We start from the raw sequence: 54,553 nt of genomic DNA, 5'->3' as shown, positions 1-54,553 counted from the left end.
CGTTGAGCTTGGGATCGCCGTTTAAGAGTTTGCTGAAAAACCAAGCCTGCGCGAAAATGGATTAACCGCCCAGCCCAGATGCGAGGTCACCGGGAGCGCAGCGGCTCCCTGTTCTCCTACGTGTCGATTGAGGAGCGGATCCCGGCCAGTCATCCGCTGCGGCGGATCCGGAAACTGGCGGATCAGGCCCTCGATCGGCTCAATCCCACCTTTTGCGCGCTCTACGCCGCAGAAGGCCGGCCCTCGGTGCCGCCAGAACAGCTGCTGCTGGCCTCGTTGCTGCAGGCGTTCTACGGGATTCGCTCGGAGCGGCTGTTGCTGGAGCAGCTGCACTACAACCTGCTGTACCGCTGGTTTGTGGGCCTGAGCCCGGATGATCCGATCTGGCACCCCACCACATTCACCAAAAATCGGGAGCGGTTGCTGAACGAGCAGGTCATGGGGCGCTTCCTGGAGAAACTGATGGCTGCCCCGGAGGTCAAGCCGCTGCTCAGCGACGAACACTTCTCAGTGGATGGCACCCTGCTGCAGGCCTGGGCGTCCCATGCCTCACTGGAGCGGACCGATGGTCAGCAGGACCCACCGCCCCGTCGTCAGGCCCTGGCGAGGGCTTTGGCGCTCCAAAGCCCGGTAAGAAGCGGGCCAAGGGTGACTTCCGCGGCATCAAGCTCAGCAACAAGACCCACCGCTCCAGCGTCGATCCAGACGCCTTGCTGGCCCGCAAGTCCAATTCCCACCCGGCCCAACCCAGCTACCGGGGCCACGTGCTCATGGACAACCGCCATGCCCTGATCGTCGATTGCCGCGTTACCCAAGCAGTGGGTACCGGGGAGCGGGATGCCGCCAAAGCGATGGCGGCTGACATCCCCGGTGCCCACCAAAAAACCATCGGTGCCGACAAGAACTACGACACCAAGGGCTTTGTCGCCGAGATGCGTCGCATCGCCGTGACGCCGCACGTCGCTCAGAACACCGCCCGCTCTGGTGGCTCCGCCATTGATGGCCGCACCACGCGCCACGAGGGCTACGCCAAGTCGATCAATGCCCGCCGCGGTATCGAGAAGGTGTTTGGTTGGATCAAACAGTGGGGCGGTCTGCGCCAATTCAAACTGCGCGGCACCGACAAGGTGAGTGCGGTGTTTGGCCTGCACGTAATCGCCTACAACCTGATCCGGCTGGGCAACCTGCTCAAACCGGCGATGGCGGCGGCATGAACAGGTGGTTGCCCAGAGGTGTGCCAATGAGGCGGCCTCCAGGAAGCCCCAACGGGGCAAAACGCCTGAAATCGGGCGTTCTGAACCGCTGAAACGCATCATTTCAGCCCGAACGGAGCACAATCAGCTCTCTGGAGGGAAAAACGCGGCCTTTCAGGCAGTTTTTCCGCAAACTCTTAACAGCATCAGTTGCAGGTTGGCCCGCCAGTGGTCGCCTTCGTGCCACTGGTCGGCGGGCTTGGCCAGGCCACTGCTGAACGCTGCCCCCAGGGTGAGCTGCTGCATCCAGCTGGCGCTCTGCTCGATTCCGCCGCTCGGGTTTCCCAGGGGCTGGGCCTGCAGGTTGAGGTCGAGGTCGATCCAGCCAGGAACATTCAGCAGCCGGTTGAGGCTGGGGGGATCGGACTCGGCCTGGACGGCCGGGGTGAGTCCACCGGCTCCCAACACCAACAGAACCCTGACCAGGAGAATCAGCAGTCCGGTGGGACTCAACACGATTGGTACCCGTTTGAGCCCTTCAGAACAGGATCCCTGGTGTGGGGGGGGCCAGCACTGGCGGTCAGTATTACTGGATGCAGCGGCGATGACAATCGCAGGAACGATTGGTCAGGCAAGGAGGTCTGCGCCGTAGTGACGAGGCCATGGGAACAATGGCCCTGGACGGGGCGAAGTCAACAACCGCAAAAACAATAGGCTCATTGCACCCCCAGACCTGAAGGCCAGGCTCAAGAATGAGACAGGTATCCCATGAAATGGGAAGTTTGATCAGAGCTTGATCAGAGTTTCCTTAACTCTGACTGAGCAACGTTTGCAGCAGTTCTGATAGTTCCTCCAACTCTTCGCGATCCAAGATCCAATCACCGTTTTGAAGTTTCGTCACGTGCTCAGATTGAAGCATCCAGCCGTCCTCAAGCTGGGCGGCCACGAAATGGGGGGTGCTGTATTGGCTCATGGGGTGGTGTTGGTAACGAGTTTCCTTTCGCTGCTTAGCCCGGTTTAGCCCGAACGATCGCTTCTTCCAAGAATGGTCACTTTCAGGCCCATCACAATCAAGCGTAGGCCCTCTCACATACTAGTTCTACTGCCGAGCTAGGCGCTCCAGAAGGATTTCATGATTTCCTCGCTGCTCTGCACTCGTGGAGACAACACCTAGGGGATGCCCCGCTTTTGCATAGCCCTGTGGCTCAGTTGATCTAATCGAGGCAACCCCAAAATAAGACAGAAGGGTTCGCGCCATCTAGGCCGTTAGACATTGAAGTCGCAGTCCTTGGCGAACACGATGTCCGTCATGGACTCGATCAGTTTGGCTTCAGGAGGCGGTCATCGTGCTGCCGGCGGCGTGGTAGCTGCTGCGCACCAGCGGCCCGCTGCGCACCTGCTCAAACCCCAGCTCCCGGGCGACCCTGCCCAGCTGCTCAAATTCGGCGGGGGTCCAGTAGCGGGCCACGGGCATGTGGGCCAGCGACGGGCGCAGGTACTGGCCCAGGGTGAGGCGCTGGCAATCAACACGACGCAGATCCGCCAAGGTCCGCACCACCTCTTCCTGGGTTTCACCCAGCCCCAGCATCAGGCCACTCTTGGTGGGGATCTGGGGTGCCAGCTGGCGGGCTGCGGCCAACAGGGCCAGGGAGCGGCGGTAGGTGGCGCCGCGGCGCACCTCCCCCTGGAGGCGTTCAACGGTTTCCAGATTGTGGTTGAAGCACACCGGTTCGGCGGCCAGCACGGTGGCCAGCCGCTGCCGTTGGGCCGCCAAGCCGTCGGCTTCGTCGCGATGGCCGCCCCAGAAGTCGGGAGTGAGCACCTCGATCGCCGTCCCCGGGCGGCTGCGGCGAATGGCGGCCATGGTGGCTGTGAACAGACAGGCGCCGTGGTCGGCCAGATCGTCACGGGCCACGGCCGTGAGCACCACATAGGAGAGTTGGAGGCTGGCCACTGCCGCGGCCACCCGCTCCGCCTCAGCTGCATCGAGCGGAGCAGGGGCCTGGCCCTTGTCCACCTGGCAGAAGGCGCAGCTGCGGGTGCAGATCGGCCCCCCCAGCAGGAAGGTGGCCGTGCCGGCGGCGTAGCACTCGGCCCGGTTGGGGCAGCGGCCCTCCTCGCAGATCGTATGCAGCCGCTGCTGTTTGACCACCCCCTGCACGGCCTCCAGCTGGGAAGCAGTCCCGACGGGACGGCGCAGCCAGGCCGGCAACCGCTGTTCGGGGGCAATGGCGCTATAGCGGGATGGGGAGCTCATTCGACGGCTCGACGTCCCTCAAAGGCGCGGGCCAGGGTGACTTCGTCGGCATATTCCAGCTCACTGCCCACCGGCAGGCCATAGGCGATCCGGCTCACCTCGGTGAAGGGCTTGAGCAGGCGGGCCAGGTAGAGACTGGTGGTATCCCCCTCCACACTTGGAGTAAGCGCCAGGATCACCTCGCTGATCTGCTCGGCATCCACCCGGCGCACCAGGGGCTGGATCTGGAGCAGTTCGGGGCCAATGCCATCCATCGGCGAGATCAAGCCGCAGAGCACGTGGTAGTGCCCCTTGAATTCCCGGGTCCGCTCCATCGCCAGCAGGTCGCGGGAATCGGCCACCACACACAGCTGGCCGTTGCTGCGCTCGTCGTTGCGGCAGATCTCACAGAACGGCTCGGCCGAGAGGTGGAAGCAGCGCTGGCACTGGCCCACCTGGCTGCGGGCGGCCAGCAGGGCGTCAGCGAAACTGCGAATCTGCTCCTCCGGCTGGCGCAACAGGTGCAGGGCAAGCCGCTGGGCCGTGCGGGGGCCGATGCCCGGCAGTCGCTCGAACTGGTCAATCAGCCGGGCCAACGGGCGCGTGAAGCCGCTCAGCGATTCGCCGCAAGTGGGCTGAATTTAGGCAGGTTTGTCCCGCCCAGGTCGGCGCCCTCCAGGTCGGCCCCCTCCAGCAAGGCGCCCTCCAGCTCGGCGCCCTCCAGGATCGCGTTGCGCAGGATGGCGTGCCGCAGGTCGGCGCCACGCAGGTCGGCGCCGCGCAGGTTGGTGCCCGTGAGGTCGGTGCCGGCCAGGTTGGCGTTGCGCAACACGCTGTGCTCCAGGTTGACCTGATGCCAGTGGCCCCGGGGGGCATGCAAGTTGTGCAAGTCAAAGCCAGCAAGATTCTGGCCGTCGAGGGGCAGGCCAGCGCAGTTGAGGATCTCCAGCGCTTGGATGCGCCCGAGCAGCCAGCGAGCCCCCGACTCATTACAGGTTTTCAGCAGCTCGTAGGCCTCAATATTTTCCCGCTGTTTGCGCTTTTGGCCCTCGAGCACATACAGGAAAGCGGCCGTCACGATGCTCAGTGACTCCACATTGCCCACGCTGATCAGGGCTTCCGCATCCCGCCAGAGGCAGCCTTTGACCCATTGATTGTTGCGGCAGGTGGCGTAGCTGTTCACAACCAGCAGCAGGGTCAGGGCGCCGGCGGCCGAGAGGGCCAGGCGGAAGAGAAAGGAGTTATCCAGCAGCTGGAAGAAGGGGGAGTCGTGGCGACGTTGTTGCCGGTCGACCCAGGTAGGCCTGCGGGGCATCGGAACTGGGGGCGATCGGGCCCATGCTGGCGGCCCAGCAGAATGGCGCCAAGCATTTGCCGTCGCCATGGCTGAAACCCGCAAAGGGGCCGGTCTTCCCTCCCCCCTGCCCCACCTGGTTGCCCTGCTGCTGGCGGGGCTGCTGACCGGGCTGCTGACGGCCTGCAGCGCCTCAGCCGCCGGATTGAACAGCTTTCAGAGCCCCGATGGCCGCTATGCCTTCCTCTATCCCACCGGCTGGACCCGGGTGCAGGTGAGCGGCGGTCCCCAGGTGGTTTTCCACGACCTGATCAACAGTGATGAAACCCTCAGCCTGGTGATCTCCGAGGTCAACCCCACCAACGACCTGGAGAAACTGGGCAGCGCGGTGGCCGTAGGCGAACAGCTGCGCCGCACCGTGATCGCCCCTGAAGGCAGCGGCCGGGCGGCGGAACTGGTGGAGGCCTCCGAGCGCCAGGAGGGGCCCCGCACCTTCTACGACCTCGAATACGCCGTGCACCTCGAAGACCGCGACCGCCACGAGCTGGCCACGGTGGTGCTCGATCGCGGCCGGCTTTACACCTTTGCGGCCAGCACCAACGAAATCCGCTGGAACAAGGTGAAGGACATGTTCCACCTGGTGGTTTCCTCCTTCACCCTGTTGGTGTGACGGTTTCGGCCCCTGCCGATGTGGTGATTGTTGGCGGTGGCTTGGCCGGTGGCCTGCTGGCCCTGGAGTTGCGGGACCTGGGGGCCTCGGTGAGCCTCATCGATGCCCCTGGCCCCGCAGGGGCGGATTCGGCTACGGGTATCAGCTATGGCGCCCTGCCGGGCTGGCCCCTGGCGGCGACCCCCCTGGCCCGGCTGGCGGTGGGGGCTTCCAAGCATTGGCGCCGCCTGCAGGAGCGCCATGGTGAGCTGGGCTGGCGGCCCTGCCGCCTGCGGGTGCAGGCTGGCGGTACCGGCTTGGGGGCGCTGAGTGCCTGGTGGCCGCTCCCATTCGCCCAAGTGGACAGCGCCGTGCTGGTGGCGCGCCTGCCGCTGCTTCTGGCGGCCGCGGGGGTGAGGTGCCGCCCGGCCCGGCTGGAGCACCTGGAGCGCCAGTCGCCGCAAGGTTGGCAGCTGCACCTCAGCGATGGCAGCGACCTGCAGGCCCCCCAGCTGGTGTTGGCCGCTGGCGCCCACTGCCGCCAGCTCTGGCCGGCCCTGCCCTCCCGCCTGCGCAGTAGCTGGGCAGCCGTGCTGGAGCTGCCCGCCTACCCGCCACGCCTGGGCCGCGCCGCCGCCTGGCTGCCACCCAGCTTTGGGCGGGTCGCGCTGGAGCGCCGCGCCGCCGGCCTGGACCAGCCGGAGTGGCTGGTGGATGGGGGCCTGGTGCCCTGGGGCACTGGGGCCCTGCTGGGCCAGCACACCCTGGTGCGACCGGGACTGGAGCTGGGCGCAGCGCCACCGCCTACCGAAGTGGAGGGGCAACTGCGCCAAGAGCTGGCGGCCCAAGCCTGGGGGGCGCCGCTGGCGGCCCTGCCCGGCCATCTGCGCCAGGCGGCCGTGGCCTTCTGCAGTGAGGGCTTGCCCCTGGTGGGTCCGCTAGCTGGGGCGCCTGGGTTGTGGCTGTTCACCGGCTTCAGTGCGGGCTTTAGCCAGGTGCCGGTGCTGGCGCCCCTGCTGGCCCAGGCCCTGGCCTTGGAGCGCGTGCCGGCAGCTGCGGCGACGCGGCGCCTGCAGCAGCTGGGCCTGACAGGTGCCTTTTAATCCTGCAAACTGAGTGCCATAACCCAGGCCAGCCCCACCGCCGCGGAGCCCAGCCATCGCGGCCCGTTTCAGCGCTTGCAGGCCCGCTGGCAGGGGCTGAGCGATCACAACCAGGTGGGCGTGAGCCTGGCAGGGGTGGAAGGCATGGGCGTGCTGATCTACCCCGACAACGCTGGCATCCTCAACGCCCGGGCCGGCGGCCAGGTGCGGGAGTTGTTCGTCAAGGAGGGTGAGCAGGTGGCGCGCGGCCAGGTGCTGATGCAGCTGTATCTGCCGGTGCTGGAGCGCCAGCTCGACCAGCAGCGAGGCAACCTGCGTCAGTTGGAGCGGCACAACGCCCAGCTCGATGAGCGCGATGCCCTGCGTCTGCTCACCGAGAAGCGGGCCCTGGATACGTCTCTGGCCAAGTTTTCCGACGATCGCCGTCGCTACGGCGAACTGCAGTCGACCTACGCCAGCAAACTGCGCAATCTCGACTTCCTGGCCCAGCGCGAGGTGGTGGCCCCGCTGTCCTCTGAGGTGGTGTCGGCGGAGCAGGGGCTCACCAGCACCAGCGTGAATCTCGATGACGTGAAGATCAACGAGAAGAACGTGGTGACCAACTACCAGCAGGTGAAGCTCACGATCGAAACCCAAGCCCTGCAGCGTCGCTATCAGATCGACAATCTCAAGCGTCAGATTCAGGTGACCGAAGCCAAGATCGCCTACGACGGCAAGGTGCATGCCGACCGGAACGGCACGGTGTTGGATCTGCAGGTGATCGCCGGCCAGACCGTGGGCACCGGCCAGCGGCTGGGCACGATCGGCCGGCCTGAGCAACCCAGCGCCAAAGACCGCCCGCTGCGGGTGGTGTCCTACTTTGCGCCCGCCGATGCCCGCCGCCTGCCCCTGGGGCTGCCGGTGGAGGTGGTGCCGCAGTGGAACCAGCGCGGCCGCTTCGGCGGCATCGTGGGCAAGGTGACGCAGGTGCTCACCCTGCCCGCAACCCAGGACGACATCTCCACCACCACCGGCAACGCGCAGCTGGCCCAGGCGCTGACGCAGAACGATCCGGTGATGCGCAGCGAAATCGAGCTGGAACGGGATCCCTCCAGCGTGGACGGCTACCGCTGGACCCTCTCGGGTGGGAGTGGCGTGTTCCCGATCCGCGACGGACTCACGGTCTCGACCCATGCCTACGTGGAGTGGCGCTCGCCGATCAGCTACGTGATTCCGGGCCTGCGCTCCCTCACCGGCGGCTTCCGCACCCCTTGGATCGATCTGCGCTGGAACCTGCCTTCCCTGCGTCAGCCCAACACCGTTCCATGAGCGCCCCTGTGAAGTCGCCGTCCCTTCCCCGGATCCGCAATCCCCTGCTGCGGCAAGAGTTCCCCTGGCTGGTGAGCGAGGTGGTGCTGCTGCTGATCCTGTTCAATGCCAACCCACCGGAGCTGTGGTTCTGGCTGGTGGTGTTAGTGGTGGTGCTGCTATATCGCGTTGAGCGCTGGTGGTCGTCGCGGCCGAACGTGTCCCGCGTCAACCCCCTTGGCCGATTGGCGTCAATCAAGTTGGCCGGTGAGGGGAACTGATTTCCCCCCGGTTGTCGCCGGCGACAACCGGGGGGAAATGGCGCTGGAGGCGACACGAATACTGAGCCATCCATCGCTCAGAGCCATTGCCAGCACTGACTTCCTCTGATCGGCACCAGGCGACAACCACGTTGGCCGGTTAGGCGCCGAGACCTCCGCTGAACCTTGCCCTGGAGCGCACGAGCCGGCGGACCGCACAGTCCGCCGGCAGCGCGGAGCTCCCCGCCGGGGTCTGGCACCATCGGCACCAGGTTGTCGCCGGACGACAATCTCCCGGGCTGTTCTCCGCTTCTCTACGGCTGCTGTGGCTATTTGCTGCCGCTGCGCCGGCTTGCTTGGGCGCGGCGGTGGCTGTCGCCGCTGATCTCGACGATGTGGCAGTGGTGCACCAGCCGGTCCACCGCCGCCACGGTCATTGAGCTGCTGGGGAAGATCTCATCCCAGGCGGTGAACGGCTGATTGGCGGTGATCAGCAGCGATCGGCGCTCGTAGCGGTGGCAGATCAGCTCAAACAGCACGCTGCTCTCCTGTTCATCCCGCCGCACATAGCCAATGTCATCGATCAGCAGCAGCGGGTAGCGATCCAGCCGCTCCAGCGCTGCCGGCAGGTTGTATTCGGCGCGGGCCTTCTGCAGCTCCTGCACCAGGCTCGTGGCGGGATAGAAGCGGCAGGCCTGATCCAGGCCGATCTGCGCCAGGGCGATGCCGATGGCCAGATGGGTTTTGCCCACACCGCTGGGGCCGAACAAGAGCACGTTTTCACTCCGCTGCAGCCAATCGCTCTGGCGGCTCAGAGCCTCCAGCTCCTGCCATCGGTGCGCCTCGATTCGGCCGCCATGGTCGTAATCCGCCAGCACCTTGCTCCAGGGCAGCTGGGCTGATCGCAGCAACCGTTGCTGGCGGGCCTGCTGGCGCTGCTCCACCTCCTGCTCACAGAGGGCATAGAGAAACTGGCTGGGGCTCCAGCCCTCGCCCTCAGCCTGCGAGGCGATGCTCTGCCAGTGGCAGCGGATCCATGCCAACCGCAGCTGTCGCAGCAGGATCGGCAGGGCGGCTTCCGCCGCCTGGGGCCGCGGGATGGAGGGCAAGGAGGTCGTCATAGCTCTGCAGGCTGTGTTGGGGAATGCGTTGCGGTGGGTGGGGGCGATGGGGCGGCAGCCGGAAGCGTTGCTGCAGCGCCGCCAGCGACAGCCCTTGCCGTTGATGGGCCTTCTCGAGCCAACCCAGCACTGGCTCGTAGCCCGCCAGGCGGCAGCCCACATACAGCGCCTCGACCATCAATCGGGCGGCGGCGTCACGGTCACCGCCATTGCGCAGCTGCTGCCACAGCTGCCACCAGCGCTCATCGGGGAACAGCTCCCGCTGGTAACTGCAGTGCAGCAATGCCCGGGGTTTTCGCCTGAGCGCATCGATCAGGTGCTCCAGATCGATGCTCCACGCCCGCCCATGACGCTCGACACCGCCGTGGCGCCGCTCCAGTTCGCAGGCGATCTGCCGGCCCAGAAGCAGCTGCAGCCGGTCGTGGAAGATCCGCACCGTCAGCCGCTGGTCGATCAGCCGCGGCGGCACCGAATACACGACTCTGCGTACCTCGATCGTGCTGGTGCGCCGCACCGTGAGCTGTTCAATGTCGTAGTCGGCAAAACGAAACCGCGGCAGCGGCCGCAGCGCCGATTTCTCTTGCTCCAGCCGGACCAGACGCGGTCGGTTGTATTGCTCGAGCACTGCAGCCAGAAAAGCCTGGTATTGAGCCAGCGTCTCGAAATCACTGCTGCCGCGCAGCAGCAACGCCTGCTCGATCCGCCGCTTGAGATGGCCATGGGGACTCTCCACACGGCCGTTCTCATGCGCCACCCCCAGGTTGTTGCGGCTGTAGGCCAGGCTGTAGTGGCTGCAGAGGGCGTGATAACGGCGGGTGATGTCGGAGCTGAAACTGCCGTTGCGGTTACGGCACGCTGCTGATAACCGGTCGGTGCGCAGTTCACCTGGCACCCCGCCGCAGGCAGCCAGAGCGTTCTGCAGACCCTCGGAGAGGGCTGCAAAACTCTCGCCGCCCTGGACCACCTGCGCATAGCTCCAGCCGCTCCAGGCCAGGCGGTAGTGGAACAGCAGATGGGGGAACACCTGGCCGGCGATCGTCACCTCCACCCCCTTGAGCTGGGTGAAGTCACAGAAGGCAATTTCGCCAGGCTCATAGCTCAAAGGGAAGATCACCTCCGGCGCCGGGCCGTGCAGTGCCTTCCACTCCCGCACCCGGCGCTGCAGGGTGCGCTGTAGCGGAATCCAGTCCACATCAGGTTTCTGCTGCTGCAGATGCTCCAGGAGCGTGATCGGCGTCAGCGCGGGTGAGCGCTGCAGCAACGGCACCAGCTCCTCCTCCCATACCCCTACCAGCGGATCGGGGCGGGTGCGGCCACGGGGCTGGTTCGCCCGCGGCTGCAGCTGATTGCATTCAATCCGGCGAGCACTGCGCACTGAGATGCCCGCCGCCGCGGCAGCAGCCTCCTGGCTGCTGCCGCCTCGTCGTTTCGTCATGAACAGATTGCGTTGGTGGCTTGTCAGTGGTGCCGGCATCACCTGGTCCCTGCGCATCGGCACCAGGGTCTCCAGCACTCACCCCACCGGCCAACGAGCTTGTCGCCGACCGGCCAACTTCATTGTCGGCGGACACGAACGCCTGAACCCTCAACTCACAAGCTCTCGCCATTGGCGTTCGGTGCTCTCCATGGTGTGATCCATGCGATTGAGCACCATCAACTGAGCGGCCACCCGTTGCAGTTGCTCGGGGCTTAGCCGCCCGTAGGCAGCCTTGGATTCGGGCGACTGCAGGGCCTCCAAGGACAGCGTCGAACGCGGTTGGCTCGGCGGTGGCTGCAACCGGGTTGAATCGCTCAGTTGCTGTCGCCAGCTCAGCAAACGCTCGACCACACCCTGCACAAAAGCCAGGCCTGCGTCGTAGTCGACCTGTAGACCCCAGCCCTGCCAGTCGGCATTCGGTAGACGCCGCAGTTCATCGAGATCCAGGATCAGGGCTTCGCTGGCCTGGTCCAGCAGCGCCCACATCCGTGCCACTGGATGCGCACTCGCAAGGGTGCCCAGTTCCAGCAGGGCGCTCTGGCGTTGGACGCGCAGGCCCTGCAGATTGATGCGCAGGCTGCGGATCTGTTGCCCCAGCTGGCGGCGACGTTGCGCCTGGGATTGAATCGCTGTTGGCGGGTGCTGCACCACCTGCACCAGGGTATGACCCAGATCCACCAGCAGCTGCAGCAGCCCCTCGCGCTGCTGGATCCGGGCTCTGGACGGCCAGAACAGACGCAGGCTGAGGAGGGCCATCAGGATTCCGAACGCGGTCCATAACAGGCGCAGGGGGATCCAGCTGTCGAGCTGCTGCTCATGGGTGAGCCAGCCCATCACCACCACGAAGCAGCAGACCCCATAACCCACGGTGAGCCGCAACGAGCCGGCGATCAGCCGGGCCAGCAGCAGGGCCAGTGGCAGGCCCACCACCAGCGGCAGCTGCCCCCAGGCCCGGTAGCCGAAGAACACCACCATGGCGCCAATGGCGGTGCCAACCAGGCGCTGACGGCCGAGTTCGAGGGTGTTGCCGTAGTTGCCCACGGTGACGCTCAGCACCGCCAGGGAGGCGTAGAGCGCAAAGGGCAGGCCGGAGAGATTGGCGAAGCCGTTCACCACCGTCACAGTGGCAGCGAGGCGCAGGTTGTCCCGCAGGGCTGGGCTGGTCATCCCTTCGAGGCCGAGAGCTGGGCCAGGCCCGCGCTGAGCAGTGCCCGGCTCTGGAGCAGCTGTTTCAACACATGGCACTGCTGGCCGATGGCCAGCAGCAGGGGCTGGGGGGCGACCAGACGCCCCGCTTCTTCCAGCCAATCTTGAGCTGGGCTCGAGAGGATTGGCGCTGGAGCGGCGGTGGGTTGGGTTTGCAAGTTCCGGGCGAGGCTGGCGAGCGCGCTGCGGAGCAGGGGCTGGGGGCTGCCTGCCGGCAGGGGGGTGTCCAGCTGCCGTAGCAGGGGCTCCAGCAGCAGCTACTGGCGTAACACCTGTCGCCAGATGCTGCCGGCCTGGGCCCAGCGCGACAGCCGGTGTTGGGTGTGGGCGGGCATGGGACGGCCCTGGTTTTGGTCGCGAAGCTGTTGCAACAGCTGAATGCTGGGCAGCAGATCCTGGGAGCGCAGGGCAGCTGGGGGCTCACCGCCGCTATCTAGCCACTGCTGCATTGCCAGGATCTGGGCCTCGAGCTGGCTGGCGATCCGGGCTTCCAGGGCAGGGAGCTGTTGAAGGGGGCGGCGTGGCCAGAGGGCCCAGGTGGCGATCTGCGCCATCAAGATGCCCACCACCGCCGCGAAGGCCAGGTCAAAAATCATCGGCCAGTTGAACTGGTTGCCGCGGTGCATCAGTTCCACGGCCCAGCAGCTCAGATACCCCGTACTCAGGCCTTTGAGCAGCCCGATGCTGCGCACCAGCACACCGGTGATCAGGATGGCCAGGCCCAGCACCACCCAGCTGGTGGATATCTCGTGCAGCACGATGGCCGTGAGGATGCCGATCAAGGCGCCGGCCACCAGCTGGCCAATGCTGCGGGCGGGGGTGAGGTCGTTCTCATTCACGAACAACACAGCCATCACAAGAGCCAGCCCCAGCAGGTGGTTGCGCCCTGACCAAAACAGGATCCCGATCGTCAGGGTGCTGGCCAGCCAGATACGCAGACTGTTGCGCCAAATAGGGCTCAGGGAGGGCAGGGCGGCAGCCATGGGGTGTCGCCCGTTCAAGGTTGGGTGGCGGCGCCACTGCTGCTGAGCTGAAGCTGGGTCTGGATCGGCAGATTGGGATCGCGCGGCATCGGCAGCAGTTCCTTCAGCAACTTCGCGTAAGTGATATTCACGTTGACCGTGGCGTTGATCCGCCGCACCAGGCTGTTGATCAGACGGTCCTGCGTGTTGGAGAGATTGAGCTCGCTGTCTAGGCCGGTTAGGTAGCGCAGACGCACGTCACGGAAGGCCTCCAGGGCAGCCGCCACTCCTCGGCGCGCTGAACTCAGCTTGGCCAGGCTGGCCTCGTGGTTGAAGAACGCTTGCTCGATCCGCAGGCGGATGTCGTTGCGACTGGCGGCATATTGCTGGGCTGTGGCCGCCGCCTGTTTGGTCAGGGCACGGGCCTGGCCAGCGGTGGTGCCGGCATCAAACAGCAGCCAGGTAAAGGTCAAACCCACCGACCAGTCCCAGCCGTTGGTGGTGCTCAAGGGCAGGGCGGTGGAACCGCAGCAGCCGCCCCCGGCAAGCGTGAAGTCGCCGAGGCTGGTTTGGGAGCTGCTGCCACCGCCGCTGGCAAACAGGGAGAGCTTTGGCAGCAGTCCGGCCGCGGTGGCCTGGCTCTGCTGGGCCAGGGCCGTGCGGGTGGCCAGGATCGCTCCAGTTCGGGATTGCCCCGGTAGGCCGCCAGCAGGCTGGCCTCCAGATCGAGGGGCCAGCGGGGCTGCACCACGATCGGGTCACTGGCGTTAGGGGTCACGCTGGCGGGCAGGTTGAGCAGCACCGCCAGTTTGCGGCGCGCCACCGCCCGGTCGGCCAGGGCCTGGATAAGGGTCTCTTCGTCGGCTGCCTGAATGGCCCGGCGCCGCAGCACATCGAGCCTGGGCACCAGGCCCGCCTGCTTGAGGTCGAGGCTGTCCTGCAGGATCACCAGATCGTTGCGCAGGTTGGCGTCGTAGACGCGCACCAGCTGCTCGTCCTGCTGGAGCTGGTAGTAGGCCTCACTCACCTGCAGCTGCAGGGAGCGCAGCTGGTTGGCATAGGTGTTGCGCTGCTGCTCCAGGCTGGCGCGGGCGGCTTTCACCGTGGGCGTGCGGGCGAAGTCGAGCAGGGCGTAGTTGAGTTGCAGGTCCCCCTCAACGCCCCATTCCCCGGAGGTGGCCGCCACGGAACCGCCGTTGGGCACATAGAAGGGGCCGGCCGTGGGGATGGCTGTGCCGCCAGGTCCGGGGGTGAGGACCCCGTTCGGCGAAAACATGGGGCCAAAACCCAAATTGTCGTTGGGCTTTTTCGCGGTGGTGGTGCTGCGGTTGCCCTCGTAGCCGCCGGCGGCAAAGGCGCTGATGGTGGGCCAGTAGGTGCCCATCGCTGCCTGGACGCTGGCCAGGGCGGCGGCCACCTGATCGCGCTGGGCCTGGAGGCTGGCACTGTTGGCAAAGGCGATGGCCAAGGCCTTCTCCAGGCTGAGGCTGGCCACGCCGCCGGCCTGGAGTTGCTGGGGGGTAGGCAGATCCAGGGGTGGACCGGCCACCGCGTCGGCAGGTTGGATCGGGCCGCTGGCGGGTTGGTTGGCCCGGATCAGGTTGGCGGGCAGCTCCGGGGTGCTGAGCACGTTGCCCACCGGGGGCTCGGGTTCGCCTGGCAGCAACTGATCCAGGGCCCGCAGCTCCGCATCCAGCCGCTGCCAGCTGCGCTCGATCAGCTCGGTGGACTGGGCTTGCCGCGGCTGGCTAGAAAGCGATGCGGGCCGTGGGGCGGACAGCGCAGCCGGGGCCAGCCGGGCCGGGATCAGCCCCAACCACAACAGGGCCAGAACGCGGTTGCGCATTGCCACGGTGATGCAGATCAGCGCCTTGGTGGGCGCAGTCTGATTTGCACAGCGGCTTTGCGGCCCTAGGGGGTGTTCAGCTTCCGGGGCGGCAGCGGGTTGGCTCGGCGTGTCCAGCTGCTTGTGGTTACCCAGCAGCTGGCTGAGGACGGCAATTGACGGGGTTCAGGCCTTGCCCAGGATTGCAGCCCAGTTTGCTTCGCCATCGCGAATCGCCTGCTCGGCCTGGCGGCAGAGCATCAGCCGGCTGGCAATCCTTTCCAGCCGCTCCAGGGAAGCCGAGTTGGCGGTGGGGTTGTTGAGCTCCTGGCCCAACTGCTGCCAGCTGGGCGGCAGCTGCAGCTCGGTTTCGGGTGGTTTGGGCAACCCACGGCGCCCACGGATCTGCCCTTCCCATTGGCCCAGATGGCCAGCCATGGCCTGCAGCAACTCCGCTTCGGCCCGGTGCAACTGCACCACCAGCTGGGGATCTTGGCTGGTGGGGGACTCGCGCACAAGGCCGCCCACCAGGGTGATCAGGCGAGAGGCGGTGGCCTCAAAGTTCGCCATCAGCAGCGTCGCTGGATGGCGCTCCGGCAGGGTGCCCAGCTCTTGCAGCAGCGCTGGCCGTTGCCGCCGGATGGCAACGAGCTGGTTGCGCAGGGCCCGGTAGCGACCGATCCCCACCGGATCGGCCGCCTGACCCGCCACCAGGCCTGCCCTGGCGGGATCCACTCTCGCCGCCAGGTCGCGGAAGCAGCTCTGCAGCTGCACGAGCAGCCCGGCAACCTGGCCCAGGCTGCTGTCGAGTCCGCGGGCCGGCCAGAAAAGCCGCAGGCCCAGCAACGCGATCAGCACGCCGAAACAGGTCCAGAAAAAGCGAAGCGGAATCCATTCGGCCAGGCCGCCCTCGTGCACGAGCCAGCCCATCACGATGACGATGCCGCCCACCTTGTAGCCAACCTGCAGCTTCAGCAGGCCGCCCAGCAGGCGCAAGGCGCCCAGGGTGATGGCAATCGCCAGGGGCATCGGCATTCCCTGTAGACCCTCGTAGCCGATCAGCAGCAGGACCGACCCGAGCGCCGTGCCCAGCAGGCGCTGGCTGCCCAGGGCCAGCGCGCCGCCATAGGTGCCGGTGGACACCGCCAACACCGCCAGGGAAACGTATTGGCTGTCCGCCACCCCTGACAAGCTGGCGAAAGCGTTGCCGAGCCCGGCGGTGAAGGCGGTGCGCAGGCCGTTGCGGTTGATCACAGCGGAGCCATTCGGTTCAGCCCGCCCAGGCAGGCAGGCAGCGGGCGCCCCTCCTCCGCGAGGGCCAGCAGCGGCAGTAGCGGGAGCTGCAGCTGCTGGGCCAGCTGCTGCCAACGCTGGGGCTCACGCCCTGGGGTCGGTCCGGGCTCTCCGCTGAGCTGCCGCTGCAGGTCCACCACCGTGCGATGCAGCAGATCGGCCTGCAGGGTCTGCTGCTCCGGCAACCCGGCCATCAGCCGCTCCCAGGCGATCCAGTGAAAGTGGGCGAGCTGCCACAGCCGCAGCCGTTGCTCCCAGCCGCTGCGTTTGAGGGCCTGATGGCGAGGGCCGCTGCGTTCCTGAGCCACCAGTTGTTCCATCCGTTGCAGGTCGTTGGTGAGCGGGGCAGTATTCAGCGGCTCGGGCCTGGATCGCCGTTGGGCCAGCCAGTCGCTGTAGGCCTGCAGCTGGTTTTGCAGAGAGCGACGCAGGCGGCCATCGGCGGTATTGAGTTCGCTGCTGCTGTTGTGCGGCCAGAACAGCAGGCCCACCAGGATTGCCACGATGCAGCCCACCACCGTGTCGAGAGCGCGGTTGAACACGTAGTCCCAGCCCAGCGCCGTATGGCCTGGAAGCATCAGAAACATCACAGCAACCAGTGAGGCCGTGCTGAGGGCGCTCTGCCAGCCCAACAGCTGCAGTACAGGAATCATCACCAGCATCGACACCAGCACCCCGATCCAACCGCCGAGGATGGTGTGCACCAGGAAGGTAATCAGACCTCCCGCCAAGGTGCCCAGGATGCGGCCGCTGGCGGCCTGCAGCGTGTGGTCGTCGTTATCATCAACAACCATCACCACTGCAAACAGTGGGTACCAGGCAAATTGAACGCGATCGGTCCAGACAGCAATGGCGGCTGTGAGGAGCGCGGCTACAAAGAGCTTCAGGCTGTTGCGCAGCAGCTGGTTTTGCACTGTCTGCGGCAACGCTGAGCTGAGACGAGCTTATGGGGATCGGCCACCATGCGCTTGGCTGCCGTGAGGGGGCGGCCATGAGCTGGCTGCCGGCCCTCAGCCCCGACCTGCAGATCCTGCTGCGCCTGGGCCTGGCGGTGCTTTGCGGCCTGGCCGTGGGCATCAACCGCGCCCACCACGGCAATACCAGCCATCCCAACCGCCTGCGGGTGCATGTGCTGGTGGGCCTCAGTGCCTGTCTGATGGTGCTGGCGGCCGGTGACGACCCCCAGGCCCGCAGCAGGGTGATTCAGGGGGTAGCGACCGGAATTGGCTTCCTGGGGGCTGGCGAGATCCTGGTGCCCCCTGCTGCTGACAAGAGGGGCCTGCCTGAGGTGCGCGGACTCACCAGTGCGGCTTCGATCTGGTTTACTGCTGCCCTCGGGGTGACCGTGGCCGCCTCCACCCCCTTACTTGCCGGGGTGGCCCTGGTTCTGGCCCTGATAACCCTGTCCCAGCGCAGCAACGGCGAACCTGGTCAAGATGGCGATCAGAACAGAAAGCGATAGCGACCATTCTCACCACCATTCTGACCACCGTTCTCGGCGGAGTCCTCTGCAGCGGGCTGGGGCCACTCGGCGTCCCAGTAGCTGATGTCATTGCGATAGAAGGGGCGACCACCCAGCCGCTTGGTCTCCAGCTGGGTCGTGCCCATGGCAGTGATCAGGCCGCCCAGCTCCATCGGGCCCAGATCGGTTTTGAGGTTTTTTCCTGCGGCGGCCAGCAGCACCGGTAACCGCACCAGATGCTCGGGTCGGGTGAGTTTGCGAAACAGGGCCTGCAGGGCCAGCTGCTGGCGCTCCAGCCGACCAATATCACCCATCTCATCATGCCTAAAACGCAGGAAGCCCTCTAGGTCGCGGCCCTTCAGGGTCTGCAGCCCTGGTTGCAGATCGATGTAGAGCCCCTGGCTGTGATCGCTGTAGGCCATCCGTTTGGGCACGTCCACCTCGATGCCGCCGAGGGCATCGGCCATAGACCTGATCGCCGACAAATTCACCACCACGTGGTGGGTGATCGGTCGTCCCAATTTGCGGGAGAGTTCTCCTTTAAGCAGATCTGTCCCCCCGAGGCTGTAGAGGGCATTGATCTTGTGGGGGCCATACCCCTCCGCTTCGATGTAGGTGTCCCTGGGCACCTGGGTGATCCGGGTGATGCCGCCATCGACGCGCAGGCTGGCGATCACATCGGTGTTCCCGCCCCCCACATCCGTGCCGAGCAGCAGGATGTCCTGGTTGGTGATGCCGCTCCAGGCCGCAAACGGATTGGTGATAGCGGGGTTCCGGCCCGAGCCCGCATCGGAGAGCAGCTGGGAGAGCGGCGCGGCCAGCAGCAGGCCACCGCCCAGCCCAATTCCTATCGCCAGCAACAGGGAAGCGCGTCTACCCCTTCTGCGGGGCCGATGGTTCTGGGTGGGTCTCATCCCCCAAAAGCTATTTCACGATCAGGGCCCTACGGGCCCAGGGGCTCACCGCTGCGCAGGCCGGCCTGCACGCGCCAGAGATTCGCATAGGCCCCGTCGGCTCCGATCAGCTGGTCATGGCGGCCGCTTTCAACGATTCGGCCCCGATCCATCACCACAATCCGATCGGCATGACGCACAGTCGAAAGCCGGTGGGCGATCACCAGGGTGGTGCGCCCGGCGGTGATTGTCTCGAGGGAGCGCTGGATCGCTGCTTCCGTTTCATTGTCAACCGCTGCGGTGGCCTCATCAAGGATCAGCACCGGGGGATTCCTGAGGATGGCTCGAGCCAGGGCGATGCGCTGCCTCTGCCCGCCGGAGAGGCGCTGGCCCCGCTCCCCCACCACGGTGTCGTAGCCCTGGGGCAGGGCATCAATGAAGGCGGCGGCCTCGGCCAGCTGGGCTGCCCGCACTATTGCGGCCCGGGGGGCCTCGAAACTGCCGTAGGCGATGTTCTCCGCCACGGTCCCAGGGAACAGAAACACCTCCTGGCTCACAAGCGCAATGGCGCGGCGCAGGTGGTCGAGGCGCAGCTCTTGAATTGGGATCCCATCGAGACAGATCCTGCCTGCCTGGATCTCGTAGAGCCTCAGCACCAGCTTCACCAGGGTGCTCTTGCCCGACCCCGTGGCCCCGACGATGCCGAGCGTGCTTCCCGCCGGCACCTCCAGGCAGAAGTCGGTGAGCAGGCCTTCCCGGTCCCGATAGGCAAAGTCCACCCCCGCAAAGCTCAGCGCCCCTTGCACCGCGGCCAGGGGCAGGGGCCGCTCGCCGCTGGGGATCGCAATCGGGGTATCGAGCAGGTCCAGCACCCGGTTGGTGGAGGCCATGGCCCGCTGGTAGTCGTCGAGGGTGCGGCCCAAGGTGGTAATCGGCCAGAGCAGGCGCTGGGTGATGAACACCAGGAAGGCGTAGCTGCCCGTAGCGATCTCACCGCGCCAGGCCTGCAGACCACCAATCACCAAAATGGCGATGAAGGCAAACAAAATGGCGTAACGGATCAGGGGCACAAAGGCGGCCGAAAGACGAATGGCGCGGCGGTTGGCCTGGCGATAGGCCTCACTTAGCCGCTCCAGCCGAGCCAGCTCCCAGCGCTCGGCCGAATAGCTCTTGATCGTCAACATGCCGCCGAGATTGTTGCCCAACTGGCTGGCCAGGTCAGCGGCCTGCGCCCGCACTGCCGCATAGAGGGGGGCTAGCCGCCGCTGAAAATGCAGGGAACCCCAGAAGATCAATGGAATCGGAATGAACGCCACCCCGGCAACGTCAGGCGAGAGCAGCACCATCGCGGCGCCCACCACAACCACGGTGGTGATCAGCTGCAGGATCTCGTTGGCGCCATGGTCGAGGAAGCGCTCCAGTTGGTTGATGTCGTCGCCCAGGACCGCCATCAGCCGGCCACTGCTGCCCAGCTCAAAAAAGCCCATCTCCAGCTGCTGGAGGTGGTCGTAGGCCTCAAGTCGCAGCTGGTGCTGCAACCTCTGGGCCAGGTTGCGCCAGAGCAGCCCTTGCAGGTATTCGAAGCTCGACTCGGCGCTCCAGATCACAAAGGAGAGCACCGCCAGCAGCCCCAACTGGCTGGGCACGGTGGTGGTGCCAAAGCGGGCCAGCCAGGAGGTGTCCTTTTGGACCACCACATCCACCGCCAAACCGATCAGCACCGGAGGCGCCAGATCGAAGAGCTTGTTCAAAACCGAGCAACCCGTCGCCAGAACCAGCCGGAAGCGATAGGGCCGCAGGGCTTTGATCAGCCGGCCCAGGGCTGGCAGAGGCAGCAGGGGGCTTACCAGCGGTTACCGCCGCCGCCATAGCCACCGCCGCCGCCGCCACGGTTACCGCCACCGCCCCCTTCCCTGGGGGTGGCTTTATTTACGCGGATCATGCGGCCCATCCACTCGACATCCTGGAGATCGTCGATGGCATTTTGTTCGGCTGCGTCATCGGCCAGCTCAACAAAGGCAAAGCCGCGCTTGCGGCCGGTTTCCCGGTCGAGGGGCAGGCTGCACTGGCGCACCTCTCCGTACTGGCCGAAGAGATCAAGCAGGTCCTCGCGCTCAGCTTGAAACGAGAGGTTGCCAACGTAAATGGTCATTAACGGAGCAAATTCCTGGAACTGATTCGGGAGATGCTGCGGTTCTCGGGGTGTGCCAGTGGATCCTGGACACGCCTGATGGTGGCCGAACGCCTGCGAATCTTGTCTATTTTACCTACTGGCGGTTCAACTAGGCCCGCCGAAGCCAGGCTTCATGGAGAATTATGAAGCGCTTCTGAAGAGACCATTTAGGCCGCCGACCAAGACCCCGATCGTGCTCCATTGTCAGCGAATCCTGATTCAGAGGGAGCCCCAAAATGCAAGCCCCCGTCCCCTGGAGCCTCGCCTGGCGCGAAGATGGCGAATTGGCAATCCAGGATCGCTTTGACCTGCTGCAGAGCTTGGTTAGCAGTGAAACTGCCGCCAACCAGTGCTCTTTGATTGCCGCCGTCGAACGCCTACCCATGGCAGAGCTCTCCAGCCTTGGCCTTGGCAGCCTCACCAGGCTCTGCGCTTAGTTGATGGGCCCTGGACCTGGCTGCGGTGAGGACATCCTCACCGAGCGCAGGTCCGGCGGACGCCCGCAGGCCTCGTTGGCCTCTTCCACGTCACTTCCCTGGGCGACCTTTCCGGCCACACAGTCGCAGGTGCGATCGATCAGGGCCAGCGAGAGGATCTTTCCCTGTTGCTTGAGATCGGCCTGATAGGCAGAGAGACAGAAGGCCTTCACCACCTCGGCCAGGCTGGTGGCCCGACTCTCGCTCCCACTGGCGAGCAGCCCCAGCAGGAGCAAGCCAAGGGGGGCCAATCGCAGCAGGGGAGGACGCATGGTGGGTGGAATGGTGGGAGCAGCCCCGACCTTGCCCTTAGCCCTGCAGCCGTGAGAGTTGCAGCGGTTTGTTCATGACCCGCAGCTGGCGCAGGCCTTGGAACACGTCTTCGGGCATTCCCTTGGGCAGGTCGACGGTGCTGTGGGTGTCGAAGATCTGAATTCTGCCGATCGAACGACCATTCAGACCCGCTTCATTGGCGATGGCACCCACGATGTTGCCTGGCTTGATCCGGTCTCGCCAGCCCACCTCGACGCGAAAGCGCTCCATGTGATCTTCCGGCGGACCCGAAGGCCGCTCCCCACGCCCGCGGTCCCGCCCCCCCTCACGGCCAACCCCCAGATCGCGGCCGCCATCGCGCCCCGGCCCGTTCTGGCGCACCTGATGGAAATTTTCCTCACCCTGGAGCAGCAGGGGTTTGCCGGCCAAGGCCAGCTCCAGGGCAGCCAGGGCCAACTGCTCGGGGCTGGAACCCTGCTCCTGGGCCACCCGCTGCAGAATTTCGCTCAGCAGGGCCCTTTCCTGCTCACTGCTCTCGGGGGTCTGGAGGCAGCCGGTGAGCTTGGCCCGCATGCGGTCAAGCCTGTTCTGGTTGATGGTGGCGTTGCTAGGCAGCTCCATCTCTGCGATCGGTTTGGCCACGACCCGCTCCAGCCCACCCAGAAAGCGACGCTCCCGCGGTGTAAGAAACAGGATGGCGTCGCCGGTGCGGCCGGCCCGGCCGGTGCGGCCGATGCGGTGCACGTAGGCCTCCGCATCGAAGGGGATGTCGTAGTTGATTACCAGGCCAATGCGCTCGACATCGAGCCCGCGGGCCGCCACGTCGGTGGCCACCAGCACATCCACCTGGCCGCTTTTGAGCCGTTCGATCGTGCGTTCCCGCTGGGCCTGGGGCACATCGCCATTGAGCACTGCCACGTCGTAACCATGCTGCTCCAGGGACTCAGCCACGGTGATGGTGATCGCCTTGGTGCGGGCAAAGACAATGACGCCTTCACTGGTTTCGGCTTCGAGTACGCGCTCCAGGGCGGCCAGCTTGTGGGGAGCATGCACCATCAGAAAGCGCTGACGGATGAGGCTGGCATCGGCAGCTTTCTGCCTGATTGTGACCTCGGCAGGGCTGTTGAGGTACTTCTGGGATATGCGCCTGATTTCGGCAGGCATGGTGGCCGAAAACAGCACAACCTGGCGTTTTTCAGGCAGTTGTTCCAGCACCCATTCGACATCGTCGATGAAGCCCATGCGCAACATCTCATCGGCCTCATCGAGCACCAGGGCCCGCAGATTGGAGAGGTCCAGGGTGCCCTGGCGCATGTGATCCATCACCCGACCAGGGGTACCCACCACGATCTGCACACCGCGCTTGAGCTGGTGAATCTGGTCGCGGAAATCGGCGCCGCCGTAAATCGCCAGGATGCGAACCCCATTCAACTGGGAGGCATAGCTGTTGAAGGCGTCGGCCACCTGGAGGGCCAGTTCCCGGGTTGGGGCAAGCACCAGCACCTGGGGCTTGCGCTCGGCTGGATCGAGGCGGGCCAACATGGGCAGGGCAAAGGCCGCCGTCTTGCCAGTGCCGGTCTGGGCCTGACCCACCAGATCACGGCCGAGCATCAGCTCGGGGATGGCGGCCTTCTGGATCGGCGAAGGCTCCCGGTAGCCGATGGCCTCTAGGGCCTGGAGGAGTTCGGAGCCAAAACCAAAGCAGCCAAAGCCCTGTTCTGCAGGGGGATTGACGGCTGCGGCTGGGTTGGCAGCCGCGTCAAGGTTGGCGGGGCAGGGTGAACTGCTGCCGCTGGAAATTTCAGTCACTGGATTTAATTGGGCCTGGTGAAGCAGGGCTTGGGAAAGCTCTGGCTGGGAAAATCCTTGAACGCAGGCCGGCAGAAACCCAACGAAGGCAACGATTACTGAGCTGATGATCCCGAGCAGGCGCGCACGCGGCTAGCCAACTTGTTCAAACCTTTCAGTGTTACTTGCCCGCAATTAAATTAATAAAACTGCCCTGCCCTTGAAAAAGGCTAGATTCATACTTTATCACGATCGCCGTCCCCCTGGCCGTCCCCCGACCGCCCAGCAGATCAGATCCGCCCAAAATCGTCGGCCAGCCTTTCGATGTCGTTTTCGCTGAGCCACTCGCCCCGCTGCACCTCGACGATCTCCAAATCCCCATGGCCGCCACTGGCCCGGTGCAGGGCCCCCTGGGGGATGAACACGCTGGTTCCCGCGGCTGCGGCGATCAGTTCATCGGCCACCTGTAGCTGGCCATCGCCTGCCACTACGACCCAGTGCTCGCAGCGGTGCTGGTGTCGCTGCAAGCTGAGCCGCTGGCCGCGGCGAATCAGGAGCCGTTTCACCAGATAGTGCTCGCCGCTGGCCAGGGATTCATACCAACCCCAGGGGCGCTCGACCCTTCCACCTGGGCCAGGGATTTCGGTTGTGCTCACCAAATAACTTTGGCGGGGCGGGGCGGCTGTTAAAAGGGGGTGGTAACCGGCGTGATCAGGATCGCCAGCTGCCTTGCCCTGGTGAGGGCCGTGTAGAGCAGGCGTTGCTGGGGCCGGCCGGTGGCGGGCATCAGCACCCACACCTCCTCAGCCTCACTGCCCTGGGCCTTGTGCACCGTGAGGGCCAGGGCCGGCTCGGCATCCGGTAGCTGGGCCGGGTGGATCCAGAGGGGCTCGGGGCTGCCCGGGTTCGCAAACAGCAGCCGGCGCTCGCCGCCATGCTCCACCACCAGGCCCACATCGCCGTTGGCCAGGCCAAGGTCCACCAGGTTGTGGCGGCAGAGCACCGGTGTGCCGAGGGGCCAGTGCTGGGGCGATCGGGTGGCGGCTTCCCCCAGCAGGGCCTGGTGGATGGCCCCGACCCCCCAGCGACCGCGGCGCAGCGGAGACATCACCAGGCAGCGATCGAGGGCGCCCAGCAGGGAGCTGGTGGCAGAGGAATCATTGGGGGCCCAGTGGCGGCAGAGCTGCTCGAGATCCAACTGGTGGCGCCGCAACCGCTCCAGCAGGGCTGCTGGTAAGCAGTGGGAGGGCGCCTGGAGCCACTGCAGGTTTGAGTCGGCTGGCGCCGGGTCCAGCATGCGGGCCAGCAGGGGCTCGAGCGGCTGCTCCCCCTCCCGGAGCGCCGCCGCTACGGCGGCGATACGGCCGTTGTTGCGGTAAGTAGTGCGCAGCTCAATGGCGGCGCTGCCCAGGGCGAGGCGACGAGCGGGCTCCTGCAGGTCGAGCAGCACCGAGCCTGGACCCACCGGCGGCAGCTGGGCCCCATCGCCCACCAACACCAGCCGGCAGCTGGCTGGCAAGGCATCCAGCAGGGCCTGCATCAGCGGCAGATCCACCATCGACACCTCATCCACCACCAGTAGGTCGAGGGCCAGGGGGTTGTGGCGATTGCGGCCGAAGCGATCGCCCCGGCTCTCCAGTAACCGGTGCAGGGTGCTGCAGGGGAGATGCAGGTCTGTGCCCGCCAGGGCGGCGCGCAACCGGGCAGCGGCCTTGCCGGTGGGGGCGGCCAGCTGGAGGCGACTGGCCGGCTGTTCGGCCACCAGCGCCACCAACATGCGCGCCACAGTGCTCGTCTTGCCGGTACCCGGGCCGCCCTCCAGTAGCACGAGGCCCTGCTCCAGCACTGCCCTGACGGCCAGTTGCTGATCAGGGTCGAGACCCTCCAGTTGGGCTGCGGGAGCTGCCCCGCCACCGGCCTCCAGGGGCCGCTGGGCCCGCTCGATCAGCTGCTGCAGCACCCCTTCCCGCTGGCGTTGCCAGCGGCGCCACTGCAATCGCCCATCCGTCATCACCAGCGGGCCATCGGGCTCGGCGGCCAACGGCGATCTGGCCAGGGCCTGTTGATGGAGGGCACTGGGCACGGCAATCTCCAGCTGGCCCTCGGCCAGGGCCGTGGCCAGGGCCCCGATCAGTTCGGCCACCAGGGGATCGGGTTTGCAGCCGTGCAGCCGCGGCAGGGCTTCCCCCAGGGCAGCTGCCAGGGCCTGCAGCCAGCGCGGTTGCTCCTGGGCTGGGGGCGAGCTGCTCATGCTGGCCCCCCCAGGTTCTGGTCTAGCTGCAGCAGCCGCGCCAGGGGCGGGCGCTCCAGAAACACTCCCGGCACCGCCCCCGCCTCGGTGGCACCGGGAACCCCGCGCAGAAATACATAGGCATAGCCGCCGAGGTGGAGCTGGGGGCTGTATCCCGGCAGACGCCAGCGCAGGTAGCGGTGCAGGGCCACCAGATAGAGGTGGGCCTGCAGGGGGTAGTGGTTGGTGGCCATCAACTCGGCCATGGCGGCGGCGCCGTAGTGGCGTGGACCGCAGTGGAGGGGCTGGCCCTGGCCATCTCGCTCGCCCAGCCAGTTGCTCTTCCAGTCGGCCACCCACCAGCGCTCGCCATGGCGAAACACCAGGTCGATCGAGCCGGTGAGGAAGCCCTGGCTGGCCAGCTCCAGCCGGGCCAGCTGCTCGGCGTAGGCGCCCCCGAACCAGCCCTGGGGGTGGGCAGCGAATGGACTCGCCAGGGAGCTGGCCCGCACCAGGGTGATGGGCAGGTCGAAATTCATCTCGTTGAGGCGCTCGGCCTGGGCCAGCTGGGCCAGCTGGAAACCCCCCAGCTCCCCGCCGAAGGGCGTGGCCAGCAGCTGCTCAAGGCCGAGCAGCACCGCTTCGTTATGGAGCGCGGCGATACCGGCCCGCTGGAGCTCCCTGGCACAAACTTCGCTCTGGTGGGCCACGCTCTGGCGAAAATCGATCTGCTCGAGGATCCGGTGCAGGCAATCCCCGGCCTGGGCGCCCCTGGGGAAGCTGGCCAAAGGGCCGTCTTCTGTCCAGGCCAGGGGGCCCGGGTCATCTCCGGGCTGGACTTCGAGCTCCATGGCCAGGGCATCGGTTTCCCGGCCCTCTTCGAGGGCGTCGGGGGCGGCGCTGTGGCTTGCCTGGGTCCAGCTGGTGTAGCTGCTCCGCCCCCAGGTGGTGTCGAAAGGCGCCAAGGGCACCGGGCCCCGCTGCAGCGGCTCGGCCGCTAGGGGGGCGCAGGCCTGGAGGGGGGCGCCGCTGGCGGCGGGGGGATCCACCAGGGTGAGCTGCAGCTGGCGGCGAGCGATCTCCTGCTCCAGCAGCTCTCGCCACTCGCCATCGCTGCGGCCCCCGTAGGGATCCTGGTGGGCAGAGGGGGGATCGTCCTGGTCAAAGAGCCAGGGGTGGAGGGGGTTGCCCTGCTGCCCCTGGGCCGGGCCCCAGGCCAGCACGAGCAGCTGCTGGGCCCTGGTGGCGGCCACATAGGCAAGGCGCTCCCGCTCCTGCAGTTCGGCCTGCAGCTGTTGGTCTCTGGCGGCATGGCCCGTACCCCAGTGACCGTTCAGGTGCAGGTCCAGCAGGGGATCACCGCTTTGCGGAGGTGTCCAGCGCACCCCGAGTCGCTGGGGTCCCTGGCTGCCGCCGGGGGCCTGCCACAGGTAGGGACAGATCACCACCGGATATTCCAGCCCCTTACTGCGGTGCACGGTCACCACCGACACGGCCGCATCCACCCCATCGCTATGGGGCTGGTGGGCGTCGGGCACGGAGCGGTCGGGATCGAGCCGCAGCCGCCGCAACCAGTCGGCCGCCGCAGCCGCCCCCAGCTGGTCTGAGTGGATCCGCTCCGCTACCAGCTCGCCGCACTGCTGCAGATCCGCCAGCACCCGCCCCCCCAGGGAGAGCCGGGCCAGCTGCCGCTGCTCCAGCAGGCTGGCCAGCACGCCGAGTAGCCCCCGCCGGGGCAGCTGGGCGGCGAGCTGGGCCAGGCGAGCGGCCAGGCTGCTCCATTCGTCCTGACTGGCTTTGGCAATCTGGGTCGCACTCCAGCCCAGCAGGGGCGATGCGGCCAGCAACCGCAGCCGCTGGGCCCGGCCGGGCTCGGCCAGGGCATCCAGCAACCGTTGCAGGGCAGTGGCACCGGCACTTTCAAACACATCCCCCTGGCTCACCAGCCGGCTGGCGATGCCACAGCTTTCGAGGGCGCCCCGCAGGGCTTCGGCCTGGCGATGGGTGCTCACCAGCAGGCAGATGGCGTTGGCGTCGAGGCCCCGCTTGAGCAGGACCGTGATGAAGCTGGCGATTTGGCCGGGCAGTTGCCGCTCCAAGCTGCTGCGGCTTGGCGGTTTCTGCCCGGCCCGGCGCTGGCCGCCAAGCCAGAGCAACTGCAAGGGGGCTTGACCCTCAGGCAAAACCAGGCCGCTCCGAGTCACTTTGGCCTGCACCGGGGGTACGGGCAGGCCGCTGCGGCGCAGGCCCGGCCGCATCAGCCCGTTGAGGCCTGCGATCAGGGCCTCGGTGGAGCGGTAGTTGTCGGTGAGGCTGCTGATGCCCCCCCCGGCGATGGCGGCCTGGCGGGCCCGCAGGTAGGTGGCCAATTCGCCGCCGCGAAAGCGATAGATCGCCTGCTTGGGATCGCCCACCAGCACCAGCCGGTGCCGCCCGGGCTGGAACGCCCGCGAGAGGATTCGCCACTGGATCGGGTCGGTGTCCTGAAACTCATCGACCAGGGCCACGGCGTAGCGCTGCCCCACCACCTCCAAAAGGGGGGTGCTGGCCTGCTCGCCTGGATCGAGGCCCTCCAGCAGCTGGGCGAAACCGAGCCGGCCACTCTGGCGACGGCGCCTGTTCAACTCGGCCCGGCCCCAGTGGCAGGCATGCAGCAGCAGGGCCTCCGCCGGCCCGTCCAGCACCTGGGCGATTGCCTCCAGCAGGGGGCGCTCCGGCAGGGATGGCCGCTCCCCTTCGATGCCGCGAGCCAGCTTGAGAAAGGCACCCGGGTGGAAGTAGTCGCGTAGCAGCCCCCCGGCGCCGCCGCCGGCCGTAGCCCCATAGTCACCGCCGCTGGGCTGGGCGGCGATCCAGCCGTCCACCAGGGCGCAACGGTCCTTGGTCGGTCGGGGGCTGTAGGGAGTGGTGGATTTAATTCCCAGGGCGCGCCACTGGCCGGCGGAGCAGCAGAAAGCCGCCTCCAGGGCGCGGCCATGGTCGCCCCAGAGCCGCTGAAAGCGACACCAGGCCCCAGCCCAGAGGGCTTCGAGCTGGGGGGGCAGGGGGGCATCAGCATCGATTTCTGGCGGCAGGGGCTCCAGCTGGAGGGCCGGGTCGCCATCGAGTTGACGCAGCAGGCTCTCCAGCCGCTCCGGGCCACCCAGCCGCTGCTGCAGCCCAGCCAGCAGGGTGCTTTTCAAGGGCAACACCTGGCGCTGCCAGTAGTCGTGGGCCACCTGGCGCACCAGGGTGCCGTTGTCGCTTTCGAGCTGGAGCTCAGGGGGCAGGCCAGCCTCCAGGGCCTGGCGCTGCAGGCTGCGGCGGCAGAAGCCATGGATGGTGGTGATGTCGGCGGCATCGAGCTGCTCGAGGGCGAGCAGCAGCCGGGCCCGTAGGGATCCCGCCCGGGGCCGCTGCCGCTCCAGCCACTGGGCCAGGGTGGGATCGGGGGCCTCCAGCTGCGGATCATCCAGACAGGCCAGGGCCAACTGCAACCGCTGGCCGATGCGGTCCCGCAGTTCGGCGGCGGCGGCATCGGTGAAGGTCACCACAAGCAGCTGACGCAGGCTCAGCTCGGCCTCGGCCACGTAGCGCAGCACCAGTTGGGCCAGGGCGAAGGTCTTGCCGGTGCCGGCACTGGCCTCGAGCAGGCGGATGCCCGGATCCAGCGGGAAGGCGTTGGCCTCAAAGGGTTGCTCGGCCAGGGGAGGCAGCGTCGTCATGGCAGCTGCTGGCGCAGGGGAGCCAGTAGCTCCTCTGCCTGGGCGGCCACCACCCCACTGGCCAGCAGGCTGGCACCGCTGAGGTCGCTGCCGAAACAGAGGGCCTGTTCCGGTTCCTGGCGTTCGCCACGGAGCTGGCCGGGGCCCCGCTGGCCGGAGCCCTCCCAGGTCTGGATGGCCTGCTCCGGCCCCTTCTCGAGCAGGGCCCAGCCGGTCTCAGGCGGCACCGGCCAGCAGCGATGGCGCCACTGCTGCCGCAGGGCCTCCAGGCGCTGCAGTTCCCGCTGGGCGAAATCCCTCTCCGGCGCCAGCAGGCGCAGCGCCACGCCGAAGTCACGCTCGCCGCGGGCAACCACCACCCCGCCGCTGGGGTCCTGGTCGGCGGCGGCGGCCAGCAGCAGCGCCAGCCACAGCTCCAGCCGGTGGCGGCTGCGGGGCTTGGCCGTATGCAGCACCAGCAGGGAGGAACCTCGCCACAGCAGCTCCTGATGCCAGCTCTGCCACTGGGCCTGGTCCCGGTGCTCGGGCCCCAGGGCCTCCAGGCTGGCCTGGAGGCTGCGCCAGCGTTGGCTCAACACACCGGCCTCAAGCTCACCGGCCGCCAGGGGCGGCAACAGGCCCTGGCCCCGGTGCCGCTCCAGCCAGGTGGCGCTATCGGCCAGGTCGATGGCGATGTTGTTGGGGTTGGGGTTGGCGAGGGCCTGGCGCAGCAGGGCAGCCCGGCCCCGTTCATCGAGGCTGAGGGGATCGAGGTCATCGAGCCGCTCGGCCCACTCCCGCGGCCGCAGCCCCAGCGCTTGCAGCCAGGTGGCCTGGGGGGCGAGCAGCCAGTCGCGCAGGTCGGCATAGGAATCGCTCCCCCGACTGGTCTCGGCCGCTGGAGGGTCCTCAGCTGGGGGCTCGCTGGCGGCCAGGGGCTGGGGGGGGTCAAGTCCTGCGGGCTGGTCCAGCAACAGGCGGGCGCGGAGCAGGCGCCGATCACAGCTGCCCGGCGGCCGCCCAGCCAGCGGCTGGAAATTGGCCCGGTCAAGGGGGTTGGCGGGGTGGTCCACCAGCAGGCGGCTGCCCTTACAGGCCAGTTGGCCCTGGAGCCACTCAAGCCACTGGCGCACCGGGGTGGCAGGCGGCAGCTCCTCGCCGCTGCGGGGGTCCCGGCTGTTCCAGCTCACCAGCAGGTGGTCCCGGGCCGAGAGCAGGGACTCCACCAGCACGTAGCGGTCCTGGTCGGCGGGATTGGGGTCGCCGAGACGGCGCTGCTGCTCCAACAGGTGGAAGCCGGGCCGCTGCTGCTGCCGCGGATAGACGCCCGCATCGAGCCCCATCAGCACCACCACCCGGTGCGGAATCGCCCGCATCGGCTCCAGGGCACTGATGGTGAGGGCGCCGCTGCGGTGGCCGAATCGGCCCGAATCGGCCGCCAGGCTCTCATCGAGCACGGCGGCCACCACCGCCGCCTCCAGCTTCAGATCGCAGCCCGCGGCGGCCTGCTGCCAGTCGTCGATGGCGGCCAGCACCAGGGGCAGCTCCCAGGCCTGGGCCCCGCCCTCCCCAAACAGGTCGACCAGCAGGGCCCGTAGACAGCTGTTCCAGCGATCGCAGTGGCGGGGCCGCCGCAGCTCCTTGAGCCAGTGGCGCAGCCGGGTGAGCAGGTGCAACCAGCGGCCCACCAGCTCCACACTCTCACCGCAGGCCAAAGGGGCGGTTTCGGCCGGGGCGAGACCGGGTTCCTCCGGCAGCACCAGGCCGAGCAGCAAGCGGTCAATTGCCCAGGCGAGGCTGCCGCCCGCCAGGCCGCCCCGCTCCTCGGCATCGAGGCCCCAGCGGAAGCCGCAGCGCTGCAGCAGCGGATGGAGCGCTGCCATCTCAGCCCCACTGAGCTGGAAGTGGGCCTGAAGGGCAGGGCTCTCCAGCAGGGCTTCCAGGGCCGATGCGGTGAGCCGTTCTCCGGCCAGCGCCAGCAGCGCCAGCAGGCTGCGGCTGAGGCTGGCCTCACTCTGCTGGCTACGGTCGGTGAGACGCCAGTTGAGGCTCACGCCGGTGGCGTCGCCATCGCCGAACACGGCCGCCACCAAGGGCGCCAAGGCATCCACCTGGGGCGTCATCACCAGCACGTCCCTGGGCTGGAGGGTGGGGTCTGCGGCCATCAGCTGCAGGATGCGATCGCGCACGATCTGCACCTGGCGCAGGGGGCCAGGACAGCGGTGAAACTCCAGGGAGCTGTCTGCCTCAGCCAGCTGCAGCTGGGGTTGGCCAGCCGGATCCACTAATTGTTGCTGCAGCTGATGCAGCAGGGGCGCAGGCCCCGGGCCGTGATGGCCGGCGGCGGGAGCCACAAACAGATCCTTCTCCTGCCCCTGGCCCAGCTCGCTTTCGCCGCTGCCCTCGAGCAACTGCTGAAATTCGCCGCCCAGGCGCCCGAAACGGGCCTCCATCCCAGAGGCCTGCAGCAGCCACTCGCCATCAAGGGGCTGACGCAGTGCGATGGCATCGCTGAGCAGCTGGCGACGACTGGTGCAGCGCTGCCACAGGTCGCGGCAGGGCGTGAGCAGGTAGAGATCCACCTGGGTGTGGAGGCTCAGGGCCTGAAGCAGCTGCACCTGGATCGGCGCCAGGCTGCTGAGCCCAAAGAGGCGCAGGGGGTTGGGCAGCTCCGCTGCTGCCGCCGGTCCCTGCTCCAGCAGGGCGATGGCGTCAAGCAGCCGCAATCCGAAGGGTTTCACCCCCAGGAGGTCACGCAGCTGCAACAGCAGCGACCGCTGCCAGGCCTGCTCGGGCGCACTGGCCTCGCCGGCCCACCAGGCCGCCAGCAGGTCAGGGCGGTAAAGGCCCGCATCGTCGAGGGCGTCGGCGATGCTGCGGGCCAACTGCCATTGGGCCCGATCGAGTTCACCGCTGCGGCCCTGGCGGCAGCTCCACCAGTGGCGCAGGGAGGCGCCCTCGGGCTGCTCCATCAGCTCGGGCAGCAGGTTCAGCACCGGCCACACCAACTGGTTGGCCCGCCAGGGATCCCGGTCGCCGGGGGCATCGGCCAGCAGCCCATTGACGATCCGGCGCAGCTGGCTGCCTGGAAAGGGATAGCGGATGTTGGCCGAGATGCCCCCGAGGTTCAGGGCCAGTTGCTCGCCGAGCCAGCGGCTGGTGGGCCAGGTGTTCACAACCACCTGCACCTCGTCGAAGGGGCCCGGGGGGTTCAGCCGCAGCTGGGCGGCCAGAAGTTCGGCCAGATGTTCTGCCCGGTTGCCCCGGAAGACGGTGAGCAATGGCTTGGCTCAGCGGTGGGGGATCAAGGCAGGCAGCTCTGGAGCTGCTGGCTGAAGCTGCCGAACTGGCCCTGCTGCAGGCCAGGAACGGAACGGACGGCGCCGGTTTCCGGACAGTAGGCCGAGAGCTCGCCGCCGTAGCAGGCGCCGGTGTCGACCATCACGATCTGGCCGAGGCGCCGCACGTAGGGGCCAGGGGTGTGGCCGATCACCACCTCACCGAAGCGGCCGTCATAGGCCTGCCAGAAAGCCATGCGGATGCTGAGGTCGACCTGCCAGGTGGCGGGATCGAAACCGGCGTGGGTGGCGAGCCAACCCGGGCCGCCGTAGGTGCAGGGCAACTGGGCAAGCCGCTCCTGCCAGATGCGGCAGTGACGATCGCCAAGCTGGCGGTAGGTGTCGGAACCGGCCAGGGCCCGGTGGGCAAACCAGTCGCCCTGGTTGAGGGCGGCCACCAGGTCGGCCTCGTGGTTGCCCTTGAGCCACACGGCCCGGCCCGATTCCACCAGGCCCCAGGCCAGCTCCATGGTGCGGCGAATCTGGGGCCCGCGGTTGATTACATCCCCGCAAAGGACGAGGCGATCGCCGCTCGGCAATCGGGCTACCAGTCGTTCCAGGGAGTCGGCGCAGCCATGGACGTCCCCGATCACCCAGTGGTGGCAGGTCCGTGAGGGGGACGTCATCGGTCCATCGCGTTGGATCCAGTCTCGCCCGATGACCGTCCGCTTGTCAGCCCCCCCACCGGCCATCGCTGGTACGGTCGCAGCAGCGAGCCGCTAGCCCAATGAACCCAGCGTCGTTGTCGGTGGTTCAGCGGGTCAATGCCCTTGTCAAGGCCCTCAATGGGGCCAAGCGCACGAATGAAGCCCTGGCCCGCTGCCGCAACGGTGAGGAGATGCTGGATGTGCTGCTGGACGCCTCAGCCAGATTGGGCCTGGGATTGAGCCGTCAGCAGCTGGCCAACACCCCCCCGATCCGCGACTGGGTGTGGTGGAAGAACAAGGAGGCCCTGCTCACCATCGGCGACAACAAGCCCCGCTACAAGCAGGACGGGCAGCAGGAGAAAGACGGCGACCCTGGCCCTCGCAAGCGCTTTCTGGGCCTGTTTTAGTTGGCTCCGCCGGCGAGGGGGTCGGCGATCGAGGCACTGGGAGCTTCGAAGCGTCCGCACACCACGTATTCCAGCCGCAACTTTAAAAACGTGATGAACTTCTCGTCCGTGGAAACCACGGCGGCCGCTGGACGGGGCACGGCGGCGGCCAGGGATTCGAGCTCGGGGGCTTGGAGAAAGGCCGGCCGTTTGACCAGCCAAAAATCGATCGCCTTGCCCTGCTCGCCGTAATGGCGCGTGCGCTCCCGCAACACCTCCTCGAGGGGCTCCTCGACGGTGAGGAATGGTTCGCTGGCGGCGATGAAGTGATATGTGCTCATGGCTGGCGGCTGCCGAACAGGGGATCGTGGCGCGGATTCTGAACCAGGGACTTCATCTGGCGTACCGCCTGCTCCAGCCCCACGGCAAGGGCGCGGGCCACGATGGTGTGGCCGATGTTGAGCTCCTCCATCCCTTCAATCGCCGCCACTGGTTCCACGTTCTGATAGGTGAGGCCATGGCCGGCATTGACCCGCAGGCCCAGGCTGCGGGCGATGAAGCTGCCCTCGCAGAGCCGGGCAAGTTCGCGGGGCTGGTCGGCCCAGCCTGCTTCGGCGTAGGCGCCGGTGTGGAGCTCCACCCAACGGGCCCCACTGGCAGCACAGGCCTCGAGCTGGACCGCCTCGGCATCCACAAACAGGCTGACACCGATACCGGCGTGCTGGAGCCGCTCCACCATCGCCCCCAGGGGGCCGGGCTGGCCAGCCACATCCAGGCCCCCCTCGGTGGTGACCTCCTGGCGTTTCTCCGGCACCAGGGTGACCATGTCGGGCCCGATCCGCAGGGCGATCGCCTCCATCTCAGGCGTCGCGGCCATCTCCAGGTTGAGGCGAGTGCGCAGCGTCTGGCGCAGCAGCTCCACATCGCGGTCCTGGATGTGACGGCGGTCTTCGCGCAGGTGCACGGTGATGCCATCGGCACCGCCGAGCTCAGCCAGCAGGGCGTAGCTCACCGGGTCGGGCTCCAAGCTGCGGCGGGCCTGGCGCACGTTGGCGATGTGGTCGATATTGACGCCGAGGCTGGCCATGGGGGGGAGAGGCTGGGGAAGGGCCCGGCGAGATCCTATGGATGCCACCCCCGCCCTCCAGCGCCCAGCCAAGCAGGACGCCCCTCCAACTGCCCGCAGCGGCTTCGGGTGAGCGTCCAGGCCCTCTAGCGTCGTAAAAATTCCCATTCCTCCGTTGTTGGCGGTGCAGTCGGGCCCAGTGGTTTCTCCCCGGGAACGGGGCCTGTGCAATGGCATCAATCCCTGGCTGGCCCCCCTGGCGATGGTGGTCAGCCAGGACATAGCCCTGAAACTGTTTTTCAGCCAGGTGCTCGTGCTGGGCCAGGAGCACCTGCCCAGTTCCGGCCCGGTGCTGCTGGCCCCCACCCACCGCTCCCGCTGGGATGCCCTGCTGCTGCCCCACGCAGCCGGGCGCCGTGTCACGGGCCGGGATTGCCGCTTCATGGTCACGGTGGACGAGATGCGAGGGCTGCAGGGCTGGTTGCTGCATCGCCTGGGCTGCTTCCCAGTGCATCAGGGCAGGCCCTCCATGGCGAGCCTGCGCTACCCCTTGGATCTGCTCTCAGGTGGCCAGCAACTGGTGGTCTTTCCAGAGGGCCAGATCCAGCGGCAAGAAGCCCCCATACACCTGCACCAGGGCCTGGCCCGGCTGGCCCTATTGGCTGCCGCTCAAGGGGTGGCCGTAACGCTCGTTCCAGTGGGCATCGCCTACGACCATTCGCCGCCCCGCTGGGGTGGGCGGGCAGCGCTCTGCTTCGCCCCCCCCCTGGCGATCGGTGCGGGCGGGAGGTCCGCGGCGATCGCCTGCACCGCCCAGCTAGCCCAGGCGATGCAGGCGGCCGAAAGCCAGGCCCGCGGAGCCCTTGAACTCGCCGCCTAGAGTTGGATCGATTGTGATTGCTGGCTGTGCGGAGATCGACCCACCTCTTCTGCGTTATGGGCCTGGCCCTGACGGCCCTGGCCACCCTCCTGGCCCCAGTTGCGGTGCATGCCCAGCAAGAACCCCAGAGGGCCCTGGAATCATCTGCCAGCCCGTTCAGCCTCGACGGGGTCAGGGCCCTGCTGGCCCGTGGTGATGCCGCCGCTGCCAGTGGCAATCTGGCGGAGGCTCGCAAGTTTTACGACCAAGCCCGCGATGCCTCTCGCCGGCTGCTGGGCTTCTACCGCGACCTTAGCGGTTCATTCCGCGGCCTCGATGCCCGTATCCCCCGAGAGATGGACCAGAAGGGACGTGAGACCCTTGAAGCCATGGCCCAGGCCAACCTGCGGCTGGCCGCGGTGTTCCGCCGCCAGAACCAGCCCGAGGTGGCAGTGCCCCTATTAGTAGAGGTGGTGAAGGTGATGACGCCGGCCAATCCAGAGGGACGCAAGGCCTACCAGAGCCTGGTGGAAATCGGCTTTGCCGCAAGCCCCTACACGGCCGGGGCAGCTGCGTCACCGGGCGGCTGAGCCCCTTAGATTCCAGAACTTCGCCGCATTGATTGCTCGATGGTGCATCCCGACCAGGTGAAGGCCGCCATCACCCTGGCCATGCCAGATGCCTCCGTGGAGGTCGAAGATCTCACCGGCGGCGGCGACCACCTGCAGGTCACGGTGATCTCCTCGGCCTTCAGTGGCCTCACCCGTGTCAGACAGCATCAGCTGGTCTACGGCGCCCTGCGCCAAGAACTGGCCAGCGAAGCAATCCACGCCCTGGCCCTGCAAACATCCACCCCCGCCTGATTCCATGGACGCCCCTACCCGCCAACGCATCGAAGAGCTGCTGGCCACCAGCCCGGTTTTCGTGTTCATGAAAGGCAACAAGCTGATGCCCCAGTGCGGCTTCTCCAACAACGTGGTGCAGATCCTGCACTCCGTTGGGGTGCCGTTTGAAACCTTTGACGTCCTCACCGATGCGGAGATACGCAACGGCATCAAAGAATTTTCCGAGTGGCCCACCATCCCCCAGGTTTATGTGAAAGGGGAATTCATCGGTGGCTCTGACATCCTGATCGAGATGTACAACTCCGGAGAGCTGCGCGAGACCCTCGAGGTTGCCCTAGCCAGCTGAGGCCGCTTCAGCGACGCCCCGTTTCGTAGAGGATGCGGGGGTCTCCGTCCGGCCCGACAAAGCTGGAAGGATCCATGATCCAGCGGTCGATCAGCTCCTCGAGTCGTCTTTGGCTGAGCGGATCGAGCACCGCAGTGCGTCTCAAGGCATGCAAATAGCCGTCTGCATAGAGGCGCAGCTCGGCAGGGCTGTGGAAGCGGTGGGCCAAATCCTGGCAGGCATCACACAGGGATTGGAAGTGGCGGATGGCGTCTGGATGCTGGAGCGCGGTCATGGGGTCAACAGCCCTAGGTCCATTCTGCCCCCCTAGGCCAGCAGGTGCGAAGCGGGGTTGGTTGGGGCACCCCCACAGCTGATTCGCACCTTCCTCGGCCACTTCCATTACCGTAGAAGTGCCTGAGGTCGTACACCATCAGCTCCCCAACTCCGCCAGTTCCAACCATTCAGCAGGGTCCCCAGGCTGGAAATCAGCCCCAGAGGGTGCTTGTGGTGGATCCCCATGCCACCCTGCGCACGGTGTTGGCCCAGCGCCTGCGTCAGGATGGCCACCTGGCTGCGGCCGTGGCGACCGCCCGGGAAGCCCTGGAGGTCTGTCAAGACCAGTCTCCGGATCTGTTGATCAGCGCCGAACTGCTGGATGAGAGTTCGGCCCTGCGGCTGGCGGCCCAGCTGCGCTGTCCCGTGATGGTGCTCACGGCCCGCACCGGCTCTGAGCCGGTTGTCACCCTGCTTGATGCGGGTGCCGACGACGTATTGCGCAAGCCCTTTGGCCTGGAAGAACTGGCCGCCCGCTGCCGCACCCTGCTGCGTCGCAGTGGCAGCGGCCTGCAGGAGAGGGTCTGCGTCGGCCCCTTGGAAGTCCATGTGCTGCTGCGCCAAGTCACCCTGCGCGACCAACCTGTGGAGTTGAGTCCGCGGGAATTTGCCCTGCTTTGTGCACTGCTGATGCCCCCCGGAGTGGTGCGCAGTCGCCAGGAGCTGTTGCGAATGGCCTGGCCTCCGTTCAGCGGTGGGCCCCGCTCGGTGGACACCCAGGTGCTCACCCTCAGGCGCAAACTCGAGCAGGCCGGCCTGGGCGAGGGGGGCGGCATCGAAACCATGCGCCAACAGGGCTATCGCTTCAGCCTCGAAACCCTGCCAGAGCCAGCTGCTGCCGAAGAAGAGCCCGCCCGCCAGCCCCTTAATAGCCTCGCCTGATCAGCCTGGTGTGATCAACCTGGTGTTATCAACCTTGCGCCAGGGCAACTACCAATTCCCCCACGAGCATGGCGCCACTGAGGACTGCCAGTAGCTGGTAGGTCCAGGGCGGACTGATCCGGCCAATCGAGCCGGTATCAAGGCCGGTGGCCTCGGAGAAACGACCAAGAAAATCCTCGAAGCCAGCAACCCGCTGGGGCAGCAGGTAGGCAGCTCCGTCAGTTGATCGCACGTAGAACACCCGGCCCCCCTGGCTCGTGGTCACCGGCGTGAGAGCCCTGATGGCCGTCCAGGGCAGGTTCCAGCCCCGGCGCAGCAGCCAGGCGCACCAGAGCGGATGGCCAACGCGGATACCGCCATCGCTGAGCTCAACCTGCTCGCTGGTGGCCGCGAACACCAGAACAAATCCGAGCGGCAGGGCCAGCCAGAGGGCTCCCCGCACAGCGCCGCTGGCCAGCAGCGGCAAGGGGGCGACCAAAGCGAGGTAGAGGCCGATCAGGGTGAGCCGGATCAGCGGTGCCATCGGGTAACTAACGGGGGTTGCTGGGCCCAGGGCTGAGTTCATCGATCCTCGGGCGAGCCGGGCAGGGGTTCGATCAGTTCGGCAGGCTGGTATTGGCCGGTGAACACCTCCTGCTCTCGGCCCTTCCAGAATTCGCCGAGTCGCATCAGATCGGCATGGGCCTCCTGCAGGCTGGCCAGGTAGGCATCCGGATCCATGCTGTCCTTGGCCTCCTTGAGCTTGGTTAGCCGCAGCAACTGGAGCATCCAAGGCTTGGCGAGCTCACCGCGCTGCTCTAGGTAGCGAGCCAGATCTGCAGAATTGGGTGGGGGGATTCCGGGCATACCTGCCAGCCTATGCAGCCAGGCCTAGGTTGCGTTGCCCCCTGCCTACGCCTGATCGGTGAGCCTGCCCAATCGTCCAGCGGGTTTGGATCTGAACTCCGAACTGGGCCATCGCTTCTCCCAGCTGAATCTGCCAACCCAGATTCCCCGCGATCAACTGGCTGAATCGGGCCTGGGGGCCGATCTGGCCTATCAGTTGGTGCACGATCACCTGATGCTGGATGGCAACGCACGGCTCAATCTGGCCACCTTTGTGGGCACCTGGATTGAGCCCGAAGCACTGCTGCTGATGCAGGAGTGCGCTGAAAAGAACATGATCGACAAGGACGAATATCCCCAGACGGCGGAGCTTGAGGAGCGCTGTCTGCGGATCCTGGCGAACCTCTGGCATGCGGAGAATCCCGACCAGACCGTTGGCACCTCCACCACGGGATCGAGTGAGGGCTGCATGTTGGGTGGCATGGTGCTCAAGTGGCACTGGCGCCAGCGGCGGCAGGCGGCGGGGCTGGATGACCGGCGCCCCAATCTGGTGATGGGCTCAAACACCCAGATCTGCTGGGACAAGTTCTGCGCCTATTTCGATGTGGAGCCCCGTCTGGTGCCGATCACGCCCCAGCGGCTCCAGCTCAACGGCGAGGAGGCTGCGGCCCATTGCGATGGGAACACGATCGGCGTGGTGGGCATTCTGGGCAGCACCTTCGATGGCAGCTATGAGCCCATCGCCGAGATTCAGCGCTGCCTGGATGAACTTGAGGCGCGCGATGGTCTGGACATCCCGATACACGTGGATGCGGCCTCCGGTGGATTTGTGGCACCCTTCAACTCGCCCGATCTGCTCTGGGATTTCCGCCTGCCGCGGGTGAAGTCGATCAATACCAGCGGTCACAAGTACGGCGGGGTGCTGCCCGGGGTGGGCTGGGTTCTGTGGCGCGAGCAGGCAGCCCTGCCAGAGGAGCTGCGCTTCAACGTCAACTATCTCGGCGGCCAGATGCCCACCATTGGCATGAACTTCTCCAGGCCGGGTGCCCAGGTAGTGGCCCAATATTTCAATTTCCTCCATCTGGGCCACGCTGGCTACAGCCAGCGCATGGCAACTCTTGAGGCGATCGCCTGTTATCTGGCCGACTCGATAGCCGCGCTTTCAGCCTTCCAGCTGGTGAGCCATCCCCTTGGCCAGTTACCGGTATTTGCAGTGCAATTGGATCCGGCGATTGAAAATTGGTCCGTATTTCAATTGTCTGAGAAATTACGCGCCCGTGGTTGGCAGGTGCCCGCCTACACCATGCCCGCCGATTGCACCCAGATGGCGGTGTTGAGGTTTGTGGTGCGGGCCGGCTTCAGCCGGGACATGGCCGATCAGCTGCTGAATGACATTCGCCGGGCCGTCCAATGGTTTGATGGCCTGTCCGCCCCCCTGCCCGAATCCAATCAGGATGAGCAAGCCTTTCATCACTGATGGAACCGAGCACCTTTCAGCACTACTTGATCGGTCTGCTGGCAATCGGCAATAACGTTTCGGCAATTGGTGCCTTCCTGGCCCAAACCCACGGCCTGCCTCGCGCCAAGGTCAAGCGCATGATCCTGATCACCAGTGGGGCCTGCCTCGCCATGCTGGTGCTGTTCATGTTGGTTGGCACTGCGGTGCTGGATTTCTTCGGGATTTCGATAAGTTCCTTTCAGATTGCCGGCGGCCTGCTACTCGCCGGCGTGGGGCTTGAGATGATGAAATCACGCCAGCCCAGTGCCCTAGATATCAAGGCAATTGAAATCAAAGACCAGGCCTATTGCGGAAGTGATGCCCAGCTTTACGCCTCTGCTGTGGTGCCGATTGCCATCCCGCTGACGGTCGGCGCCGGCACATTTTCGGCCGTGATTCTCTTCGCCAATCTGGCCGATCAAGCAACAGCCAAGTTGAATTTACTTGCCGCAATCGCAGCCCTAGTACTGGTAAATCATCTGGTGTTCAGCTTCAGCACGCGAATTGTGCGATTTGCGGGTGAGGCGGGCCTCAGCATATTCACCAAGATCATGGGTCTGTTCACCCTGGCAATTGGAGTTGAATTCATCCTGCGGGGGCTGGGCACCGTCTACCGCCAGCTGCATTGAGCCCGAGGCCATCCCCTCAGGCCGGCAGGCGCCAGGGATTGAGGCCCAGGTCTGCGCCGATCCGATGGGCGCAGGCGAAACCGCTGAAGGCAACCGCATTGAGCCCCTGGCCAGGAAAACAGGAATCCCCCACGGCGTAGAGGCCGCCGATGCCCGTGCGGTTGAAGGGCATTGGCAGCAGCCCCGGCAGCCGTAGCGCCGGGATCGGCCCGTAGCTGCCGCCCATGCGCCCCAGAAAGCGGCGGTGGCTGCGGGGCGTGCCCACCTCCCGGTGGCGAATGGCGCCCCTGAGTCCCGGCAGGATCGATTCCAGGCGACCAATCAGCCGATCGGCGTCGGCCTGTTTCTTGGCCCGGTAAGCCGATGGGCTGAGCCCCTGCCAGTGCTCCATGGAGCTGGGGGTGAAGCTGTGGAGGATGTGGTGGCCGGGGGGGGCCAGCGCAGGATCCAGCAGGGTGGGCATCGACACGAAGATCACCCTCTGCTCAGCCTCCATCTCCTCCCAGCGCTCAAGCAGCAGGTGATGGCAGTGGAAGCCAGCGGGCACAAGGGCAGCATCGATACCCAGGTGCAGGGAGAGAAATGATGGCGAGGGCCGGTAGCGCCGCCGCCAGGTGGTTTCGGCCGCCGGCGTATGGGCCCCATCTACGAGGGTGGTAGCTGGGGAACCCTCGCCCGCGAAGGTGTCCCAGCGGGTGGCATTGCTAACCACGCGGCGGGCGCGGATGGTTTCGCCGCTGGCCAGCTGCACCCCAACGGCCTGGCCGTTTTCCAGCAGCACCTGGGAGACCCGGGCCCGGTAGCGAATGGAGCCACCATGGCTTTCGAGCCCCGCCACCAGCTTGGCGGCGATCACGCCCACGCCACCTTTGGGGTAGTTGATGCCGCCGGCATGACGATCGGAGAACACCATGCCGGCATTGATCATCGGTGTGAGATCGGCCGGCATCACGCTCCAGCAGAAGCACTCCATATCGATAAACTTGAGCAGGGCCGGATCACTGATATGCCTGCGGGCCACGTCGCCCACGTTCACCGGCAGCCAGCGGGCCAGCCCCAGGCAGGCCAGCGGTGCCCGGAAAAAAACCTTGGCCAGATAGGCCGGATCCTCCAGCGACAGCAGCGGCATCGCGTCGAGGCAGCGAAACACCTGCCAGCAGGCGTCATAGAAGGCGCGGATGCCCTTGGCCTCGTGGGGGAAACGGTCCGAGAGGTCGGTGATGAAGCGCCCGTAGTCGCGGTCGACCGCCACATTGAGACCACCGGGCAGGTGGTATTCGAGCTGGGCCGGATCGGGGATGGTGTCGCAGTGCTGACCCACGTCGGCCAGGGCGCGGGTGAGCAGGTTCGTATGGCCCTCCTCGCCGAAGCCGAAGATCATCGAGGCGCCCACGTCAAACGTGTAACCGGCGCGCTTGAAGCTGCCGCCCGACCCGCCTGGAATCAGGTAGCGCTCAAGCACCAGCACCTTGGCCCCCTTGGCAGCTAACTGGGAGGCTGTGACCAGGCCGCCGATGCCGGCGCCGATCACAATCACATCCCAGCTGGCGCCGGTAAGGGGTGCAGGACTGGAGTTCACCGGTGCAAGGGCCTGGGGATCCGACCCTAGGAGCCCCAAACCAGGCTCAGGCGCGGGCGCGCTTAAGCATCAACTGCAGCTGGCCCACCGCGGCCCTACCGATGTGGAAGACGGCCCAGCTCGCAGCCAGCAGGATCGGAGCGACAACCAGCAGCAGCCGAGCGTCCATGGAAGGTGGGGAAACAGGATTCTCTGATCTTAATTAGTGTGCCGCCCCCGATGCCCGTTGGATTCCGGATTTGTCTTCATCCGTTTTCCCTGCGGGCCTGGGCGTGGGCCATGGCCAACTGCCGGTAGTGGCGGGCGTGCTGGCGTTGCCCGGCCTGGGCTTCGGCACTGAGTTGGCGCTTCACCTGGGCAGGCGCTCCCATCACCAGGGCACCGGCGGGCACATTCCTGGTGACCACCGAGCCGGCGGCCACCAGGGCCCCTGCCCCCACCGTGACTCCATTGAGCACGATCGCGCCAATTCCGATCAGACAGCCGTCCTCAAGGGTGGCGCCATGCACCACCGCCCGGTGGCCAATGGTGACGTCAACTCCGATGGTCACGGGCTGGCCCGGATCGCCATGGAGGACCGCACCGTCCTGCACGTTGCTGCCCTCGCCCACCAGGATCGGGCAGACATCACCGCGGGCCACTGCGGTGGGCCAGAGGCTGGCGCCGGCGGCAAGCCTCACATCGCCAATGACGACGGCTGAATCCGCTACCCAGGCCAGGGGATCAATCCTGGGTTCAGGCCAGGGATCAGGCCAGGGAGTGGTGCCAGTCAGACATCCCATGGACTGGGGCACAAGGTTTGGCCATTCTCCCGGCTGCCCTGGCCCCCTTGGAGGATGTGGCCGCTGGGTGATACGTTCCATACGTGCCCAGAGGGCGCGGGTCGCTAGCTCAGCGGTAGAGCACTCGGCTTTTAACCGATTGGTCCTGAGTTCGAATCTCAGGCGACCCATTCTCTTCTCAGCTGGTCTTTGGCTCAGCTCCTTCTGAGGCAAACGGATCTCATCAATTGCCAACGGCCCACAGGCCGGGGCACGAGCGGGCCCAATCGGCCAGCATTTGACGAGACGGAGAGACGCCGATGCAGTGCCGATCAGCAGGCCAATGCCGCTGATAGCCGCCTAAGCAGCCAGGTTGCATGGGCGCGCAGCCAGCTCAGCGCTTAGCGGGGTTGGCTGGGCTCCAGCCGGCGCACCATCACTATTTTCAGCACTACCAAGACGGGCCCTTATTAATACTCTCTTCTGCTTGCTATTATTGCATTTAGAATCTTAAATTGGCCGCCGCCAACCTCTCAGCATCAGCGAGCGAAGTAGCTAATCAGAAATAGCCTGACAAGCAGGGTCGGCAATTCCAGTCAAACTCTGGGGTTACACAATTAAACAGGTGTCGCCCCCTTGAAAACCATATGCGACACCACTCTGCCGTTCAACTTACGGAATCGTGTTACGAAATCTTGAGAAGAACGGGCCAGGCAGGGCGGCTAAGCTGCAGCGGGCTCTGCGCGCTCGCGGAGCATGATGAATCGCAGCCGTGAGGCTCCGACCCAAGCGTGAAATAATTAAATCCAGTGGAGCAACATCAATGCAGCGATCTCACTCCTACAGGCGCCTGCTCCTCTCATGCATCGCCCTGATGATCTGCTTTGGCCTACCCATGCCCTGGAGTCGACTAGCCTCGTTCGGCTATCTGGCTCTGGGAATCGTCCTGATTCAGGGCTTAAGTCCAGAACCCAGGGAGTCCGCCACAGGAGGCGCGCCTTCCAAGCCCTACAGACTGCTCGGCATTGCTGCTATAGCTTTCTGGCTGTTATGGAACCTGACTCCCGTGGAGATGCGCAACACCGGCATCCCAGTGATCCTGTTATGGACAATATTCGGTGGCTGGAGTGCCATTCGGCTGATCCAGCGACTGGCGCGGGAATCCAGAATAAATGGGGCCGTGCTGCAGGGAGCCCTGGCTGGATATCTGATGCTGGGACTTGCCAGCGGTCTGTTGCTGTGCGGTCTGGAAACCATCCAGCCGGGCAGCTTCCGGGGCATTGACATCGGCAGCGGGGCAGTTGGCCTGGATCACTCGGTATGGGGGCTTAACTTTGCGGAGTTGAATTATTTTGCCTTCGTTAGTCTTACCACCATGGGCTATGGCGATGTAGTGCCCATGACAGCGCCAGCAAGCATGATCTGCGTGATGATCGCCGTTACGGGAACTTTTTACATAGCTGCTGTCATGGGGGTGCTGATCAGCAGGCTCACCATTCAGGAAACCGAGGAGGTACGCAATTCCTCCCAAAAACCATGAAGTTCATTCGGATTTTAAGAATCCCGAGCCGAAGGTGAGCCACCGCCCTGTTCGGGTGGCCGGCGGGGCCGGTGGTATGCGGGGTCCGGGTTGGAGGCCTGCAGCTCCCTAACCGTGCTGAGGGCAAAGCCGGATAGGCCCCCCGCAAACGTCAACAGCCAAAGCTGCCAGAGGGCACGCGCCGGGGACAGGGGCGTCGCCGTACGGGCGATAGTTGCCTGCAGCAGCAGTGCCAACGCCGTTCCAAGCAGGGCGCCGGCCAGCAGAGCAGCCAGCACGCGGCGGTTGGTCGATCGGCGACCAGCACCGCGGTTCATGGACCGGGCTCCGGCGCAGCAGCTATCGGCTCAGGCAAACCCGCTGAACCGTACGCGGGACCACCGCCGAGCCAGCTCTTCATCACCACGTAGAAGACGGGCACCACAAACAGACTGAGCAGCGTGGCCGCCAGCAGGCCGCCGAACACCACCGTGCCTAGGGAGGTCTGGCTGCGGGCACCAGCGCCGCTGGCGAGTACCAGTGGCAGGAAGCCGAACAGGGAGGAGATCGCCGTCATCACGATCGGCCGCAGCCTCGCCCGCGACGCTTCCCGGGCCGCCTCCAAGGCCGGCAGCCCATCTGCCAGCCGCTGGTTGGCCTGATCCACGATCAGGATCCCATTTTTGGCCGCCAGACCGATCAGCATCACCAAACCCACTTGGGCATAAATGTTGAGCACCTCTCCCCTCAGGCTGAGGAAAAGCAGGGCCCCGAGCATGGCGGCGGGCACCGTCATCAGGATGATCAGCGGATCGCTGAGGCTCTCGTACTGACCTGCCAGCACTAGGTAGACCACCAGAATTCCCATGGCGAAGATCACGATCGCCAGCGACCCGGCCTTCACCTCCTCCCGCGACAGGCCAGTCCAGTCGGAGCTGATGCCGCTCACCCCCAGCTGATCGAACACCTTCTGGATGGCGACTATCGCCTGGCCGGAGCTGCGGCCGGCTGCCGCCTCACCCTCCACCTTGATCGAGCGATAGAGGTTGAAATGGGGGATCACCGCCGGACCGGTGGAGGGGCTGATATCAATGAACTCCGACAGCGACACTGGCTGCCCCTTGGCGCTGGGTACGTAGAGATCCTCCAGTCGCTGCGGCGTAGAGCGGTAGGGAGCGTCCGCCTGCACAAACACCCGCCGCACCCGGCCCTCCTGGAAGGTGTCGTTGATGTATGCGCCGCCGAAGTTGAGGCTGAGCGTCTGCATCGCCTGGCCGAAGTCGATGCCCAGCGATGCCAACCGGGCGCGGTCCACGGTGATTTCCATCTGGGGAGCCTCAGGGCTGAACTGGGTGAACACCCCCTTCAGCTCAGGCTGGGCATTGGCATTCTGGATCAGCCGGCGGGCGGCGTTGAAGAACTGCGGCAGCGACAGGCCGCCGCCGCTGCGATCGAGCAGCTGGAACTCGAAGCCGCCGGCATTGCCATAGCCGGGAATTGAGGGAGGCTGGATGGCGATCACCCTGGCCCCCCGCAGGCTGGCAAAGCGTCGGTTCAGCCGCGCCACGATCGCCTCCATCGACTGATCCGGCGCGCTGCGCTCCTGCCAATTAGTGGTGCCGAAGAAGAACAAGCCGCGGTTGGGGGCATTGCCGCTGAGGCTGGCGCCGCTGAACACAGCCGCCGCCGTGATCGCTTTTTCCTCGGCCAGAATTGCTGCCACCCGCCGGTTGATCGAGCTTGTGATCGCATCGGAGCTACCCTCCGGAGCCTGGACGATGCCGATCGCATAACCTTGGTCCTCCACCGGCACGAAGCCGGAAGGAATGGCGTTGAAGGCCACCGCAGTGAGCACGATGCCGCCTAGTAGGGCCGCCATCACCGTGCCCCTATGGCGCAGCACGCCGCTGAGGGCACTGTCGTAGGCCCGCTCGGCCCGACCGTAGAAAGCATTGAAAGCCTGGAAGATCCAGGGGGTGAACCAGCCGGCGCTGACACCAATACCACTGCATAGCAGCGCCAAAAATGGGCTGCTCAGCCCAGCCAACAGCAGGCCAGCCACCGCTCCGGCGCCACAGACCGGCAGCAGCAGCGGCCGGCCACTTACCTGGCTGAGGCCGTAACCAAGCAGCGCGGCCAAGATCAGCATTCCCAGCGCCGGCAGCACCCCACCACCGCTGACCAGCAGGCCGTAGAGGAATCCGAGCAGCGCGCCAGCAATGGCATAGGTGCGGCGGCTGGGCTCCTGGTCCTGGCGGGAGAGCAGCAGGGCCGAGAGCATCGGCGAGAAGGTGAGCGCGTTGAAGGTGGAAATGGCGATCGCGAACAAGATCGTGGCCGCAAACTGGCGGTAGATCGTGCCGGTGGCGCCAGGGAAAAACAGCACCGGCAGAAACACGGCAAATAGCACCAGCGAAGTGGCAAGCACCGCCCCGAACAGCTCGGCCATCGTCGCCTTGGCGGCCTCCAGGGCAGTGAGCCCCTCGGCACGTCGCGTCGCTGTGCCCTCGATCACGGTGATCGCATCGTCCACAACCAGGCCGGTGGCCAGCACCAAACCGAACAGGGTTAGCTGATTGAGGCTGAAGCCGAACACCTTCACAAAAGCGAAAGTGCCCACCAGCGCCACTGGAATGGCGATCGCTGGCACCAGCGTCGCCTTCCAATCCTGCAAGAACAGAAACAGAATCAGCACCACCAGCACCACCGCATCGCGCAGCGAATTGCTAACTCCTTCGATCGAAGCGCTGATGAAATCGGTGACGTCGTAGATCTTCTCGAGCTTCATCCCGGGCGGCAGGCCCGCCTGGAACTCCGCAAGCACCTGCTCGACCCCCTTGGATACCTCCAGGGCATTGCTGCCGCTGAGCTGATAGATGGCCAGGCCCACCGAGGGCACCCCGCGCAGATCGGTGGCGCTGATGTCGTAACTCTCGCCACCAAGGCTGACGCGGCCCACATCCCGCAGCCGCACCAGCGCCCCGTCGCCGGTGTTACGCAGGATCAGGTTTTCGAAATCCTCGTTTTGCAGCAACCGGCCCTGCAGCTGCACCGAGAATGTGAAAGGCTGGCCAGCGGGCGCCGGCGCACCACCGATCCGCCCGGCCGGCACCAGGCGGTTCTGGCTCTGCAAGGCCGCCACCACATCGGCGGCACTGAGTTTCTGCTGGGTGAGGCGGTCGGGATCGAGCCACACCCGGATCGCCAGGCGGCGGTTGCCGAAATAGGTGATCTCCCCCACGCCCCGCACCCGCCGGACCTGGTCGGTGAGCCCCTGATCCAGCTTGCCGCTGAGGGTCTCGACGCTGTAAGGACGGGCCGGATCCGTGCTGACCAGGTTGTAGACGAGCAGAATCGAATTGGAGGCCTGACTCACAGTCACCCCCGACTGGCGCACCTCAGCGGGCAGCTGCGGGGTGGCTAGCGCCACCCGGTTTTGGACGTTCACCTGGTTGATGGCGCCATCGGTGCCACTAGCGAAGGCGACGCTGATAGCGCTGCTGCCATCGGCCGCACTAGTGGAGGTGATGAACTCCATGTTTTCAACCCCGTTTATCTGCTGCTCCAGCACCGCGGTGAGGCCCTCTTCCACACTCACCGCATCGGCGCCCTGATAGCGCGCGCTCACCTGCACCGTCGGCGGGGCGATATCGGGAAGATTCTCAATCGGCAGGATCGGCAAAGCGATCAGCCCAGCGATCACGATCAGCAGGCTGCAGACCGTGGTGAGCACCGGCCTGAGGATGAAACGGTTGGAGGCGGACATAGGGGTTCCTCTCCTTACTGCGACTGGGCCTGCTGCACCGGCAGGCCATGGCGCAGGCTGAGTAGGTTGCTGCTGATCACTAGGGCCCTGGCGTCCAAGCCCTGCAGCACCGGGTAGCGAGCATCCTGCAGGGAACCGAGCTGCACGCGGGTCTGCAGGGCGAAACGGCTATTCGGCGGCAGCTGCCGCAGCCGCTCCAGGGGCGCCTGGCCCGGATCCCGCTCCAGCTCCTGCAGCGTACCGAGACGGTACACATAACTCTGGCCGGAGGACTGGATGACGGAACCCACAGGCACCGATAACTGGTTGGTGCTGGCCAAAACCAGGCGGGTGCGTACCCGCAGGCCATTGCGCAGGTTGCCGTTCCTGTTGTCATAGGTGGCCTTCACCAGCAGTACCTGATTGCCGACATCGACACTGGGATCGATCGATGCGACAACACCGCGCACCAGGGGCTGGCTGCTGCCCGGATCCTCCAGGATCACCGTCTGGCCAGGCCGCACCCGGTTGCGCAGCCGGGCTGGCACGTCGATGCGGGCCGTGAGCTCGCCGTTGCGGATCACGGTGGTGAAGGGGTCGCCGGCCCGGATCACATCCCCAATCTTGACCGTCACATCCCCGACCGTCCCAGCGATTGGGGAGCGAAGGTCGCGGAAGCCAAGGTCTGCCTCCCGGGCTCGCAGGCTGGCGGTAGCGGCGATGTAGCCCTGGCGCAGCTCATCGCGCTGCAAGATGCTGGCCGCCCCCACCCGGGCCAGGAAAGCAAACCGCTCATAGTTGAGCCTGTCCTTAGCCTGTTCGGAGCGCAGGCTCATCACCTCGGCCTGCAGCTGCGCCTGATCGAGCACCACCAGCAGCTGGCCAGGCCGCACCCGGTCCCCCTGACGAATGCGCAGCTCTTGGATCCGGCCGCCGGCCTGGGCCGCCAGCTGCACCGCCTCCACTGCATCAAGGGTGCTGATCGTGGCCACCTCCTGGCGGAAGGTGACGGGGCGAGCCTCGATCGTGTCGACCACAATGGGCCTGGCCGCCTCAGGGGTTGAGGGAGTGCAGCCCGTCAACAGCGCGAGGCCGCAAAGTGCGACCGCCGGCAGTTCGCGCCGAAGGGGCATGCATAAGCGTGGTGATGGAACTGATTTATAGCCCCCTCTTTCTCTGCGAGCCCTCAATGCAAACTTTTGAGGTCCCCCCGCATGCAGGATTGCAGCAAGCCCTTGGTTCGGGGCGTTCAGAGCCCATTTCAGAGCCGACCCTGCAGGCCGTAGAGCAGGGTTGCCGCGCTTTCGCGCAGGGCTAGTCGGTTGCGCTGGGCGGGTAGGAGGGCAGGCTCGGCAGCAAGCGGGAACACAGTTAGCTGCTGGCGCTCAAAGGCGCGGCTGGCCCGCGGCAGCTGCCAGGGATCGGTGATCAGCACGATTGCCGGCAGGGAGGAGGCCGCGGTTTGGTGGCGGATCCAGGCGCCGGTGAGGCTGGCGTTTTCCCAAGTGGTGCTGGCGCAGCTGTCCCCGGAGATGCGGCCTGGGGGCACGCCGAGCTCAAGGAGGCGCTGGGCCGTGGCCGGCGTGTCCCCAGAAACGTATATCTGTTGCACCCGGCCCTGGCGCAGCAGGCGCGCCGCCTGGGCGGTGGTGGCCGCAGCGATCTCCGGGCCCCGGCCCACCAGCACGGCCAGGGCCGGCCCTGGGGATGGGGGATGGGGCGGCGGCATCTGGCTGTCGAGCCAGTCGCTGAGCCCCGCGGTGGTCAGCGGGCTGTAGAGCAAGGAAGCGAGCAGCACGGCCAGGCCCGGGAGCAGGGCCCGCCAGGCCCAGCCGAGGCGGGCCGTGGCACAGAGCAGCAGAACCAGGCTCGCCAGCAGAGGCAGCAGCAGGGCTGGGGTGGTGAGCAGCTGCAGCAGGGAGTCCCTCAGCGAGAACCAGGCAGTCGGCCCCACTGGGCAGCTGGTCCAATCGACGGCGGAAGGCAGCATGGAGGACAAAAGCACGACGGCGGTGAGCATGCGGTCCCTGCTGAAGCGAGCCGTTGCCCGGCTGCATCTCTACCGACTGGCCGCCGGGTTATACGAAACCTATCGGCTGGTGGCTAAACCCCACACCCATGGCGCCCTGGTGGCCATCTGGTGGCAAGGGCGAGTGCTGCTGGTGGAAACCAGCTATCGCAGGGAATTGTCGTTGCCCGGTGGCGGAATCGAAGCCGGGGAGACGCCGCTGCAGGCGGCGATACGGGAGCTGGAGGAGGAACTGGTGATCCAGGTGGCGCCGCAGGAGCTCCAGGATCCCTGGCAACTCACCGAAATGTCGGCGGGCGGTCGGAACACGGTGACGATCTTTGCCTGGCATCCGAACCGCCAGCCAGAGGTCATAGTCGATGGCCTGGAGATCATGAGCTGCCATTGGCTCAAGCCCGAGGAGGCCCTTGCCAGAGCGCTCCCCAAGCACCTGAGCACCTATCTGCAAAAAGCCAGCTGAGGCCAGCTCGCTTTCACGGGCGGCGAGAGTTGACGATCACCGGGGTGCCGCCACCAGGTGAGCCAGGCAAGGCCGGAACTACCGAGGTCTGGCCGTCCCACTTGTCGAGGAAAAGCTTGTAGAGCACCTGGTCATCGAGGCTGGAATTCAGGGTCTCGTAGCGCTTTGCCTCCTGCTCGGCAATCAGCACTTCGGTCTGGGCCCGCAGCAACTGCTGCTCGGCGATCTGCTTCTGCTCGATGGCGGCGCGATATTCCTCGGCGATCTGCAGGCCGGTTAGGTCGAGGCCCTGCACGCTCACGTAGTCAAATTTGCGCAGCTCGTCGGCCACCTTTTCCTGCACCAGCTCAGAGATGGAGTTCCACTCCGTGGCGATGGTCACCAGTTCGTACTGGGAGAACACCGATTTGAGGGCCTTGAGCAGGGAGGGCTGGATCACCCGCGGATAAATTTGTTGATCGTCGGTGGCGATCGTTTCGTAGACGCGGCCCGCCTCAGCAGCCTTCATGGCGTACTTCACCGTGGCGGTGGCCTGGATCACCTGGAGGTCCTTGGTGAGGGTTGAGAACTGCTCCGGCCGCACCTGGGTGCGCACATCAAACAGGGAGGTGCTCTGGGCCAGGGGAATCTTGAGGTTGGCCCCTGGCTGCCGCGGTTGTCCGGTGACCTTGCCGAGGGTTGTGACAACGGCCACGTTCCCGGCCGGCACGATGAACACCGTCTGCGAAAGCAGCACCAATCCCCCCAGGATGGCTGCGAAGATCAATTGCCAGAGTCCGCCGAAGCCGTTGTCTGCGCCTGAGCGCATAGGAGATTGCATCGGAAGACTGAATCCTTGAGGATCCGCCGACCCTAGGCGTTCTGCCCAGGCAGGCCCCTACCAATGCCTGACAAACGCCAGCCGGCCCGCCAGGATCGAACCATAATCAGCTGCCAGCCTTGATGACTCCAGCCCCCGACAACTCCGCAGCCAATCGCACACCCCTGGCCTGGGTTCCCTGGCTCCAGGCCGGAGTGACCGCCATGCTCCTGGTGCTGTTCGTGGTGATGGTGGGCAAAACCCGGCAACAGAGCGCTGCCATTCGCCAGCTTCAGGAGCAGGTGCAAGGTCTTGAGAACGCCAGGGCCCTTGAGCGCACCGCCGGGCTCGAGCAGCAGCTGCGCACCACGGTGGAGCGGCTGCAGGTGGTGGAACGCAACAGTGCTCGCATCGATGCCTTGAGCAGCGCCAACGCCAACCTCTCTCAGGAGCTGCGCAGGCTGCGCGGCAACCAGGCCACCGAAGCCGCTCCCGCCCCCCTGAGCGACGAACCACCCCTGGCGCCGTTGCCGCCGCTCAAGCCGGCCACACCGGCCAATTGAGCCCTACCTCCCCGTCAGCCCTTCACCGCATCGCCGCTGGCACTCGGCAGGATGTAGCGCTGGAGCCCCATGAACAGCACCAGCACCGGCAGGATCGAAATCACTGAGCCTGCCGCCACCAGGCGCCAGTCGAGGGAGAAACTGCTGGCCAGCTGTTGCAGGCCCAGGGGCAGGGTGTAGAGCTCGGGTTCATCGAGGATCACCAGGGGCCAGAGGAAATCGCTCCAGGTGCCGATGAATACGAACATCGCCAGGGTGATCAGGTCGGCCCGGGCCGCCGGAATCATCACGTTCCACCACTCCCCCAGGGGCGTGCAACCGTCACAGCGGGCCGCCTCCTCCAGCTCGACGGGCACCCCCAGGAAGCTCTGACGCAGCATGTAAATGCCAAAGGCCGTGGCCGCCTGGGGAATGATCAGGGCCCAGAGGGTATTGCGCAGCCCGATCTGCACCATCAGCAGGTAGAGGGGGATCATCACCACCTGGAAGGGAATTAGGATCGTGGCTACTACCAGGGCCAGCACCAGGCCCCGCCCCTTGAAGCGCATCCGCGCCAGGGGGTAGGCCGCCAGGGAGCAGAAGAGCAGATTTGCCAGCACGGCCAGGGCGCTGACGATGGTGCTGTTGAGCAGGTAGGTGAGGATCGGGTTCTCCCCGAACAGGCGCGTGTAGGCCTCCAGGCTGGGCTGGGCTGGCAGCAAGGCCGGAGGGCTGGTGAAGATGTTTTCAGCAGGGCCCTTGAGCGAGGTGCTCACCAGCCAGAGCAGGGGCACCAGCATGGCCAGGGCCACCAGCAACAGGAGGATCAGCTGGGCGGCTGCCGCCAGCGGCAGGTTGCCGTGCCTGGGCTGGCGGGGGGGCGGGGGTACGGGCATGGGCTGGTTCAAACCCTGGGTCGATCGGCCAGGGGCAAATCACCCAGGACAGGCAGCGGTGCTTTCTGGGGGTGCAAAGGCTGGTGCTGTGCCCCGGCCAGCAGCCGATTTAGGGCATTGACAAAGGCCTGGGCCGCGGCCACCACGATGTCGGTGTCGGCGGAGTGGCCCGAATACAGCACCCCCTGATGGCGCAGGCGAATGGTCACATCGCCCATGGCATCGATGCCTTCGGTTACTGATTTCACCGAAAACTCCACAAGCTCATTGGGCACCTGGGCCAGGCGATTGAGCGCCTGACACACCGCATCCACCGGCCCAGTGCCGATCGCAGCCTCGCTGAGTTCGGCTCCATCGGCCGTCACCAGGGTGACGGTGGCTGTGGGCTGCAGGCCAGTGCCGCAGCTCACCTGCACGCTCTTGAGGGTGTAGCTGCCATTGTCCTGCTGCTGCACCTGCTCGCTGACGATCGCCTCGAGATCCCGGTCGCCGATCTCACGCTTGCGGTCGGCAAGCTCCTTGAAGCGGGCGAAGGCGTCGTCGAGGTCGTGGCGCTCCAGGCTGTAGCCCAGCTCCTCGAGCCGGGCCCGGAAGGCGCTGCGGCCACTCAACTTGCCCAGGGAGATGCGGTTGTCGGCCAAACCGACGGTGCGGGCGTCGATGATTTCGTAGGTGAGGCGATGCTTGAGCACGCCGTCCTGGTGGATGCCCGATTCATGGGCAAAGGCGTTGGCGCCCACGATCGCCTTGTTGGGCTGCACGGCCATGCCGGTGAGATTGCTCACCAGCCGCGAGGTCTTGGTGATCTCCTCGGTGCGCACCCCCGTGATCGGTTCGGTGCTCGCGGCGGGTCGGCCCAGAAAAGGGTTGAAGTAGCTGCGGCGCACGTGCAGGGCCATCACCAGCTCCTCGAGCGAGGCATTGCCGGCCCGCTCGCCGATGCCGTTGATCGTGCATTCAAGTTGGCGGGCGCCGTTCTTGACGGCTTCGAGGAAGTTGGCCACCGCCAGGCCCAGGTCGTTGTGGCCGTGCACCGAGATCACGGCCTGGTCAATGTTGGGCACGCTGGCGTTGATGCCGGCGATCAACTCGCCAAATTCGGCCGGTGTGGCATAGCCCACCGTGTCGGGGATGTTGATGGTGGTGGCCCCGGCCCTGATCGCCGCCTCGATCACCTGGTGCATGAACTCCGGATCGCTGCGGCCGGCGTCCTCGCAGGAAAACTCCACATCCTCAACCAGGGAGCGGGCGTAGGCCACCATTTCGGCGGTGATCGCCAGCACCTCAGCCCGGCTCTTGCGCAGCTTGTATTCCAGGTGAATGTCGCTGGTGGCCAGAAAGGTGTGGATGCGCCGCTTGGCGGCGGGCGCCACCGCGTCGGCGCAGGCCTTGATGTCGCCGGCCGCCGCCCGGGCCAGGCCGCAGATGGTGGGCCCATCCGGGGTGCCGACCATGGCGGCAATGCGCTGCACGGCGTTGAAGTCACCCGAGCTGGCAAAGGGGAAGCCGGCCTCGATGATGTCGACGTTCAACCTGGCCAGCTGCTGGGCGATCGCCAATTTTTCCTCGAGGTTCAAGCTGGCGCCGGGCGACTGCTCGCCATCGCGCAAGGTGGTGTCGAAGATCAGTACGCGGCCGGGGTCGCGGGCCATAACTACGCCTCTAGGCGGAATGACTATGAGTTAGCCCCACTCTAGGCGGGC

55 protein-coding genes, 1 tRNA gene and 1 pseudogene are annotated in these 54,553 nt (G+C 66.1%); 19 read left to right on the top strand and 38 right to left on the bottom strand.

What is annotated here, in order from left to right; translation table 11 throughout:
* The first annotated feature begins 78 nt into the window (after window positions 1-78).
* Window positions 79-1,214, top strand: a pseudogene (locus H8F27_RS13050) (IS5 family transposase).
* 153 nt (window positions 1,215-1,367) lie between these two features.
* On the opposite strand, the gene H8F27_RS13045 reads toward H8F27_RS13050, so the two are convergent.
* The 4 genes from H8F27_RS13045 to H8F27_RS13030 form a co-directional block, all read right to left on the bottom strand.
* Window positions 1,368-1,706, bottom strand: coding sequence for a hypothetical protein (locus H8F27_RS13045; protein WP_197148573.1), 339 nt, complete (start codon window positions 1,704-1,706; stop codon window positions 1,368-1,370).
* A gap of 817 nt (window positions 1,707-2,523) precedes the next feature.
* Entirely contained in the window at window positions 2,524-3,450 is a 927-nt protein-coding gene (gene lipA, locus H8F27_RS13040; protein WP_197148571.1) for a lipoyl synthase, read from the bottom strand.
* Window positions 3,447-4,016, bottom strand: coding sequence for a recombination mediator RecR (recR, locus tag H8F27_RS13035; RefSeq protein WP_231596680.1), 570 nt, complete (start codon window positions 4,014-4,016; stop codon window positions 3,447-3,449). The genes lipA and recR overlap by 4 nt, the downstream gene beginning before the upstream one ends.
* A 26-nt stretch (window positions 4,017-4,042) precedes the next feature.
* Complete coding sequence (locus tag H8F27_RS13030; RefSeq protein ID WP_197148567.1) at window positions 4,043-4,744, bottom strand: pentapeptide repeat-containing protein; 702 nt, start codon at window positions 4,742-4,744, stop codon at window positions 4,043-4,045.
* A gap of 67 nt (window positions 4,745-4,811) precedes the next feature.
* Between H8F27_RS13030 and psbP the strand changes: the two genes are divergently transcribed.
* The 4 genes from psbP (at window position 4,812) to H8F27_RS13010 (ending at window position 8,043) form a co-directional block, all read left to right on the top strand.
* Window positions 4,812-5,393 carry a photosystem II reaction center PsbP gene (gene psbP / locus H8F27_RS13025; RefSeq protein WP_197148565.1) on the top strand — a complete coding sequence of 194 codons (582 nt, stop codon included), beginning with the start codon at window positions 4,812-4,814 and terminating at the stop codon, window positions 5,391-5,393.
* The gene (locus H8F27_RS13020) at window positions 5,390-6,475 is read left to right on the top strand and encodes an FAD-dependent oxidoreductase (protein WP_197148563.1); all 1,086 of its coding nucleotides are present in this window, start codon (window positions 5,390-5,392) and stop codon (window positions 6,473-6,475) included. The genes psbP and H8F27_RS13020 overlap by 4 nt, the downstream gene beginning before the upstream one ends.
* 75 nt (window positions 6,476-6,550) lie before the next feature.
* Window positions 6,551-7,783, top strand: coding sequence for an NHLP bacteriocin system secretion protein (locus H8F27_RS13015; protein ID WP_255517698.1), 1,233 nt, complete (start codon window positions 6,551-6,553; stop codon window positions 7,781-7,783).
* Entirely contained in the window at window positions 7,780-8,043 is a 264-nt protein-coding gene (locus H8F27_RS13010) for a hypothetical protein (protein ID WP_231596273.1), read from the top strand. Before H8F27_RS13015 ends, H8F27_RS13010 begins: the two co-directional genes overlap by 4 nt.
* 308 nt (window positions 8,044-8,351) lie before the next feature.
* Here the strand turns inward: H8F27_RS13010 and istB are convergent, their stop codons facing one another.
* From istB to H8F27_RS12975, 9 genes are all read right to left on the bottom strand, one after another.
* Window positions 8,352-9,065: an IS21-like element helper ATPase IstB gene (istB, locus tag H8F27_RS13005; RefSeq protein ID WP_231596272.1), complete on the bottom strand. Its 714-nt coding sequence runs from the start codon at window positions 9,063-9,065 to the stop codon at window positions 8,352-8,354.
* A complete protein-coding gene (gene istA, locus H8F27_RS17685; protein WP_231596271.1) occupies window positions 9,019-10,656 on the bottom strand; it encodes an IS21 family transposase in 1,638 nt (545 codons plus the stop codon). Before istA ends, istB begins: the two co-directional genes overlap by 47 nt.
* Before the next feature lie 72 nt (window positions 10,657-10,728).
* Window positions 10,729-11,787, bottom strand: coding sequence for an FUSC family protein (locus tag H8F27_RS13000; protein ID WP_197148560.1), 1,059 nt, complete (start codon window positions 11,785-11,787; stop codon window positions 10,729-10,731).
* On the bottom strand, window positions 11,784-11,984 hold the full coding sequence (locus H8F27_RS12995; protein WP_197148558.1) for a hypothetical protein: 201 nt from the start codon (window positions 11,982-11,984) through the stop codon (window positions 11,784-11,786). The genes H8F27_RS13000 and H8F27_RS12995 overlap by 4 nt, the downstream gene beginning before the upstream one ends.
* Window positions 11,985-12,083: 99 nt before the next feature.
* Entirely contained in the window at window positions 12,084-12,809 is a 726-nt protein-coding gene (locus H8F27_RS12990; RefSeq protein ID WP_197148557.1) for a hypothetical protein, read from the bottom strand.
* 14 nt (window positions 12,810-12,823) lie between these two features.
* Window positions 12,824-13,390 carry a TolC family protein gene (locus tag H8F27_RS17680; protein WP_231596679.1) on the bottom strand — a complete coding sequence of 189 codons (567 nt, stop codon included), beginning with the start codon at window positions 13,388-13,390 and terminating at the stop codon, window positions 12,824-12,826.
* On the bottom strand, window positions 13,294-14,634 hold the full coding sequence (locus tag H8F27_RS12985) for a TolC family protein (protein ID WP_231596678.1): 1,341 nt from the start codon (window positions 14,632-14,634) through the stop codon (window positions 13,294-13,296). Before H8F27_RS12985 ends, H8F27_RS17680 begins: the two co-directional genes overlap by 97 nt.
* 165 nt (window positions 14,635-14,799) lie before the next feature.
* Window positions 14,800-15,867: an FUSC family protein gene (locus tag H8F27_RS12980; RefSeq protein WP_197148555.1), complete on the bottom strand. Its 1,068-nt coding sequence runs from the start codon at window positions 15,865-15,867 to the stop codon at window positions 14,800-14,802.
* Complete coding sequence (locus tag H8F27_RS12975; protein ID WP_197148553.1) at window positions 15,864-16,820, bottom strand: aromatic acid exporter family protein; 957 nt, start codon at window positions 16,818-16,820, stop codon at window positions 15,864-15,866. Before H8F27_RS12975 ends, H8F27_RS12980 begins: the two co-directional genes overlap by 4 nt.
* 77 nt (window positions 16,821-16,897) lie before the next feature.
* Between H8F27_RS12975 and H8F27_RS12970 the strand changes: the two genes are divergently transcribed.
* A complete protein-coding gene (locus H8F27_RS12970; RefSeq protein WP_197148548.1) occupies window positions 16,898-17,368 on the top strand; it encodes an MgtC/SapB family protein in 471 nt (156 codons plus the stop codon).
* On the opposite strand, the gene H8F27_RS12965 is transcribed toward H8F27_RS12970, so the two are convergent.
* The 3 genes from H8F27_RS12965 to H8F27_RS12955 form a co-directional block, all read right to left on the bottom strand.
* The gene (locus H8F27_RS12965; RefSeq protein ID WP_231596677.1) at window positions 17,350-18,231 is read right to left on the bottom strand and encodes an LCP family protein; all 882 of its coding nucleotides are present in this window, start codon (window positions 18,229-18,231) and stop codon (window positions 17,350-17,352) included. The two genes, H8F27_RS12970 and H8F27_RS12965, sit on opposite strands and share 19 nt — an antisense overlap.
* A gap of 80 nt (window positions 18,232-18,311) precedes the next feature.
* Window positions 18,312-20,111, bottom strand: a complete 1,800-nt coding sequence (locus H8F27_RS12960) for an ABC transporter ATP-binding protein (protein ID WP_370594516.1) — start codon at window positions 20,109-20,111, stop codon at window positions 18,312-18,314.
* Window positions 20,105-20,413: an RNA-binding protein gene (locus H8F27_RS12955; RefSeq protein WP_197148546.1), complete on the bottom strand. Its 309-nt coding sequence runs from the start codon at window positions 20,411-20,413 to the stop codon at window positions 20,105-20,107. Before H8F27_RS12955 ends, H8F27_RS12960 begins: the two co-directional genes overlap by 7 nt.
* A 257-nt stretch (window positions 20,414-20,670) precedes the next feature.
* Between H8F27_RS12955 and H8F27_RS12950 the strand changes: the two genes are divergently transcribed.
* Window positions 20,671-20,871: a hypothetical protein gene (locus H8F27_RS12950; RefSeq protein WP_197148545.1), complete on the top strand. Its 201-nt coding sequence runs from the start codon at window positions 20,671-20,673 to the stop codon at window positions 20,869-20,871.
* On the opposite strand, the gene H8F27_RS12945 is transcribed toward H8F27_RS12950, so the two are convergent.
* From H8F27_RS12945 to H8F27_RS12915, 7 genes are all read right to left on the bottom strand, one after another.
* On the bottom strand, window positions 20,868-21,182 hold the full coding sequence (locus H8F27_RS12945; RefSeq protein ID WP_197148544.1) for a hypothetical protein: 315 nt from the start codon (window positions 21,180-21,182) through the stop codon (window positions 20,868-20,870). The genes H8F27_RS12950 and H8F27_RS12945 overlap by 4 nt on opposite strands.
* Window positions 21,183-21,219: 37 nt before the next feature.
* A complete protein-coding gene (locus tag H8F27_RS12940) occupies window positions 21,220-22,992 on the bottom strand; it encodes a DEAD/DEAH box helicase (protein WP_197148543.1) in 1,773 nt (590 codons plus the stop codon).
* A gap of 269 nt (window positions 22,993-23,261) precedes the next feature.
* Window positions 23,262-23,627 carry a phosphomannose isomerase type II C-terminal cupin domain gene (locus tag H8F27_RS12935; RefSeq protein WP_231596270.1) on the bottom strand — a complete coding sequence of 122 codons (366 nt, stop codon included), beginning with the start codon at window positions 23,625-23,627 and terminating at the stop codon, window positions 23,262-23,264.
* A gap of 29 nt (window positions 23,628-23,656) precedes the next feature.
* Entirely contained in the window at window positions 23,657-25,222 is a 1,566-nt protein-coding gene (locus tag H8F27_RS12930) for an ATP-dependent RecD-like DNA helicase (RefSeq protein WP_197148542.1), read from the bottom strand.
* On the bottom strand, window positions 25,219-28,905 hold the full coding sequence (locus tag H8F27_RS12925; RefSeq protein ID WP_197148541.1) for a UvrD-helicase domain-containing protein: 3,687 nt from the start codon (window positions 28,903-28,905) through the stop codon (window positions 25,219-25,221). Before H8F27_RS12925 ends, H8F27_RS12930 begins: the two co-directional genes overlap by 4 nt.
* Window positions 28,902-32,165 (bottom strand): exodeoxyribonuclease V subunit gamma, encoded by a 3,264-nt coding sequence (locus tag H8F27_RS12920; protein WP_197148540.1) that lies wholly within the window; start codon window positions 32,163-32,165, stop codon window positions 28,902-28,904. Before H8F27_RS12920 ends, H8F27_RS12925 begins: the two co-directional genes overlap by 4 nt.
* A gap of 23 nt (window positions 32,166-32,188) precedes the next feature.
* Complete coding sequence (locus tag H8F27_RS12915; RefSeq protein WP_197148538.1) at window positions 32,189-32,848, bottom strand: metallophosphoesterase; 660 nt, start codon at window positions 32,846-32,848, stop codon at window positions 32,189-32,191.
* 101 nt (window positions 32,849-32,949) lie between these two features.
* On the opposite strand from H8F27_RS12915, the gene H8F27_RS12910 reads away from it, so the two are divergent.
* Window positions 32,950-33,276, top strand: a complete 327-nt coding sequence (locus H8F27_RS12910) for a hypothetical protein (RefSeq protein ID WP_197148536.1) — start codon at window positions 32,950-32,952, stop codon at window positions 33,274-33,276.
* Here the strand turns inward: H8F27_RS12910 and H8F27_RS12905 are convergent.
* Together H8F27_RS12905 and H8F27_RS12900 are read right to left on the bottom strand one after the other, a co-directional pair.
* Window positions 33,273-33,596: an MgPME-cyclase complex family protein gene (locus tag H8F27_RS12905; protein ID WP_197148535.1), complete on the bottom strand. Its 324-nt coding sequence runs from the start codon at window positions 33,594-33,596 to the stop codon at window positions 33,273-33,275. The genes H8F27_RS12910 and H8F27_RS12905 overlap by 4 nt on opposite strands.
* Window positions 33,593-34,342 (bottom strand): pyridoxine 5'-phosphate synthase, encoded by a 750-nt coding sequence (locus H8F27_RS12900; RefSeq protein WP_197148529.1) that lies wholly within the window; start codon window positions 34,340-34,342, stop codon window positions 33,593-33,595. The genes H8F27_RS12905 and H8F27_RS12900 overlap by 4 nt, the downstream gene beginning before the upstream one ends.
* A gap of 178 nt (window positions 34,343-34,520) precedes the next feature.
* Between H8F27_RS12900 and H8F27_RS12895 the strand changes: the two genes are divergently transcribed.
* The 4 genes from H8F27_RS12895 to grxD are packed head-to-tail and all read left to right on the top strand — an operon-like array spanning window position 34,521 to window position 36,371.
* A complete protein-coding gene (locus H8F27_RS12895) occupies window positions 34,521-35,201 on the top strand; it encodes a 1-acyl-sn-glycerol-3-phosphate acyltransferase (protein ID WP_231596269.1) in 681 nt (226 codons plus the stop codon).
* A gap of 56 nt (window positions 35,202-35,257) precedes the next feature.
* Entirely contained in the window at window positions 35,258-35,770 is a 513-nt protein-coding gene (locus H8F27_RS12890; protein ID WP_197148527.1) for a hypothetical protein, read from the top strand.
* A gap of 39 nt (window positions 35,771-35,809) precedes the next feature.
* A complete protein-coding gene (locus H8F27_RS12885) occupies window positions 35,810-36,043 on the top strand; it encodes a BolA family protein (RefSeq protein WP_197148525.1) in 234 nt (77 codons plus the stop codon).
* A gap of 4 nt (window positions 36,044-36,047) precedes the next feature.
* Window positions 36,048-36,371: a Grx4 family monothiol glutaredoxin gene (gene grxD / locus H8F27_RS12880; RefSeq protein WP_197148523.1), complete on the top strand. Its 324-nt coding sequence runs from the start codon at window positions 36,048-36,050 to the stop codon at window positions 36,369-36,371.
* A 7-nt stretch (window positions 36,372-36,378) separates the two neighbouring features.
* Here the strand turns inward: grxD and H8F27_RS12875 are convergent, their stop codons facing one another.
* Window positions 36,379-36,645: a DUF6761 family protein gene (locus H8F27_RS12875; protein ID WP_197148521.1), complete on the bottom strand. Its 267-nt coding sequence runs from the start codon at window positions 36,643-36,645 to the stop codon at window positions 36,379-36,381.
* A 167-nt stretch (window positions 36,646-36,812) separates the two neighbouring features.
* On the opposite strand from H8F27_RS12875, the gene H8F27_RS12870 reads away from it, so the two are divergent.
* A complete protein-coding gene (locus H8F27_RS12870; RefSeq protein WP_231596676.1) occupies window positions 36,813-37,568 on the top strand; it encodes a response regulator transcription factor in 756 nt (251 codons plus the stop codon).
* Window positions 37,569-37,596: 28 nt separating this feature from the next.
* Here the strand turns inward: H8F27_RS12870 and H8F27_RS12865 are convergent, their stop codons facing one another.
* On the bottom strand, window positions 37,597-38,091 hold the full coding sequence (locus H8F27_RS12865; RefSeq protein WP_197148518.1) for a hypothetical protein: 495 nt from the start codon (window positions 38,089-38,091) through the stop codon (window positions 37,597-37,599).
* A gap of 38 nt (window positions 38,092-38,129) precedes the next feature.
* Complete coding sequence (locus H8F27_RS12860; protein ID WP_197148516.1) at window positions 38,130-38,414, bottom strand: hypothetical protein; 285 nt, start codon at window positions 38,412-38,414, stop codon at window positions 38,130-38,132.
* A 58-nt stretch (window positions 38,415-38,472) separates the two neighbouring features.
* Between H8F27_RS12860 and H8F27_RS12855 the strand changes: the two genes are divergently transcribed.
* Window positions 38,473-39,870 (top strand): glutamate decarboxylase, encoded by a 1,398-nt coding sequence (locus H8F27_RS12855; protein ID WP_231596268.1) that lies wholly within the window; start codon window positions 38,473-38,475, stop codon window positions 39,868-39,870.
* Window positions 39,870-40,520 (top strand): MarC family protein, encoded by a 651-nt coding sequence (locus H8F27_RS12850; protein WP_197148514.1) that lies wholly within the window; start codon window positions 39,870-39,872, stop codon window positions 40,518-40,520. The genes H8F27_RS12855 and H8F27_RS12850 overlap by 1 nt, the downstream gene beginning before the upstream one ends.
* Window positions 40,521-40,536: 16 nt before the next feature.
* Here the strand turns inward: H8F27_RS12850 and crtH are convergent, their stop codons facing one another.
* The 3 genes from crtH to H8F27_RS12835 all read right to left on the bottom strand — a co-directional run bounded on the left by crtH (window position 40,537) and on the right by H8F27_RS12835 (window position 42,881).
* Window positions 40,537-42,099, bottom strand: coding sequence for a carotenoid isomerase (gene crtH, locus H8F27_RS12845; RefSeq protein WP_197148512.1), 1,563 nt, complete (start codon window positions 42,097-42,099; stop codon window positions 40,537-40,539).
* Between the two features lie 46 nt (window positions 42,100-42,145).
* Window positions 42,146-42,268 carry a photosystem II protein Y gene (locus H8F27_RS12840; RefSeq protein WP_197148508.1) on the bottom strand — a complete coding sequence of 41 codons (123 nt, stop codon included), beginning with the start codon at window positions 42,266-42,268 and terminating at the stop codon, window positions 42,146-42,148.
* Between the two features lie 76 nt (window positions 42,269-42,344).
* Window positions 42,345-42,881, bottom strand: a complete 537-nt coding sequence (locus tag H8F27_RS12835; protein WP_197148507.1) for a gamma carbonic anhydrase family protein — start codon at window positions 42,879-42,881, stop codon at window positions 42,345-42,347.
* Between the two features lie 98 nt (window positions 42,882-42,979).
* Between H8F27_RS12835 and H8F27_RS12830 the strand changes: the two genes are divergently transcribed.
* Both H8F27_RS12830 and H8F27_RS12825 read left to right on the top strand, forming a co-directional pair.
* Window positions 42,980-43,051 (top strand) — tRNA-Lys (locus H8F27_RS12830).
* A 704-nt stretch (window positions 43,052-43,755) separates the two neighbouring features.
* Window positions 43,756-44,400 (top strand): potassium channel family protein, encoded by a 645-nt coding sequence (locus tag H8F27_RS12825; RefSeq protein ID WP_231596267.1) that lies wholly within the window; start codon window positions 43,756-43,758, stop codon window positions 44,398-44,400.
* 14 nt (window positions 44,401-44,414) lie between these two features.
* On the opposite strand, the gene H8F27_RS12820 is transcribed toward H8F27_RS12825, so the two are convergent.
* The 4 genes from H8F27_RS12820 to H8F27_RS12805 form a co-directional block, all read right to left on the bottom strand.
* Window positions 44,415-44,717 carry a hypothetical protein gene (locus H8F27_RS12820; protein WP_197148503.1) on the bottom strand — a complete coding sequence of 101 codons (303 nt, stop codon included), beginning with the start codon at window positions 44,715-44,717 and terminating at the stop codon, window positions 44,415-44,417.
* A complete protein-coding gene (locus tag H8F27_RS12815; RefSeq protein ID WP_197148501.1) occupies window positions 44,714-48,145 on the bottom strand; it encodes an efflux RND transporter permease subunit in 3,432 nt (1,143 codons plus the stop codon). The genes H8F27_RS12820 and H8F27_RS12815 overlap by 4 nt, the downstream gene beginning before the upstream one ends.
* A gap of 14 nt (window positions 48,146-48,159) precedes the next feature.
* Window positions 48,160-49,257, bottom strand: coding sequence for an efflux RND transporter periplasmic adaptor subunit (locus H8F27_RS12810; protein WP_197148499.1), 1,098 nt, complete (start codon window positions 49,255-49,257; stop codon window positions 48,160-48,162).
* A gap of 128 nt (window positions 49,258-49,385) precedes the next feature.
* Window positions 49,386-50,144, bottom strand: coding sequence for a YdcF family protein (locus tag H8F27_RS12805; protein ID WP_231596266.1), 759 nt, complete (start codon window positions 50,142-50,144; stop codon window positions 49,386-49,388).
* On the opposite strand from H8F27_RS12805, the gene H8F27_RS12800 reads away from it, so the two are divergent.
* On the top strand, window positions 50,143-50,613 hold the full coding sequence (locus H8F27_RS12800) for an NUDIX hydrolase (RefSeq protein WP_197148498.1): 471 nt from the start codon (window positions 50,143-50,145) through the stop codon (window positions 50,611-50,613). The genes H8F27_RS12805 and H8F27_RS12800 overlap by 2 nt on opposite strands.
* Before the next feature lie 13 nt (window positions 50,614-50,626).
* On the opposite strand, the gene H8F27_RS12795 is transcribed toward H8F27_RS12800, so the two are convergent.
* Window positions 50,627-51,433 (bottom strand): prohibitin family protein, encoded by an 807-nt coding sequence (locus H8F27_RS12795; RefSeq protein ID WP_197148496.1) that lies wholly within the window; start codon window positions 51,431-51,433, stop codon window positions 50,627-50,629.
* Between the two features lie 122 nt (window positions 51,434-51,555).
* Between H8F27_RS12795 and H8F27_RS12790 the strand changes: the two genes are divergently transcribed.
* On the top strand, window positions 51,556-51,975 hold the full coding sequence (locus H8F27_RS12790) for a hypothetical protein (protein WP_197148494.1): 420 nt from the start codon (window positions 51,556-51,558) through the stop codon (window positions 51,973-51,975).
* A gap of 14 nt (window positions 51,976-51,989) precedes the next feature.
* Here H8F27_RS12790 and H8F27_RS12785 read toward each other — a convergent pair whose 3' ends face one another.
* Both H8F27_RS12785 and H8F27_RS12780 read right to left on the bottom strand, forming a co-directional pair.
* The gene (locus tag H8F27_RS12785) at window positions 51,990-52,850 is read right to left on the bottom strand and encodes a carbohydrate ABC transporter permease (protein WP_231596265.1); all 861 of its coding nucleotides are present in this window, start codon (window positions 52,848-52,850) and stop codon (window positions 51,990-51,992) included.
* An 8-nt stretch (window positions 52,851-52,858) separates the two neighbouring features.
* Window positions 52,859-54,502: a 2-isopropylmalate synthase gene (locus H8F27_RS12780; RefSeq protein WP_197148492.1), complete on the bottom strand. Its 1,644-nt coding sequence runs from the start codon at window positions 54,500-54,502 to the stop codon at window positions 52,859-52,861.
* Between the last annotated feature and the right edge of the window lie 51 nt (window positions 54,503-54,553).

Source organism: Synechococcus sp. CBW1108 (genome assembly GCF_015840335.1).
Lineage (GTDB): Bacteria > Cyanobacteriota > Cyanobacteriia > PCC-6307 > Cyanobiaceae > Cyanobium_A.
This window is presented reverse-complemented; position numbering and strand designations above follow the sequence as displayed.

What these genes read in the sequence shown, in the direction of transcription:
- lipA (WP_197148571.1), bottom strand. Translation starts at nt 3,450, where the DNA reads ATGAGCTCCCCATCCCGCTATAGCGCCATTGCCCCCGAACAGCGGTTG.
- H8F27_RS13030 (WP_197148567.1), bottom strand. Translation starts at nt 4,744, where the DNA reads ATGCCCCGCAGGCCTACCTGGGTCGACCGGCAACAACGTCGCCACGAC.
- psbP (WP_197148565.1), top strand. Translation starts at nt 4,812, where the DNA reads ATGGCTGAAACCCGCAAAGGGGCCGGTCTTCCCTCCCCCCTGCCCCAC.
- H8F27_RS13010 (WP_231596273.1), top strand. Translation starts at nt 7,780, where the DNA reads ATGAGCGCCCCTGTGAAGTCGCCGTCCCTTCCCCGGATCCGCAATCCC.
- H8F27_RS13000 (WP_197148560.1), bottom strand. Translation starts at nt 11,787, where the DNA reads ATGACCAGCCCAGCCCTGCGGGACAACCTGCGCCTCGCTGCCACTGTG.
- H8F27_RS12990 (WP_197148557.1), bottom strand. Translation starts at nt 12,809, where the DNA reads ATGGCTGCCGCCCTGCCCTCCCTGAGCCCTATTTGGCGCAACAGTCTG.
- H8F27_RS12985 (WP_231596678.1), bottom strand. Translation starts at nt 14,634, where the DNA reads ATGCGCAACCGCGTTCTGGCCCTGTTGTGGTTGGGGCTGATCCCGGCC.
- H8F27_RS12970 (WP_197148548.1), top strand. Translation starts at nt 16,898, where the DNA reads ATGAGCTGGCTGCCGGCCCTCAGCCCCGACCTGCAGATCCTGCTGCGC.
- H8F27_RS12955 (WP_197148546.1), bottom strand. Translation starts at nt 20,413, where the DNA reads ATGACCATTTACGTTGGCAACCTCTCGTTTCAAGCTGAGCGCGAGGAC.
- H8F27_RS12950 (WP_197148545.1), top strand. Translation starts at nt 20,671, where the DNA reads ATGCAAGCCCCCGTCCCCTGGAGCCTCGCCTGGCGCGAAGATGGCGAA.
- H8F27_RS12945 (WP_197148544.1), bottom strand. Translation starts at nt 21,182, where the DNA reads ATGCGTCCTCCCCTGCTGCGATTGGCCCCCCTTGGCTTGCTCCTGCTG.
- H8F27_RS12930 (WP_197148542.1), bottom strand. Translation starts at nt 25,222, where the DNA reads ATGAGCAGCTCGCCCCCAGCCCAGGAGCAACCGCGCTGGCTGCAGGCC.
- H8F27_RS12925 (WP_197148541.1), bottom strand. Translation starts at nt 28,905, where the DNA reads ATGACGACGCTGCCTCCCCTGGCCGAGCAACCCTTTGAGGCCAACGCC.
- H8F27_RS12915 (WP_197148538.1), bottom strand. Translation starts at nt 32,848, where the DNA reads ATGACGTCCCCCTCACGGACCTGCCACCACTGGGTGATCGGGGACGTC.
- H8F27_RS12910 (WP_197148536.1), top strand. Translation starts at nt 32,950, where the DNA reads ATGAACCCAGCGTCGTTGTCGGTGGTTCAGCGGGTCAATGCCCTTGTC.
- H8F27_RS12905 (WP_197148535.1), bottom strand. Translation starts at nt 33,596, where the DNA reads ATGAGCACATATCACTTCATCGCCGCCAGCGAACCATTCCTCACCGTC.
- H8F27_RS12900 (WP_197148529.1), bottom strand. Translation starts at nt 34,342, where the DNA reads ATGGCCAGCCTCGGCGTCAATATCGACCACATCGCCAACGTGCGCCAG.
- H8F27_RS12890 (WP_197148527.1), top strand. Translation starts at nt 35,258, where the DNA reads ATGGGCCTGGCCCTGACGGCCCTGGCCACCCTCCTGGCCCCAGTTGCG.
- H8F27_RS12885 (WP_197148525.1), top strand. Translation starts at nt 35,810, where the DNA reads ATGGTGCATCCCGACCAGGTGAAGGCCGCCATCACCCTGGCCATGCCA.
- grxD (WP_197148523.1), top strand. Translation starts at nt 36,048, where the DNA reads ATGGACGCCCCTACCCGCCAACGCATCGAAGAGCTGCTGGCCACCAGC.
- H8F27_RS12875 (WP_197148521.1), bottom strand. Translation starts at nt 36,645, where the DNA reads ATGACCGCGCTCCAGCATCCAGACGCCATCCGCCACTTCCAATCCCTG.
- H8F27_RS12865 (WP_197148518.1), bottom strand. Translation starts at nt 38,091, where the DNA reads ATGGCACCGCTGATCCGGCTCACCCTGATCGGCCTCTACCTCGCTTTG.
- H8F27_RS12860 (WP_197148516.1), bottom strand. Translation starts at nt 38,414, where the DNA reads ATGCCCGGAATCCCCCCACCCAATTCTGCAGATCTGGCTCGCTACCTA.
- H8F27_RS12850 (WP_197148514.1), top strand. Translation starts at nt 39,870, where the DNA reads ATGGAACCGAGCACCTTTCAGCACTACTTGATCGGTCTGCTGGCAATC.
- H8F27_RS12840 (WP_197148508.1), bottom strand. Translation starts at nt 42,268, where the DNA reads ATGGACGCTCGGCTGCTGCTGGTTGTCGCTCCGATCCTGCTGGCTGCG.
- H8F27_RS12835 (WP_197148507.1), bottom strand. Translation starts at nt 42,881, where the DNA reads ATGGGATGTCTGACTGGCACCACTCCCTGGCCTGATCCCTGGCCTGAA.
- H8F27_RS12825 (WP_231596267.1), top strand. Translation starts at nt 43,756, where the DNA reads ATGCCCTGGAGTCGACTAGCCTCGTTCGGCTATCTGGCTCTGGGAATC.
- H8F27_RS12820 (WP_197148503.1), bottom strand. Translation starts at nt 44,717, where the DNA reads ATGAACCGCGGTGCTGGTCGCCGATCGACCAACCGCCGCGTGCTGGCT.
- H8F27_RS12815 (WP_197148501.1), bottom strand. Translation starts at nt 48,145, where the DNA reads ATGTCCGCCTCCAACCGTTTCATCCTCAGGCCGGTGCTCACCACGGTC.
- H8F27_RS12810 (WP_197148499.1), bottom strand. Translation starts at nt 49,257, where the DNA reads ATGCCCCTTCGGCGCGAACTGCCGGCGGTCGCACTTTGCGGCCTCGCG.
- H8F27_RS12800 (WP_197148498.1), top strand. Translation starts at nt 50,143, where the DNA reads ATGCGGTCCCTGCTGAAGCGAGCCGTTGCCCGGCTGCATCTCTACCGA.
- H8F27_RS12805 (WP_231596266.1), bottom strand. Translation starts at nt 50,144, where the DNA reads ATGCTCACCGCCGTCGTGCTTTTGTCCTCCATGCTGCCTTCCGCCGTC.
- H8F27_RS12795 (WP_197148496.1), bottom strand. Translation starts at nt 51,433, where the DNA reads ATGCAATCTCCTATGCGCTCAGGCGCAGACAACGGCTTCGGCGGACTC.
- H8F27_RS12790 (WP_197148494.1), top strand. Translation starts at nt 51,556, where the DNA reads ATGACTCCAGCCCCCGACAACTCCGCAGCCAATCGCACACCCCTGGCC.
- H8F27_RS12785 (WP_231596265.1), bottom strand. Translation starts at nt 52,850, where the DNA reads ATGCCCGTACCCCCGCCCCCCCGCCAGCCCAGGCACGGCAACCTGCCG.
- H8F27_RS12780 (WP_197148492.1), bottom strand. Translation starts at nt 54,502, where the DNA reads ATGGCCCGCGACCCCGGCCGCGTACTGATCTTCGACACCACCTTGCGC.